The organism is Flavobacterium fluviatile (assembly GCF_010645065.1).
Classification (GTDB): Bacteria; Bacteroidota; Bacteroidia; order Flavobacteriales; family Flavobacteriaceae; genus Flavobacterium; species Flavobacterium fluviatile.
Genome location: NZ_JAADZW010000020.1, coordinates 1 through 57,671, shown reverse-complemented (window position 1 = coordinate 57,671; position 57,671 = coordinate 1). Strand labels below are relative to the sequence as shown.

The following is a 57,671-nucleotide window of genomic DNA, read 5'->3' as shown; positions in this document are numbered from 1 at the left end:
GATTCAGTTTGCAGTCACTCATTACATTTAAAACGGCTGCCAAACTTCCTCTTTTATGATCCAATTCAAATTTGACAGAAGCCCTGTTGATTTCGCTTTCCGGCAAAAATGAATTTTGCTTTTTAATGATTACGAAACGCGTCATATTGTTTTTGATCGTTTGAATCGATGGCGCAATAATATCCAGATCGTACATTTCAGCAGCTGTCTGGCTTGCAATCGCTGCAATTCCGGTTAATTGGTTTTGCTGAATTCTTCTTGCCGTTTCTGCCGTATCTTTATCCTCAACCAATTTGATATTTGGATATTGTTTCAGGAAATCCATACACTGCAAAAGTGCCATAGGGTGTGAATGAACTTCTCTGATATCTTCAATTTTCTGACCTCTCAAAGCCATTAAATTCTGCTGAATGTTTAAATAATGCTCTCCGATAATATGCAAATTATTCTTGTCAATCAAAGCATAATTCGGGATAATCGGGCCTGCAATCGAATTTTCAATCGCCATAACAGCCTGATCTGTTTTTCCGGCAATAAGGCTGTCGATCAGTTCTTCAAAAGACAGGCATTCATCAATATCTACATTTTCAGAGAAATACTCCTTCACAACCTGATGATGAAAAGAACCTTTGATACCTTGTATTGCAATCTTAGCTGTCATATAGTCAAAAAAAAATCCTGATTTTCATCAGGATTGTATATTAGTTTTATTTGTCTTTAATTTTGTTTCAAATAACCATAGCACAATCCTAACTTCTACTAAAGAAGAAATAAAAGTTGTTGCTAAAATAAAAACGGTTAGTTGCCATTTTGTTTGTGTTATTTTTTAAATTCTGTGCGAATGTATAAATTATTTCAACCGCACCAAAAAAAATAATGCATTTTATGAAACAAAAAAGGATTTCTTAACAAAATTAACTTGTTTTGTATGATATTTTAATCAATCAGGCTTGAAATGAGATTTTTACAATTGGTTTTTTGAAGCTTTTAAAATAAAACTGTAAAAAAACTTTGCTCATTAAATTATTTCCTTCCTCCATCTATTAATTGATAGTATCAAAAGAACATTTGCAACTACAACAAAAGTCAATAAAGTCATTTGCGATAAATTAGAAATATCTTCCATTCCAGTTGTTATAACATGAAATGCATTTAGCAATAAAAACAAAATTGCATAAACGAGTGAAGTAATTACAAACGTTTTGTGATTTACAAATAGAGTTAACAAAGCAAAAAACAACGAAATTATAGTAACCGCTATATAAAACTCTGGCATAAATTTCCCCTCCTTTTGCAATCACATTTGTAAAGCAGCTGTTCGATTGATAATCATCCATTTCTAATTTCCTGATTCAAATCATTTAAAATATGACTTATGCTTTAGATTATTTCATATAAGAAACTAATTTTCCTAAAAATCACTAAAAGTAGGTATTGCAAACACGGTTCTAATGAGTGAAATTTGCTAAACAAAAATAAACAAGGGTTTATAAAGCTAATTGATCCCTTAAAAACAAAGCAACAAGGAAAAGCTAAGTTTCTCCTTTAAAAGACAGAGCAATGGGATTATAAAGCTATTTGTCCCGTAAAAAAACAAAGCAACAAGGAAAAGCTAAGTTTCTCCTTCAAAAGACAGAGCAATGGATTATAAAGCTATTTGTTTCCTTAAAAACAAAGCCTAAAAAAAGAGCCAATGGCTCTTTTTTTATTTTATAAAATGTTTTTTGAACCAGTTTATTTAAAACAATCCAGAAACCGGTTTATTCTTAATTCCAATCTTAGAATAATCAAAATCCATTTTTTGCTGTAACAAAGAAGCATAAACTGACCTGAAATCAATTTGGTATTTTAAATCTCCATTTTCCAGATCAGCTAAATTTGGGTTACTCCCTAAAATTGTTCCTTTATTACTTCCTCCAATAATAAACATTGGAGCCGCTGTACCGTGATCAGTTCCGCTTCCGTTGTCTTTTACGCGTCTTCCAAATTCAGAAAACACCACGATTGTTACATTCTGAAGTAATTGCGCCTGTTTCAGATCGGTATAAAAGCTGTACAAGGCATCATTTAATTCTGTCAGTTTTCTTTCATGAATAGAAAGCTGATTGTCGTGCGTATCAAATCCGCCAAGGGAAGTATAATAGACTTTCGAATTCAGGTTTCCTTTTACCAGCCTCGCAATCCACTCTAGATTTTTAGACAATCCGGTTTTCGGATAACTGATTTCGGTTTTTGATTGCTTCAGGGCATTCTGAATATCATCTGAACCTTCTACAACCGAATTCGCAATTTTCCGTACAAAGTCCAATTGCGGATTATCGGATAGCTTTTCATTTTCCTTATTTGATTTCACCTTAAAACGATCGGGATCTTTTACCGTGATGGTATTCGGCTCCGCTCCTTTTAATGCCAGGTTATCTATCGAATCCAGATTAATCCCGGCAGTTGGCTGATGATCGTGGCATTGCAAATCCAGATATCTTCCTAACCAGCCTTCATTAATGTATTTATTGGAATCCGCAGCTGTCTGCCAAATTTCCTGACTGCGAAAGTGCGAACGAACCGGTTCAGGATAACCTACATTTTGAATTACCGTTAAATCCCCGTTTTGCTGCATCTGAGCAAAATCTTTTAAGGCAGGATGAAAAGCCATTCCCTTGTTTTTACCCACAACAACATCTTTGTTCAGGGCAATTTTGGTTCTGAAATCATAATACAAAGGATCTTCGTACGGAATAAAAGTATTCAGTCCGTCATTTCCTCCGTTGAGCTGAACAAATACCAGACACTGCTCCCCGATTACCAAATTACTTTGTCCGCCAAATGCATGCAAAAAACTTGGAAGTACCAGTATTCCGCCGGTAAAAGTCCCCGTTAAGGTTAGAAAATTTCTTCTGTTCATAAAAATAGATTTTAGATCAACTGATATTCCGGTAATTTTGTGATATAATTAAACAAACGAACAACTGCATAGTTGGCATTAGGATTTTTAGGATCAAAATCATATTTAAGCAAATTTTCCATGTCTTTTTGCATGGATTCATTTACATTACATAATAATCTGTCTGAAAGTTCAGTGATAATCGTTTTATTGTTTCCGTTAGAATCAAACTGTATCTTAACTTCTCTTTTTCCTAATTCCTTTTGAGGCTTAGAAGATTCCATCATCATAGTATTGACCGCTTTTTTTGAAAGACTTCTCCCGCTGCAAAGCAAATCTGAAGTATTATTTCGCTGCAGATATACCTGCGAAGTGAGCCATGAATTACCTCCATCCCAGCCTTTCACATTCACCTGATTGTACAAATCCATTCCCTGTTGTTTTAAAAAAGCAACAATCATGGCTTCATTATAACCTTTTAATTGCAATTCATCAATAAGCTGAAAAATATAAACCAAAGGATCTTTAATTTTATTTCCTGAAGCCTCATTGGCATATTCTTCAGTAAATATTTTAGTCAGTAGAGGTTTCATTTCAAAATTTACTTTCCTGAAATAGTCACCATAATATTTCACCGATTCTTCTGAGGGATTATCATAAAGAAACCATTTTAAAATTTTTCGTGTAATTAGGTACGGAATATTTTTTTGTTCGAAAATAATATCAACCAAATCATCGGATTTCCAGTTTCCGCTTCTTCCAAAATAGGTTTTAATGCTATTGTCTTCTAAATTTTTTCTGTAAACCGCAGCTTCATCACCATAATTTAATCCAGCCAAAGCTCTTGCTCCGTTTTTAATATCCTCTTCGGTGTAATTCCCGATTCCGATAGTGAATAATTCCAGTAATTCGCGGCTTAGGTTTTCGTTGATTTTGCCTTTTTTATTATCGACATTATCCAGGTATTTGACCATAGCATTCGATTTTACGATCTTTTTGGTCAGTTCTTTGAAATTTCCAAAAGCATTTTCGCGTAAAATCATATTGTGCTGGTAGATCCAGTAGTTGATTTTTACTTTTTGTGAAGTCGATACAAAATGATTGTGCCAGAAACAAACCATTTTCTCCCGCAACGGAAATTCATCCGTATCCATTTTGGCAATCCACCATTTTTTGAGTTCGGCTGTAGTCTGGGTTTCTTTTTTCTGGATTTTATTTTTTTCTTCGGGATCGAGATTTTTTGCAGATTGACGTAATGCTTTGTATTCAGCAATTGTTTTGGGAGTATCCTGTAAAAAATCAGGAAGCTGTGTATCAAACTTTGAATCGTATGATTTCTTTAAAAATTTTTCTAATCCGAATTTTTCGATTTTAGCAGCTTCCTTTCCAGAGAAACCCAATCGTAACGACCAAAGATTGCTTTTTTTCATAACAAAGAGGTTAGTTTAAGATTAGACTTTGTTTCTGTAAAAAGGTTTAATTTTTTAAAGATTTTAACTCTGATATTCTGAGTACTCAATTGTTAGTCAAATCTAAGTTTAATTTAACCAATACTTTTCATCAATATTGTCATTCCGAGGAACGAGGAATCTCCACAAGAAACTCAACCCCAACATGCAAACGTTCTTAGCATGAAAGAAATTACATTTTAGAAAGAAAATTCTTTATTTATTTATAATTTTGAATATAAATCAATATCATCCTAATGAAATTATCAGAAGGTTACCACACTTATTGGATCTACATTATAACAAACAAATCAAAGACTGTTTTATATACTGGCGTCACCAACAACTTAAAAATTCGTTTACATCAACATACAGAAAATATTATTAATGGAAATAAAAGCTTTGCTTCAAAATATAAAGTTGAGTTTTTACTATATTATGAAAAGTTTACCTGGATTCATGAAGCTATTAGCCGTGAAAAAGAAATAAAAGGCTGGAGTAGAAATAAAAAATTAGAGTTAATCAAAACCATTAATGCCGATTTGGATTTTTTGAACTCTTTATTTAATTAAAGCTACCAACATAAAGTTTAATAATCTGGAAATGCTTCTGGAATTTTTGTGTTGTTACTTATTCTAAATAATTTCCTCTCAGTTTGTCATCCTGACGGAGGAAAGATCTTCACAAGAAACTCTACAATGCTAATCATCAATCTTTGTCGAGTTTCTTGCGAAGATTCCTCGTTCCTCGGAATGACAAATTGCGAATAAAAAACAAAATGATATAAAAAAGCAGCTATCATGACAATAACTGCTTTCTATTAATTTCGAATAAATCTTTTCTCTTTATTCTATTTTCTTTATTCTAAAAAAATTAAGACCCACACATCTCACAATCCTCAGGACCTGCAGCTTGTGCTTTTAACAGCATCGCTTTGTATTCCTCAATATTGATTTCTTCCGTTTCTGCAACTAAGGTTGGTGTTTCTTCTTTTTTATCGTTGTTTAATGTGAATTTAATCGCATCTACAGCCGCTTTTGTTCTTAGGTAATACATTCCTGTTTTCAAACCTGACTGCCATGCGTAAAAGTGCATTGAGGTTAGTTTAGAATAATTGGCATCCTGCATGAACAAGTTCAGTGATTGAGACTGGTCAATAAAGTATCCTCTCTGACGGGACATATCGATAATATCTTTCATCGACATTTCCCAAACTGTTTTATATAATTCTTTCAGGTCTTGCGGAATCACATCAATATTTTGTACAGATCCGTTATGACGCATGATTTCCTGTTTCAATGACTCGTTCCATAGACCTCTTTCAACTAAGTCATGAAGCAAATGTTTGTTTACGACGATGAATTCTCCGGACAATACACGACGTGTGTAAATGTTTGAAGTATACGGTTCGAAAGCTTCGTTGTTACCCAAAATCTGAGAAGTCGAAGCAGTTGGCATTGGCGCAACCAATAACGAGTTACGAACACCGTGCTCCATAACTTCTTTTCTTAAAGAAGCCCAGTCCCAACGACCTGATAATTCTTCATCTTTCATTCCCCACATATTGTGCTGGAATTCTCCCTGAGACATTGGCGAACCTTCAAAAGTTGAATATGGTCCTTCTTCTTTCGCCATTTCCATAGAAGCGGTTACAGCTGCGAAGTATAAAGTTTCGAAAATTTCCTGATTCAGCTTTTTAGCTTCATCACTTGTAAAAGGCATACGTAACATGATAAAAGCATCGGCTAAACCTTGCACTCCCAATCCAACCGGACGGTGACGGAAGTTAGAGTTTTCTGCTTCTTTTACCGGATAGTAGTTTCTGTCGATTACTTTGTTCAGGTTACGGGTTACACGTTTTGTAACATTGTAAAGTGCCTCGTGATCGAATTTTCCGTTTTCAATAAACATTGGTAATGAGATTGAAGCCAGGTTACAAACTGCGATTTCATCTTTCGATGTAAACTCCATAATCTCAGTACACAAGTTAGAAGAACGAATAGTTCCTAAATTCTTGTGGTTCGATTTACGGTTTGCTGCATCTTTGTACAACATATATGGTGTTCCGGTCTCGATTTGAGATTCCAGGATTTTCTCCCACAATTCACGGGCACGGATTGTTTTTCTTCCTTTTCCTCTGAATTCATAATCCATGTACAGTTTTTCGAATTCTTCTCCGTAAACATCATATAATCCCGGGCATTCGTTAGGACACATCAACGTCCAGGGACCATCTTCCTGAACACGTTTCATAAATAAATCGGATGTCCACATCGCGAAGAACAAATCTCTGGCACGCATTTCTTCTTTTCCTGTATTTTTCTTTAAATCCAAAAATTCGAAGATATCAGCATGCCATGTTTCGATATAAATTGCGAAACTTCCTTTACGTTTTCCTCCACCCTGATCTACATAACGCGCCGTATCGTTGAATACTCTCAACATCGGAACAATTCCGTTTGAAGTACCGTTTGTACCGCGAATGTAAGATCCTGTTGCACGAACATTATGAATAGAAAGACCAATTCCACCCGCTGACTGCGAGATTTTAGCCGTTTGTTTTAAGGTATCGTAAATTCCGTCAATACTGTCATCCTGCATTGCCAAAAGGAAACAAGAAGACATCTGAGGTTTTGGTGTTCCGGCATTGAACAACGTTGGCGTTGCGTGCGTGAAGTATTTTTTAGACATTAAATCATAGGTTTCAATTACCGATTTTAAATCGTCCAAGTGAATCCCTACAGCAACACGCATCAGCATATGCTGTGGTCTTTCGACGATTTTACCGTTTATTTTTAGCAAATAAGAACGCTCTAAAGTTTTGAAACCAAAGTAATCGTAATTAAAATCTCTTGTATAAATGATATGAGAATCCAAGAAAGCGGCGTTTTCCTGAATCACTTTGTAAACATCATCTGCAATTAATGGAGCTTCCTGACCATTTCTTGGATTCACGTAGTGGTACATATCTTTCATCGTTTCGGAGAAAGACTTTTTTGTATTTGAATGTAAGTTTGAAATTGCCACACGAGCTGCCAATTGTGCATAATCCGGATGCGCAATAGTCATCGAAGCCGCTGTTTCTGCCGCAAGATTATCAAGTTCAGATGTTGAAACTCCGTCATACAATCCTTCGATAACTCTCATGGCTACCTTAACAGGATCTACAAGCTCATTAAGCCCGTAACACAATTTTTTGATTCTTTCTGTAATCTTATCAAACATTACAGGCTCTTTGTGGCCATCTCTTTTTACTACATACATAAGCTTACTTTTTTATAGTTATTGAAAAATGAAAGGCACCGGAAAATGAATTCCGACACTAAACATTGCGTGTTTTTAAATTATTTTTTGAGAATTGTAAAATCCCCATAGTTATCCGTTCTTCAATCTAAAATATAGACGAAAAAACCGTAAAAATGCAACCGGATCTTCGATTTGGGAATGAGATCCAATCTAAAATTTTTGTTTAGTATAGAAACTTTCGTCTCTTGATTTTATTGTGTTTTAGTGTTCGTGGTCATCACTAAAATGCAGTAACTTTCTATTTTAAAAATCTGCGTCAAACGATATTTTCTGAGCATCACTGTCTGTGTTCATCACACCTGATTTTTGATACTCCGCAACACGTTTTTCAAAGAAATTAGTTTTTCCCTGAAGAGAAATCATGTCCATGAAATCAAACGGATTCGCTGATCCGTAAACACGTTCGCAGCCTAATTCTACTAATAATCTGTCAGCGACAAATTCTAAATACTGTGTCATTAGGGCAGCATTCATCCCAATCAAACTTACCGGAAGAGATTCAGTTACAAACTCTCTTTCGATATCCAAAGCATCAACGATGATTTCCTTAATTCTTTCTTTTGGTACTTTATTGATCAGGTGGTGGTTGTGCAAGTGCACTGCAAAGTCACAATGTACGCCTTCGTCACGCGAAATCAATTCGTTAGAAAAAGTCAAACCTGGCATCAAACCACGCTTTTTCAACCAATAAATTGAACAGAAAGCTCCAGAGAAAAAGATTCCTTCAACAGCAGCAAAAGCAATAAGTCTTTCAGCAAACGAATCTGATTCGATCCATTTTAAAGCCCACTCCCCTTTTTTTGCGATTGCAGGAAAAACTTCCAAAGCATTAAATAATTCTGCCTTTTCGGTTTCATCTTTAACGTAAGTATCGATTAATAAAGAATAGGTTTCACTATGAATATTTTCCATCATAATCTGAAAACCATAGAAAAATTTCGCTTCAGCATATTGAACTTCATTCACAAAGTTCTCAGCAAGATTTTCATTTACGATTCCGTCAGAAGCAGCAAAGAATGCTAAAATGTGTTTGATAAAATATCTTTCGTCGTCACTTAGTTTATTGTTCCAATCTGTCAAGTCCTGATGCAAATCGATTTCTTCGGCAGTCCAGAAGCTAGCTTCCATTTTCTTATACCATTCCCAAATATCATGATGTTTAATTGGAAAAATAACAAAGCGATTCTTATTTTCTTGTAAAATTGGTTCAACTTGTGACATTGTATTTTTGTTTAATTTTTATAATGAATTTCCCCTTATTCAGAACGATTACAAAGATTGTCATTTATCGCCAAAAATGAAAGCCAAACTTATTCACAATTCGATGTAGTTTTTAACAAAGGTAAAAATTGAAACCTTTTTCACACAATATTCAATTTACTGAAAATCAAATACTTAATAATCACTATTATCCTCTAAAGCCCCGTAAAATATAGGCTTTTTGGAATAAGAACCAATTAATTTAAGAATGTTTTAAAAAGTTTTTTTTGAGTTAAAAAATTTGTTTTTTGAGTTAAAAAACATCAAAATAATAAGTAAATAAAGGTGTGAATTTTATACTTTTTTATTCTCTTCAGCAACCTTTTCCAGTTCAATATACCAGTCTTCACCAAAACGTCGAATAAGCGCTTCCTTGACAAATTTATAAACGGGAACTTCGAGTTCTTTTCCCAAAGAACAGGCATCGTCACAAATATCCCATTTATCATAATTTACTGCAGCAAACTCTGAAAAGTCTTTAACACGGATTGGGTACAAATGACAGGAAACAGGTTTTTTCCAGTCCACTATTCCTTGGTTATAGGCTTGTTCGATTCCGCAAAGAGCAGTTTTACCATCAAAAATTACATAAGCGCAATCTTTATTATCGATTAGCGGCGTCTCAAGATCCCCGTCGGTACCTTTTACCCATGATCCCTGTGTTTCGATAGCTTCAATTCCTTCTTTACGCAGAAAAGGTTTTATTTTAGGATATATATCTTCCAGGATTTTGGTTTCTGCTTCACTCAAAGGAGCACCGGCGTCACCGTCAACACAGCAGGCTCCTTTACAGGCTGATAAGTTGCACACAAATTCTTTTTCCAGAATGTCTTCTGAAATAATGGTTTTCCCTAATTGAAACATGATAATAAAATACTGAAATTTATAAAGTGCAAAGATAGTCAAAGAATAGACATAAAAAATTTACCGCAGAGATTCGCAGGGGCTTCCTCAAATTTTCACAGATTTTCTGTTTATAAATATTTAAAAATATTACTTCGTGAATCTTTGCGAAAATCTTTGTGAAACTCTGTGGCAAAATTCATAAAAGTTACAAATATTACCTATTTAACCAACAAAACGTGTTTTTATAACAAAAATTCAGTGTAATGAAAAAACACATAACTTTATTAATTACTTTTGCACAAGTTTTTAATCACTCAAAATCAAAGCAATATGTTAGAAATCAACTTTAAAGAAATCATTACGGTGAGTATGGTCCTTTTTGCCGTAATTGATATTGTAGGTTCTATACCAATTATTGTAGATTTAAGAGCAAAAGTTGGACATATCGAATCAGAGAAAGCATCTCTTGTTGCTGGTGCAATTATGATTGTTTTTTTGTTTGTTGGAGAAGGACTACTTAATCTTATAGGTATTGATGTGCACTCATTTGCCGTTGCTGGTTCTTTTGTATTATTCTTCCTTGCCCTGGAAATGATTTTGGGAATTCGTATTTACCGTGATGAAGAACCCGGGTCGGCCTCAATTGTTCCATTGGCTTTCCCTTTAATTGCAGGAGCAGGAACTATGACCACCTTGCTTTCGTTACGATCTCAATTTCACACTATTAACATTATTATTGCAATTTTATTGAATATCATCTTAGTTTATATTGTTTTAAAGTCTTCCAAAAAGATTGAAAATTTACTGGGTGAAAACGGACTTGGAGTGGTTCGCAAGACATTTGGGGTAATTCTCTTAGCAATAGCTGTTAAATTATTTGCAGCTAATGTTAAAGGTTTGTTCGTCTAAAGGATATTTTTTTAAATTTGCTCCATAAAATTCTAAAATACAGCTCAAAAAGCTCTGCTTTATTATTTTAGACAAACAAATAATCCTATGAAAATCTTTACTTCCATCTTAGTGGTTTTGGCAATAGCTTTAATCGTCTTTAACATTACGCAGCTTGACTTTCAAAATCCGTTTGAAGGAGACAGTGCTGTTGCTCTTATTGGAGTCGCTGCTTCATTTTGTGCCGTTTTAATTCTTTTGATTTTTAGAATTTCAAAAAAAATAGAAGAAAAAACAAACGGAAGATAATATGTTTGACGTTTTAATTGTTGGCGGAGGCGTTTCAGGCATGTCATGTGCACTGGTTTTAGGTTCTGCCAAAAACAAAACTTTTGTAACCGATAAAAAAATCGGAATTTTTACACATCAAAAAAGTTCTTCTTTACAGGAAGCAATTTTCTATAATGCTTACGGAATAAGCCCGGGTAAATTAGGCTCCGAGTTATTACTCGAAAGCACTCAGGATTTGGCTCAGACCTATCCGCACATTTCTCAGATCCCGAATGAAAAAGTAATTAAAATCGAGGGCACTTATCCTGAATTTAAGGTAATTACGAACAAAAATGCTTATCAGACAAAAAATATCGTTATCGGGATTGGTTCTGCCAATACTTTTGACATCGAAGGTTTGATGCAATTTGTTGAACCGCATAAAAAAGCTTTACCCGAAAAACAACGTATTCAGCTTAAAAACGAAGACCATAAAGTAACCGACGGAATTTATGTCATTGGAACTTTGGCAGGCTGGAGAAGCCAATTAGCGATTGCAGCCGGAAGCGGAGCTGCTGTTGCTACAGATATTCTTACTTTATGGAATAACGGCGTGCAGACTCATGCACATGATAGCATTCGATAAAATCTTATAAAATTATTAAACCATATAATTAATATAAGTACATATATGCTTTTTGCGCATAGATTAAATGAACTTATATCACTTATATGGTTGTTTTTATGATTTCTTCTTACTTAACCGAAATGATTTCAGTAACCTTGATATGTTTTTCATCTTGGGTTTTCCAGATTTCGCCTTTTACTGAAACTTCATCACCAATTTTCAATTGTTTATAGTTTTGAGGTCCGCCAACATTTACAATGCTGATTGTCGCAAAATAAACTTCCTTTGCATCAGTAGTGATTTTAGCTGTATATCCATCTTTTCCAGCTTCTATTAAATCTACTTTTCCTGAAACGGTATTGTTTCCTTTCATCGTTGCGCATGAAATTGCAAAAGTCATTAACATGAATAGAAAGCTTATTTTTATTAGATTTTTCATGTTTGTTTTTATTATTTTATTGCAAAGCGACACAGCTTCCAGCTATTACTTTTAAACTTTCATCGAATTGTTTCCAGACCCTGATATAACGAAAAGCACCACTTATCGGATTATTATCAAACGCTCCTTTTAAAGAAACGGTTACGGCAACGACAGCAGTATCACCAACTATATTTACAATTTGATCCGAAGCTTCCAGTGAATCGATTTTCATTTTACCGGAACGATATGAACTCAAATCAAATTCTTTGGTAATGGTGTTCCCATCCGGTAAATTGAACAGCAAATCATCATGCAGCATCTTTTCTAAAACAGAAATATCCGCTTTTTTGACAGCTGTCAGAAGTTCAATTTCAGCATTTACAACAGTTTCTGTTTTCATTAGAAAAAAATTATAAGATTATTTCCTTAAACTCAGCACCTTTTTAATCATGGCATCCTCTTTTAAAATCACATCGTAATAATACAATTCACCATATAATTGACGGGCAAATTCGGCAGTGATATAGCGGTTGACCAGATCTTTGGTTTTATCTAACTTCAGATCCAGGCCTGTCATAAAAATGTAATTTTGAAATTTTTTAAAATAAATATCCGATTTTTTCATCTTGTCCAAAAACATATTAAAATGAAGTCCTGCAAAAGCATTTCTGTTTTTATCCAATTCTTCAAAAACAAAATGCCCGACGATTCCGGTTTGCAGCAAATACGCTACGTTTTCATTACCGTGTTCTGCTTCCATTGGAACGAATACATCCGGGACAATTCCTCCTCCACCGTAAACTATTTTTCCTTTTGGCGTTTTAAATTTCAAAGAATCAGCTACTTTTATGCTGTCTTTTGCATACAACTCTCCTGATTTTATTCTCGCTTCTGACTCTTTAAAGTATTCATCATTTCCCTTCGAGTATGGTTTTTGAATAGATCTTCCGGTTGGGGTATAATATCTTGCAACGGTTAACCTAACTGCAGAACCATCATTGAAATCCATTTCGCGCTGTACCAGACCTTTTCCAAAAGAACGTCTTCCAACAATTGTTCCGCGATCATTATCCTGAATAGCACCCGCCAGGATTTCACTTGCCGAGGCACTGTTTTCATTAATCAAAACCGTTACCTTTCCCGTTTCAAAACTTCCGCTTTTTGTAGCATATGTTTTTTCGGTACTGCCATTTTTGTTTTTAGTAAAAACAATCAGCTGTTTGTCTTTTAAAAATTCATCCGCAATAGCTACAGCTTCTTCCATATATCCACCGCCGTTATCACGAAGATCGATTACAAGCGAGTGAATTCCTTTTTGTTTTAACCTTGTTAAGCCAACTTTAAACTCATCATAAGTTGTTTCGGCAAAACGATTGATTTTGATGTATCCGGTTTTATTATCAAGCAACAAAGATGCATCTACGCTTTTTAGCGGAATGACATCTCTTTTGATTTTAAACTTCAGTTTCTTATGTTCCGATTTTCTAAAAACAGTCAATTCAATTTCAGAACCTTTTGTTCCTTTTAGTTTGGCAAACAAACTATCGGAAGGCAATTTTCTTCCAAATAATTTCGTTTTTCCGGCATATAAAATGCGGTCACCCGATTTTATTCCCGCTCTCGCCGAAGGGCCGTTTTCAACAGGTTTTATGATCGCAACAGAATCTTTATACATGTAAAAATTAATTCCTACGCCTACGAAATCACCTTTCATACTTTCGGCGACTTCAGCCTGTTCACTGGGCGGAATATAAACAGAATGCGGATCTAATTTGGACAAAATATTATCTACGGTAAGATTTACAATCGAGTCTGTATTAACACTATCTACATATTCATTATTGATAAAATCAATCAGTTTATTCAGCTTAGTTTTGGAGTAATTTTTAGCCAAAAGAGTATCTTCTGCCGGGGCATTCATCAGACCACCGAGAACAGTTCCAAGAGCAAACGCTGCTCCGATAACGATTGGCAAATATTTTGAATTGAATTTCATTATTCTTCTAAATCAGGAATATGCTCTACCTCAACGCCCGCTTTTATTAAAAACTGGATTCCTGAATCATCACGATATCCGTTTTGGTACACTACTCTTTTTATACCTGACTGATGTATAAGCTTGCTGCATTCTTTACAAGGTGAAAGCGTAATGTATAAAGTCGCACCTTCACAGGATTGTGTTGACCTGGCGACCTTCAGAATCGCATTTGCCTCAGCATGCAAAACATCCCAGCGCGTTAATCCGTTTTCGTCTTCACAGCAATTTTCGAATCCGGTAGGTGTTCCATTGTATCCATCAGAAATAATCATTCTGTCCTTTACAATGATTGCACCTACCTGTTTGCGTTTACAATACGACAGCGAACCCCATTCCCTGGCTATTCGTAAATATGCTTTGTCGTATTTGTTCAATTTTTTTATCTCCATTAATTTATCTGTTCCAAATAGGGCTTTCCACAATCATCGGAATTACAACTCCAATAATAAAAGCCGACATTACAAGTGCCCAGTCACGTTTTGAAAAACGAAATACAGTCTGTACGATATATGAAAGTACCAAAACCACAAAAACCACGATTAACTGTGCCGCTTCAATACCGAGAGCAAATTCCAATAAAGGTACTAATTTTGAAGAAGCGGTGCCTCCTAAAATTGTTTTAAAATAATTTGAAAATCCAAGTCCGTGTATAATACCAAAGAACAGTGTCAGAAAAAAGACAATATTAACACTTTCATTTTTGGATGCTTTTCCGGCAGTAAAGAGATTAAAAAATGCAGTTATTAAAATGGTAACCGGAATTAAAAACTCTACCAGATTTGCTTTAACAGCTATAATTCCAAAAACAGAAAGCAATAGTGCTAATGTGTGCCCAATGGTAAACATGGTCACCAACAGCAAAATACGTTTCCAGTCTTTAAACGTGTAAGGCGTTGCCAAAGCCATTAAAAACAATACATGGTCATAAGCATGAATATCTAAAACATGCTTTAAACCGATCTGAAAATAAATCCAAAATTCTGACATGAGGTTACTTATATTAATTGATTTGGGCCTGTAAAATTACGATTTATTTTAATAATGTAATTAAGGCCGGATAGTAAATCAACGCAGAAAAATAAGTTAAATTTTATGAGAACTTTAAAATTGATAATTTAAAATAAAATTTATCTTTGTTCAATAAAAACACTTTTTAATATGTCATTTGCAGAATTATTTGATAGCGAATTCAAACAAAGAAATAAAGGTCACTTTTCAGCTATTGTTCGTGTAGCTTTAGCAGACGGGGTTGTATATCCTGAAGAAAAAAACTTCTTAGACAAACTTGCTGCCCGTTTGGAAATAACTGATTCAGAGTATGAAGAGATCCTAAGCGATCCTTTAAAATATCCAATAAACCCTCCTTATTCATATGTTCAGCGCCTGGAGCGTTTATATGATTTAACAAGAATGGTGCATGTTGACCACCATCTTGAAGATAAACAGGAAGTTTTATTAAAAAAGATAAGTATTGCCTTAGGATTTACTCCTGGTAATGTGGATTATATCATTGCAAAAGCATTGTCGTTAGTAGATAAAAAAGTGGATGCAGACACCTTTATCTATGAAATGCAGCACATGAACAAATAAATTTAGTGGTCAGTTTACAGATTTTAGTATTCAGTCAATACTTAATTTAAAAAAACTGCTAATTCAAAAGTAAACCCGACAGATTTTGAAAACCTGTCGGGTTTATTGTTACTGATATTTCTGTTCTAAAAGACCTAACAGACTTTAAAGGTTTAAGGTTCGCTGTGAACTGAACACTAAAACTGAAGCTATTCAGCTGCCATAAATTCCTCTGCTTTTTCTACCATGTTGATACTTCCGCAGAAAAAGGGAACACGCTGATGCAATTCTGTTGGCTGGATTTCCATAATTCTTCCAAAACCGTCTGTTGCTTTTCCTCCGGCCTGTTCTGCAATAAAAGCCATTGGATTGCATTCGTACATCAAACGCAATTTGCCTTTCGGTGCTTTTGAACTTGTCGGATAAATATAAATCCCTCCTTTAATCATATTTCGATGAAAATCGGAAACTAAACTTCCAATATATCTTGAAGTGTAAGGTCTGTCTTCTTCTTCCCGTTGGCAATATTTAATGTAATTTTTCACCCCTTGCGGAAAGTGAACATAATTTCCTTCGTTTACTGAATAAATATGCCCGTCTTTTGGAAACTGCATATTTGGATGTGACAGGTAAAATGTACCAATAGCCGGATTTAAAGTAAATCCGTTTACGCCATGTCCGGTTGTATAAACCAACATTGTTGAAGTTCCGTAAATTACATATCCTGCTGCCACCTGATTGATTCCCGGCTGTAAAAAATCCTCGCTAGTTACCGGTGTTCCAATTGGTGATACTCTTCTGAAAACTGAGAAAATTGTCCCTAAAGAAACATTCACATCAATGTTAGAAGACCCATCCAGAGGATCCATTAAAACCACATATTTATTATTGTGGCAATTGTCGCTTCCCTGAACGGTAATGTAATCGTCATTTTCTTCTGAAGCAATACCACAGACAATCTCACGTTTTATTAACGTCTGGATAAATACTTCGTTTGCATAGACATCTAATTTTTGCTGTTCTTCACCCTGGATATTTTGTTCGCCTACTGCGCCAATTATATCCACCAATCCAGCTTTGTTCACTTTATAGTTTACGACCTTCGCCGCCAAACGTATAGAGTTGATAAGTCGGGACAATTCCCCCGATGAGTACTGAAATGCTTTCTGGTTCTCAATAATAAACTCTCCCAGTGTTTTATTGCGTTCTTCCATTTGCTATATCGTTGTAGTTTTTAATTATAAGTCACAAATATCGCTTTTTTTGTGAGAATGATTCAAAAATTATTTCGTTAGTTTGCTACTATTATATATTTGCTAAATAATTGCAAAAAGTATCCCTTAAAAAAATACTTATTTCGTCAATAACAGTTTAAAAATATGAATTTATGAATATTAGAAAAGGAAAACCGGAAGATATGGCTGACGTTTTGGGGCTGATTCAGGAACTTGCAATATTCGAAAAAGAACCTGATGCAGTTTTAGTTACAGTTGACGATTTAATACGGGACGGATTTGGTGAAAAACCGCTATTTCATGTTTTTGTAGCAGAAGCTGATGATAAAATTGTTGGAATTGCATTATACTATTATCGTTATTCTACATGGAAAGGAAAAACAATTCATCTTGAGGATTTGATAGTAAAAGAAAAGATGAGGGGGACAGGCTTAGGATCTGCGCTTTATTCTGAAATAATGAAACAAGGAAAAAAAGATAATGTTCGAAGAATCGAATGGAATGTCCTTAACTGGAATACTCCTGCCGTAAATTTCTACGAGAACTCTGGCGCAAAAGTTATCGAAGAATGGAGGGTTGTACAAATGGATGAGGAAGGAATTAATTCGTACTTAGAAAAAATAAATTAATCAAACAAAAATCGACAGGTTATTAAGGAGTATGATCCTGTCAAAACATTAAAATTTTAAAAAACTGATAGAGACGCACTGCAGTGCTTCTCAACAATACAAATTAAAGATGAGAGTATTTAAATTTGGTGGTGCATCGGTAAAAGATGCTGAAGGAATTAAAAACGTTTATGACGTTTTACAAAAAGTTGGGTATGAAGATGTGATTTTAGTCGTTTCGGCTATGGGAAAAACTACAAATGCTCTGGAACTTGTTATCAAAAATTATTTCGATAAATCTGAAGCGCTTAATTCTTCTGTACAAGAGATAAAAAAATATCATAATCAAATATTGCTTGATTTATTTAAAGATGAAAAACATGCTGTTTTTGCAGCTGTTAATGAGCAGTTCTCAGAATTAGAATATTTTCTGGCACATAATAAATCCCCTAACTACAATTTTGTTTATGACCAGATTGTGAGTTTTGGTGAGTTGATTTCGACAAACATCCTAAGTCATTTTATGAACTTCATGGGTATCCAGACACAATGGCTTGATGTTCGTAACTTTATTAAAACCAATGCCAATTACAGGGATGCAGAAGTTGACTGGGAAACTACCCAGCAAAACATCAGCAAAAATGTACCCCGTAAAATATTAAACATTACGCAAGGATTCTTAGGTGCGGATGAAAACAATTTCACTACCACTTTAGGACGTGAAGGTTCAGACTATACTGCCGGAATTTTTGCTTACTGCCTAAATGCAGAAAGTGTAACGATCTGGAAAGATGTTCCGGGAGTTATGAATGCCGATCCGCGTTATTTTGAGAACGCAAGTTTATTAAACCAGATTTCATATCGTGAAGCAATTGAACTTGCTTTTTACGGTGCAACAGTTATCCACCCGAAAACTTTGCAGCCATTGCAGAAAAAAGAAATTCCTTTATACGTAAAATCGTTTGTTAATCCGTTATTAAAAGGTACCTGCGTTTCTAAAGGAGTAGATTTAGAACCTTATCTGCCTTGTTTTATCGTAAAAAGAGAGCAGCTTTTAATTTCGCTTTCTTCTATTGATTTCTCTTTTATCATGGAAGAGAATATCAGTGAAATTTTTGGATTGTTTCATGAGTTCAAATTGAAAGTAAACCTGATTCAGAACTCAGCAATCAGTTTCTCTGTTTGCGTAGAAGATAAATTTGGAAACTTTAATGATCTGAATGCCATTCTTTCGAAAAAATTCAAAGTTGATTATAATGAAAATGTAACTTTATACACGATTCGCCACTTTAATGAACAGGCAGCAGAAACTGTCGTACAAAACAAAGAAGTCTTACTAAAACAAGTAAGCCGCGAAACCATGCAGATTGTGACTAAAGAATTAAAATAATAATTTGTAAGCAAGGTAATTATTCAATTCAGATTATAGAAAAAGGTTTCACTCCACAGTGAAGCCTTTTTTGTTATCCTAATAATTTTATTTTATCCAAAAAACAGGTAAATTTACTATCAGTCAAAAATTTAACTTATTATTTTTAGACATGAAATATAACGACCCTTCCGAAGAAACCAAAAACAGATGGCACAATAATCCTGACAATTGGATTTGGGGAATTTTTTATTATAATCCGGAAGATCCAAGATTATTTCTGCCAAAAAAAATCAAAGAATTTGGATGGACAACAAACTTTGCAAATCCTAATTCTGTCTTTATGATTTTGTTAGCATTGTTATTATTTGCAATAACTGTTTTTTTTGGAAAAATACAATAATGAATAGCAATAACATTATTTTCTGTTGGTCAAACTAAAACTTCACACACATCATTTCCCAATTATAAATACTACTTTTGGCTTTTTAGAGTTAAAGTATTTATGCTGAAAAAATTACTGTTTTTACTGGTTTTAATTTGTTGTTCTGCGCTTCAGGCTCAGGAAACAGATTTGCTCTATAAAACCAAAAAGGTAAAGATTACGCAGGACACTATTAATCTGGAAAATTTTAGTATCAATTCCGGTTTTTTTCAGCTTTTAAATTCTAAAAATGAACTCATAGATTCGACTTTTTATAAAATCGATTTTCAAAAAGGAAAACTCCTTTTGAACGAAAAATTCACTTCAGATTCAGACAGTTTAATTGTTAATTATCTAAAATATCCCGATTTCTTAACCAAAGAATACAGTCTTTACAACTCCAGTCAGGTGGTGAGCAATGATGTGGGTTCTGATAAATTATATAAAGTAGACAATTCTAATACTAAAAAGATCACTCCGTTTGATGGGCTAAACACATCAGGAAGTATTACCCGGGGCGTTACCATTGGAAATAATCAAAATACAGTTTTAAACTCCAATTTAGACCTTCAGATTACCGGTAAAATATCCGACAAGGTAAGTCTTCGGGCGTCACTGCAGGACAATAATATTCCGCTGCAGGAAGGAGGTTATTCACAAAAACTGGATCAGTTTGATAACATCTTTATGGAATTGTTCAGCGACGACTGGAATATTAGGGCCGGGGATGTATTTTTAGAAAACAGGAAAACACAATTTTTAAGTTTTAATAAAAAAGTTCAGGGACTTTCAGCCAGTTTTGATTTTGGTGGAGAAGACAATAAAACCAATGTTTTTGCATCGGTGGCTTTCGCGAAAGGGCAATATGCTAAAAGTACTTTTATTGGTCAGGAAGGAAACCAGGGTCCGTACAAGTTAAAAGGACAAAATGGCGAATTGTATGTTTTAGTCATTTCCGGATCTGAGCGGGTTTACGTGAATGGTGTTTTGCTGAAAAGAGGCGAAAACAATGATTATGTAATTGATTATAACGCCGGAGAAATTGTTTTTACATCACTTTTTACAATTACTTCTGAGATGCGAATTAACATTGAATACCAGTATTCAGACCGGAATTATAATCGTATGTTAACGTATGCCGGCGCCTCACATGAGAACAAAAGCTGGAGTTTTGCCGGTTATTTATATTCCGAAAATGATTTGAAAAACCAGCCCTTGCAGCAAAATCTTTCTCCGGAACAGGTTCAGACTTTAGGTGAAGCCGGAGATGATATAGCCCTAATGAAAGCGCCATCAGCCTATGAAGACACTTATTCAGACACTAAAATTTTATACAGGAAAATAATTGAAAATGGTATTGAAATTTATGAACATTCGACTAATCCGGATGATGTTTTATACAATGTAAAATTTAGCCTTATAGGCGCCAATTCAGGAAATTATGTAATTCAGAACGCCAATTCGGTTGAACGTATTTATGAGTATGTTGCTCCTGTGAACGGTATTCTTCAGGGAAATTATGAACCTCTGGTACAATTAGTGGCACCGATGAAACTTCAGGTAGCGACTGTTTTAGGAAAGTACAATCCGAACGAAAAAACACTGGTTGATTTTGAAATTGGCATCAGCAACAATGACCAGAATTTATTCTCAAATATTGATGACGGCAACAACAACGGAATCGCTTTAAAATTAAACACAAAAAAACGTCTTTTTACCAAAGACTGGACTTTGGATGGGTATGCCAATTATCAGTTTGTAGAAAAGGATTTCAAGTCAGTCGAACGTTTGTATAATATTGAATTTAATCGTGACTGGAATTTGAACACAACACTTTTAGGCGATCAGAGTTTGTTAGTCGCTGGTTTGAATTTTGATTTGTTTTCGAAGAAAAAAACATCCAATATCGGATTGTTGACCTATCAGTTTGAAAAGTTGGATTTTACTGAAAGTTATTCGGGGAACCGGCATACTTCTGTCGCTTTCTTTAAATTAAAAAACTGGACAATAGAAAATCAGGGCAGCTTTTTGAGCAGTGATGCCACAGTTTCTACTTCAAAATTCATTCGAAACCTTGCCAAAACCAAATATCATTTTGGCAAAAACTGGGTTGGTGGCAATATTCAGATTGAAGACAATCAGGAAAAAGACAAGGCTACAAATCAATTTTCGGCGATTAGCCAGCGATTTTCAGAGTATGGTGTTTTTGTTGGCCGTGGCGACAGCAGCAAAGTTTTTGTTGAGCTGGGTTATTTACGCAGAAAAAATGATAGTTTACAAAACGGATTATTACAGCATGTGAGCAACTCGCAAACCTATTTTTTCAAATCGAAACTGATCCAGAACAAAAAAACAGATTTAGCCGTTTATGCCTGCTACCGAAATTTGGATTTTACAGCTGCTGACAGAAAAAATGAACCTTCACTAAACTCCAGGGTTTTATACAACGACCGTTTTTTTAATCAGTTTCTTCAAATTGGGACCGTTTACGAAACCAGTTCAGGACAAATTGCCCGACAGGAATACAATTATATAGAAGTTCCTGCCGGCCAGGGGGTGTATGCCTGGAATGACTACAATCTAAACGGCACTAAGGAATTGGAAGAATTCGAAATAGCACCATTTCCGGATCAGGCAAAGTTTATTCGTGTATTTTTGCCCAATCGAGTATATGATAAAACCAATCAGAATAAATTTTCACAGTCGCTTACGATAAACCCTTTGCAATGGCAGAATGAAAAAGGATACAAAAAAATACTCTCTTATTTCTACAACCAGACCTCATTTATTCTGGACAGGAAAGTAGAAAGTGATGGCGACAATTTTGCACTGAATCCGTTTTATTCTTCTGAAGAAAATATCTTAGGACTGAATTCGAGTTTTAGGAACAGTTTGTTTTATAACCGGGGCAAGCAAAAGCATTCTGTAACCTATTCTTATCTGATTAACAACGGAAAAAACCTGCTTTCTATCGGTTCGCAGTCTGTAAAAAACTATTCGCATCAATTGCAATACACGCATTTGTACCAAAAAAGCTGGCTGTTTAATCTATTTTCAAAAACGATTAAAACTTCCCTGGCATCAGAGGATTTCCAAGAGAAAAATTATGATTTAACAGGTTTTCAGGTCGCTCCTAAAATCAGTTATTTGTTTTCGAAAAATACAAGTCTCGATATCTTTTATGAATTACAAAAGAAAGAAAACCAGATTGGGACTTTTGAAACCTTAACCCAAAATCGCCTTGGGACTTCATTCTCGTATGCCGGAGAAAAAAAAGTGACGTTAAACGGAGAGTTCTCTTTTTATGAAAACAAATTTGTCGGGGATGAATTTTCTTCAGTTGGATTTCAGATGCTTGAAGGACTCCAGGCAGGTCAAAATTTAGTCTGGAAATTACTTTTGCAGAAAAACATAACCCAGTTTTTAGATGTAAACTTAAACTATCAGGGTCGTAAAAGTGAAACAGGAGTTACGGTACATACCGGTAACATACAGCTACGGGCTTATTTTTAGCACTTTACTGAAAAATTATTCTATGAACTGTAGAAAAAAGAAAGCCTCTTTTTGGCCAGAAATCCGGGCTTTCCATAACGAGGTCCGGGCTTTTTGTTATCTGAGTCAGACCGAATCAGTCCGAAGGCTTCTTTAACCAAAATCAGCATTAGGATTCTGTTAAAATTTTTCACGCAGATTTTTGCAGATTTATTCCTTTTTATTTTCTCATAATATTAAAGAAAAAATTACTTCGTCAATTCGATTCGCCCGGGATTGCTAATTTGTGTCTAATTCGTAATCTGGGTTTAAAAGGGCCTCGACTAAGTTTATCCTGAGCGAAGCCGAATGGACTCAGCCTGACACTTATATTCCAGTCGTCAGATTAGATATTAATTTTCATTTGAATTTTGAATTTGAAAATTCAGAGTTAATAATTTAGTAATGTATCCGAAATAACAAAAAAATAGTATTTCTGTATCTTCGTTTGAAAAATCGCCCAATATGAGCATTGAATATACTGCCAACAGAACTATTTTAATAACTCCTTTGAACTGGGGATTAGGTCATGCGACACGATGTATTCCGATAATTAAGGCTTTACAGGAAAACAATTATATTCCCATAATTGCTTCGGATGGGGTTGCTCTGGCATTATTACAAAAAGAATTTCCATATATACAGACCTTAGAATTGCCTTCTTATCATATTGAATACGCCAAAAACGGCAAAAACTTTAAATGGAAGCTGATTAAAAGTTTACCAAAAATGATTACCGCTATTCTGGATGAAAAGAAAATAGTGAATTCATGGATAAAAAAATACGATATTGACGGTATTATTTCAGATAACAGACTTGGGGTTTTCAGTAAAAAAGTGCCTTCAGTATTTATTACGCACCAGCTGAATGTGATGACCGGAAATACGACAAAGTTTACCAGCAAATGTCATCAGTTTTTTATTAAAAAATACAATGAATGCTGGATCCCCGATACAGATGGAGACCCAAATTTAACAGGTAATCTGGGACATCTTAAAAGCAGCGAACTAAACCTGAAATATATTGGACCTTTGAGCAGAATGCGTAAAAAAGACACTCCAAAACAATATGATTTAATGATTATTTTGTCCGGACCGGAGCCTCAGCGTACTTTGCTGGAAGAAAAACTGCAGAAGGAAATTACACGATACAGAGGTGAAATTGTTTTTGTAAAAGGAATCGTCGAAAAAACGCAAACCAAACAACAGATTAAAAATGTAATGTATTACAATTTTATGAATACGAAACAGCTAGAACAGACTTTTAATGAAAGTGAGTTGGTTTTATGCCGTTCAGGATATACAACTGTTATGGATTTGGCAAAATTGGGTAAAAAAGCCTTTTTTATCCCAACGCCCGGTCAGTATGAACAGGAATATCTTGCTATAAAACTTCAGGAGGAACAATTGGTACCTTATGCAACGCAAAACGACTTTACGATTGAAGAACTTTCAAAAGTAAAATCGTTTAAAGGTTTGTCCCAATTTGAAAATAAAATCGACTGGGATTCGTTGTTTACTATTTTTGAGAAATAATACCAAATAGATTTATAATATAGCCCAATCTACTGGTTCTTTTTTGCTAAAATTATTCCAAAAAAAATAGTTCCGTAGCCCAGCTATGCAAAGATTTTTTTTGAAAATTTTTTCTAAAAAACAACTTCGCATATTTGACCTGTTTTATAAATCCATTCGGTAAAATCAGAAATTAAACTGCGCCTGTAGTCGTAATAAATTTCCCTGCTGTCTGTTAACCGGAATGGCACTGTCTTCAAAAGTCCTGTCGGCAATAACGTATTCTGCGACTAATTCAAATGCTTTTATTGGCTGCCATTCTACGCCTAAACTATAATCGCGCACTACGTAGCTTCTTGCATCTTTTTCATACTTTTTACCTCCGTCGTAATATTGAAATTTGGCAAAAGGATAAATATGCTGTTTTTTAATATCCCATTTATAATTTAATAAAACATAACCTCCGTTCAAGTCTGAAACATCAACCGAATTGGTTGCCGGATTATAACGCGGACCAGTTCCGATATTATATTCGGTCTGGATTCCGAAAGGCTTTGGATACAAAACAAAAGTCGCTCCAATTCTCTCGTCTTTTATATATTTAGGATCACCATTGACTACAACTCCTGAAGAAATTTCTCCCGTAAAAGCCCACTTGCCTGTATAAGCCTGAATTCCCGGTTCTATAATCTGGTTTCCGATAACAAACGGATAAGTAACTCTTGCTACTACATTTAAATCTCTGTTTCCGTCTATTTTGTTGGCTATCTGCCCGTTGTAAGCACCAAGAGCAAAAACCCCAAAATCACCTGAACCTTTCAATCCATCTTTTACTAACATCTCAAAACGTTTTCTGATTTCTGCCGGTGCCCAATAAAAAAACACCCCTAAATCACGTTCATTTGCTATTGAACTGTTTATAGCATCAGCACGGTCTAAGGCCAGACGCTGGGAGCTGGACTGCATGTTTTCGAATCCATATGGAATTTTACTCTGCCCAATTCTAACACGGTATTCTCTTTTCTTATCAAAAGAAACATCAAAATACAAATCACGAATCTGAACGAAGTTATTAAGCCCGCTGCCTGGTGAACTGGCAAAATCAGGCTGGAAATAGAAAAATACATTTGGATGAACCTGACCTGAGAATACTAAACGTGCACGGCGAATAAAAAGTCCGTTGTTTGCTTTTGCATCAGGAGCTGTAGAAGTTGTTCCCCATGATTTATCACATTGATCGCAGGAAACTTTGTCGTTTGTAGAAAACAAACCATTATATCGTATTTGTGCATAACCTCTTAGCGAGATTTTATCATACCAGTGTTCTTCGATACCTCCTCCCGATTTAGTATCAGGGAGTTTTGCTTTATTGATAGAATCTAAAATACGCATCACTTCGTTTTTTACATCCTGTTTATTCAGTTCCTGCGCATTTGCTCCACAGGTCAGCAGTACTAAAACTGCCATTATTGTCCTTTTTATCATTTTTTCTTGTGCCCTTAATTTCAGGATGCAAAGATGTAACCACCTGTGTTAAGAAATCATTAACCAGATGTTATCATAATAAAAATTTAATGTTATGTGCAAAACCCGTATGTTTATTTATCGTAAAAACCTTTGTTTTACGACTTTTACAAAAACAGTAGTTACAATTATTTAACTTCAGCTTTCGCAGTTTTATTCGCTTTTTCGAGCGTAAAAGAAAATTCAGAACCAATTCCGAACTCACTTTCAACATATACTTTCTCCTTGTGCGCTTCGATAATATGCTTTACAATCGCCAGTCCCAAACCGGAACCTCCCTCCGAACGGGTCCCGCTTTTATCAACTCTGTAAAAACGTTCAAAAAGGCGTGAAATGTTTTGTTTCTCAACCCCTTCTCCATTATCGCTAATACGGATTAAGACTTTCTTTTTGGTCAGATTCACAACTCCAACCTCTGTTAAACCTCCTTCTTTTCCGTACTTAATAGAGTTCACAATCAGATTTTCCAGAACCTGCTGAATTCTGTCCTTGTCCCCTTTTACGATTAAAGAATGAACATTTTTGCTTTCAAATGCTAACCTGATTTTCTTTTTATCAGCTTTCATTTCTAATAAATCAAAAACATTCTGAATCAGTTCGACAATATTAAATTCGGTAAAATTTAAGTCTAAATCCCCTGATTCTAATTTGGTAATCATATCAAGATCTTCAACAATATAGATCAGTCGCTCGACTCCTTTTTCTGCACGTTTTAAGTATTTTTTCCGAATAGTTTTATCGTCCATCGCACCGTCCAGCAAAGTTGAAACATAACCCTGGACTGTAAATAGCGGTGTTTTAAGCTCGTGCGAAACGTTTCCTAAAAACTCCCTTCGGTATTGTTCCCTGATTTCGAGCATTTCGATTTCGAGTTTTTTATCAGTAGCGAATTTTTTCACTTCACGGGAAAGCGTTTCCATATCGGTTGTGATCGGCTGGTTGATCAGAGGCGTTGATTCAAGCAGGGAAACCTCATCGTAGATTTTTTTCACCCTCCTGTATATAAAGCGTTCTACACGATACTGGAGTACCAGAAATGAAAAGATGTAAACTGAAATTAAAAAGATTATTCCAAATCCCGCCTGATACTTTAACTGATTTTTATAGAACATATTCATCAGCAACAATACAAATCCTGTTGTAAACAGACTTATATACAATGCCGACTTGATAGCAAATCTGTAAGTTTTCTTGAAATTGATTTTCATTTAAATTTTAAAATAATAAAACAATTAAAGGGATGTTTTTTTCACCATATAAGCCATATAAGTCCATTTAAAAAAGCTTATTTTAGTAACAATTTAAAAAGCCAATCCTTTTCAAATTTATAAAACTTTGAGAAAGATTGACTCCAGTAACAAAAGTACAAATGTTATAAGTTAAATGAACTTATATGACTTATATGGTTTGTTTTTTCATTAAATTTTTAAGCTTCAAATTTATAGCCAACCCCTTTTATGGTTTTAAAAAGGTCTTCGCCAATTTTTTCGCGTAATTTCCGGATATGAACATCAATCGTTCTTCCGCCAACTACCACTTCATTTCCCCAAACTTTATCTAAGATTTCATCTCTTTTAAATACTTTCCCTGGTTTTGAAGCTAATAAATAGAATAATTCGAATTCTTTTCTAGGCAGTGAAATTTCAATATTATCTTTTATGATTTTGTATTCTTCACGATTGATTTCGATTCCACCTACATTTAATGTGTCTGTAACTACTTCCTGTTCTTTTAACCTTCTTAACAAAGCCTTTACTTTGCTTACCAGCACTTTTGGTTTTATTGGTTTGGTAATGTAGTCATCAGCACCTGCGTCAAAACCAGCTACTTGAGAATAATCTTCGCTTCTTGCGGTTAAAAATGTTATGATTACGTTATTTAGTTCAGGAATTTTTCTGATGTTTTCACAAGCTTCCATTCCGTCCATTTCGGCCATCATTACATCCATAATAATAAGTTCCGGTAATTCTTTCTGAGCTTTTGTGATTGCCTCTTTTCCGTTTGAAGCAGTAACGATCTGATAGCCTTCCTGAGCCAGGTTGTACCCTACAATTTCAAGAATATCCGGCTCATCATCAACTAACAAAATCTTGGTTTGTGTTTTTTTCATAAATAGCAAAAATTGAAATTTAACATCAAATATTTTGTATTACATATTCGATGTTTTTGAATTGCGATGGTAAATATAATATAAAAACAACGGTTAAAAAGTCGTGTTAACGGTAATTTAATCTGGTAACAATTTGATAATCTACAAGACACAAAAACATAACAAGTGCCTAACATGAACTTTACAGTGTGTGTATTTCTTTGCACCAAAATAAATTAAACACAACACTGAAATGAAATTCAATTTAAAATTTCTATTTATTACATTATTTATCTGTACGATTTCGGTCGCACAAAACAAAGGTACGATTTCTGGTGTACTAACCGACAAAGAAACTAACAATGAAGCACTTCCTTTTGCAAATATATTAATAAAAGGAACTAACATTAGTGCCAATACTGACATTGACGGAAAATATTCTTTATCCGTAAATCCGGGAGACTATACAATTATTTTTAGTTTTGTTGGATATGAATCTGTTGAAAAACCTGTTACTGTTAAAGCAGGAGAAACAATTACTATTAACCAGGCATTATCTGCCGGCGGTTATACACTGAAAGATGTGGTTGTAAAATCAGCATCAGTAAACAGAGAAAAAGAAACTGCTTTACTTTTGGAACAAAAAAATGCTGTAACCATAAAACAAAGTATAGGAGCACAGGAAATGTCCAGAAAAGGCGTTAGCGATGTTGAAGATGGTTTGACAAAAGTTACCGGAATTACTAAAGTTGACGGAAGAGGTTTATTCATCAGAGGTCTTGAAGACCGTTACAATAATTTATTGGTTAACGAATTACAGACTCCATCCAACAGCCCGTTCAAAAAAATTATTCCTTTGGATTTATTTCCTACAGACATCGTTGGGGTTTTAAATATTTACAAAACATTCAATCCAAACATATCAGGAGATTTTGCAGGAGGTACAGTAAATATCGAAACTACACAGCCTAAAAACATTACTAAAATTAATGTGGGCTTTGGATATACTACAAACAACAATCTTAAAAATTTCCTGCTTTCTGATGATGCAGACAGTACAGAAGGTACTTTTGGGTTAATTGGAAAAGACAGAGAGTTACCCGGCGTATTTGGTTCTGTTCCTAGCGGTAAAAAGCTATCTCCTGATGAATATCACAATGCTTATGATGATAAAAACTGGGATGTTAATGAAACCTCAAGCCCTTTAAATTCAAGTATTGGTTTTTTACATTCACAAAAATTTAATCTTGAAAAAGAAAGAAACTTCAGTTATATCATGTCATTCAATTTTGACAATAAATATGTTTTCAGAGAAGGAGTTGACAGAACTTTTAACTTAGCTCAGGGTAATTACGATAATAATTTATTCAATACACAATATTCTTATCAAACTACATTTTCAGGTTTAGCAGGCTTAAAATATAAAACCAACAGACTGAACCTGAACTTTACAAGTTTGTTCATCCAGGCTACCGAAAGTTTGATTCAGGATCAGTTAGGATATACTAACAGTTTAGCAAATGTAAACAACAATCTTATCAGAGGAAATCAATTTGAAGAATCCAGATACTGGAACACGCAGCTGTTTGGAGATTATAAATTGACTGAAGATGGAAAACAGACTATAAAGGCTGGAGGATCTTATGTAAAAACAGGATTTCAACAACCGGACAGAAAATTTATAACGGGCCAAAAAGTAAGTGACACCGAAATTAATATGTCATATGGAGGAAACAACTTAAACCGCCAATACTTAGATGTAAACGGAAATTTCTACTTCTCAGCTTTAGCAGAATATAATTTGAAATTTGGAAACAAAGAAAAGCAAAACAACTTGTCTGTTGGATACAATAACTTCCTAAACGATATGCAGTCAAGTTATCGTTTCTTTTCAGGAAGAAGAAATATTGAAAAAAATTATACAGCTGACTTAAACACTATCAGTATTCCAATCAATGATGACATTGACAACGGAATCCTATATGTCCAGGAAGAATCTAACGGGGATTACAAAGTAAAACTAAATCAGTTTGTAAATGCAGGATACTTTAACTTGTTTTGGACTTTTGGCGAAAAATGGGATTTGAATGCCGGTCTTAGAGCCGAAAACTCAACTCGTGAAATTAAATACAGAAATCAGGGTGATCCATTTGGAAGTGCTTATCTTAAGAAAACGGATGAGAGCCTTGATATCCTTCCATCGATAAACACTAAGTATGCCGTAAACGAGAACAGCAATCTTCGTGCATCTTTAAGCAAGACCATCACAAGACCTGTTGCTATGGAATTACTGCCAATCAACTACATCAACCCTGATGCAACTTCTGTAAGTGGTAATTCGAACTTATTGAATAGTAATAATTACAACGCAGATTTTAAATATGAATTATTTCCAAACAGCAAAGAATTGTTTGCTATTGGAGCCTTCGGAAAATTAATTGAAGATCCAATCGAAAGAGTTTTCAAACCAACTGCAAATAGTGGAGGCCAGATTACAACTTTCAAAAACTCTGAGCAGGCAGTTATTTACGGTGCTGAAATTGAAATGATTTTAACATTAAACAGAATTAGCGAATCATTATCAAACTTTACGTTTGGTTTCAATACTTCATTAATGAATACTGATGTAAAAATTGATTTAACCAAACAAGGAAATGAATTAGAAAACAGCAAAAAACGTAAGCTTCAGGGAGCCTCAAACTGGATGATCAATACTGACCTGAAATATGAGTTTACTTTAAACAAAGAGTGGAAAAATACAATGACATTGGTTTACAATGTTTACGGAGACAGAATTTTTGCAGTAGGTTCATCAGGAATGGATCATATTTATGAAAAATCATTTAGCAAATTAGATTTTGTATGGTCAAGTACACTTTCTAAAAACATCGATTTAAAATTTGCAGCAGAGAATTTACTTAATCCGTATTACAGAAAAGAATTAGGAAAAAACAGCACTATAGACATTACCGAAGATTCATTAGTACTTCGTGAATACAAAAAAGGAATTGGTTTCTCAGTAAATATCGGATACACATTTTAATCAATAAAAAAGAGCTTTTTACAGCTCTTTTTTTGTTTAAGTACATAACATAAAATTTACATCAAATTGATTGTTATATAATACTTTGATAACAATTAGCTAACTAGATTTAGGAATCACGAGAGTACTTTTGAATCAACATAATAACACAAAAAAATATAATTAAAATCATTAAAAAATGAAAAAATTAGCAATCAGTCTTACTTTTTTAAGCTTAATTTTCGCAAGTTGTTCTTCTAGCGATGATGATACTGTAACTCCTCCACCAACTGGTTCAGGAGAAATTACCGGAGACATTACTGCTTCAAAAACATATATCAAAGGTACTTATACATTAAGCGGTACTGTAAGAGTAAAAAGCGGTGTAACTTTAACTTTTGAAGCAGGGTCTGTTATTACAGCTGATGCATCAACTGGAACTGACGCTTTGTTAGTAGAAAAAGATGGAAAATTAATTGTTGCAGGAACAGCTGCTGAACCAGTAGTTTTTACAGAAAAATCTAAAACTCCAGGTTCTTGGGGTGGAATTATCATTTTTGGTGATGCACCAATTGTTTCTGGTAAAACGGCAGAAGGAGCTCCAATTACTACAGCAACTTCAGAAGATGGAACAAATATTGTTTATGGAGGATCAAACGCCACTCACAGCAGTGGTTCATTAAAATACGTTCGTGTAGAATACGCAGGAAAGAAAATTCTTGACGGTAACTCAGAAATGAACGGTTTCTCTTTCTACGCTGTAGGTTCAGGAACAGTTTTAGAAAACTTAGTAGCTTATAAAGGAGCTGATGACGGTTTCGAATTCTACGGTGGAACTGTAAGTGCAAAGAACTTAATTTCTTACGGAAATACAGATGATTCTTTTGACTGGCAAGACGGATGGCAAGGTCAGGCAAACACTAACTGGTATGCTTACCAAACTGGTGCTGGAAATTTCGGAATGGAAATTGAAGCTAAAAGTGTTAACAATGCATTCTTTCCAAAAGTTTCAAACATTACTTTAAGAAGAGCTGCAGGAACTGCAACTGAAGCTGGAAACCCAGCTGAAATTGATGCAATTCAATTCAAAAAAGAGGGTAATGGTGAATATTCAAATATTGTGATTTCCGGATATACAAATACTTATACAAATGCTGGTGTTACAACAAACGCAGTTGCTGTTAGAATTCAGGAGGCTGCTACAAACACTAATCAGGTAGCTGGCGGAAAAATTAAATTATTAAATGTAAAAATTGATGATGCTGCTACTCTTCAGACAGGTGCTGGTGCAGCAGGTTTTACAATTGCTTTCCCGACAGGGAACTTTACAACAAGTACGGCTGCAACCGGAGCCGCTTTAACTCCTGGTGCATGGGCAATTGTTGACGGTGTAAACTTATTAGAAAAGCTATAAGACTCACTTATAAACTGTTAAAAACATCCTAAATATTTAGGATGTTTTTTTTTGGTGTAATTTTTGAAAACTTTTTTTGTATATTTACTTATCTAAAATGATGCGATGGCAAAAAATTACTTTTATATTACTTTCTTACTGGCTTTTTTCTTTACTGTAAGCATCTCCGCTCAGGACAGCAAACCAACGCCTAAAACTCAGGGAACCCCTATAGAGGGACTAAGCTTGTACCCTAACCCTGTGGTAAATGGAAAAGTATATATTACTTCAAAAAATGACCTGGAAAAAGAAATTATAATTTTTGATGTTTTAGGAAAAAAAGTGCTTCAGGCACATTTGACTACAAAAGAACTAAGCATCCCTGACTTAACCCCGGGAGTTTACATCATCAAAATAAGTGAACAGGGCAATTCGGCGACACGAAAATTAATTGTTCGATAAACATCAAAAAAACACTCATAAAGCTCCACAATTTGGAGCTTTTTTATTGCCCTTTGACCTACAATAATTTATACCTTTGCAAAAAAAAGTTTTGATTACAGCCAACGATATATTTACCATTTCAGGTCAGAAACAATTTGAAAAAATAGCACTTAAGGTGTTTCGTTTTCAGCATGAGAACAACAAAGTATATCGTGATTTCTGTGATTTTTTAAACGTAAATCCACAACAGGTAAAATCGCTTGAAAAAATTCCGTTTCTTCCAATTCAGTTTTTCAAAAGCCACGAAGTCGTTTCTAATTCCGATTTTCCTCAGGTAACTTTTACCAGCAGCGGCACTACCGGAATGGTAACCAGCAGACATTTAGTTACTGATGTTTCTCTTTATGAAGAAAGCTACCGAAAAGGCTTTTCACAATTTTATGGGAATATTGAAGATTACGTTGTTTTAGCCCTTTTACCATCCTATTTGGAACGTGATGGGTCTTCACTAATTTATATGGTAGAAGATTTAATAAAACTCTCTAATCATCCTGAAAGCGGGTTTTATTTACACAACCACGACGACTTAATCAAAAAACTCACTGCTCTTGATGAATCTGGCCAGAATGTGATTTTAATTGGAGTTACATATGCCTTATTAGATCTAATTGAAAAGCACCAATTCAACCTTCAGAATACTATTATTATGGAAACCGGCGGAATGAAAGGCAAACGCAAAGAAATGATCCGCGAAGAACTGCATGAACAGCTTTGTAAAGGTTTTGGCGTTTCCTCCATTCATTCAGAATACGGTATGACCGAACTTTTGGCGCAGGCCTATTCATTAGGTGACGGTATTTTCGAATGTCCTTCCTGGATGCACGTTCTCATGCGCGATCCGGAAGATGCCCTCACTTACGTAAAAGATGGAAAAACCGGCGGAATCAACGTTATTGATCTGGCTAACATCAATTCGTGTTCTTTTATTGCAACGCAGGATTTAGGCAAAAAAAAACCCAACAACTCTTTCGAGGTATTGGGACGTTTTGATAATTCTGATATTCGTGGGTGTAATTTGATGGTGCTTTAATTATTCATAAATATCTTTTCGATGTCCTAAATCAATAACATCTATCAAAAGTACTTCGCCAAATATTTCATAAATCACTCTGTAATCACCAACTCTAATTCTATAACCGGGTCGGCCTTTCAGTTTTTTATAACCTTGTGGTCTTGGATTTTCAGAAAGATTCCCAATAGCTGACAGTATCGGTTTGCAATTGCATCTGATAATTTATCCAGTTTCTTTTGCGCCTTTCTAGAAAAATCAATATTATACATTGGATCTTTTAGATTCTCGGGTTTTCACATAATCTTCAAAAGAAATTCTAAAACCATCATCATCTCTCTTTGCCTCATCATATAATTTAACATCATGTAAATCCTCCAATTGTTCAATCATTTTATTATATTTTTCAATTGGCAACAAAACAGCTGTTTTTTTTCCTTTTTCGTCTGTCAAAAATTGCGTTTTCATAAGCTTAATAATTGCATTTCATGTAAAGTTAATCAATTAAACCATCCGAATCACAAAATAATTCTTCTTCCCACTCTGCAATAAGACAAACTGATTATTGATTAAATCATTTGCTGTCAACACAAAATCTTCTTTGATTTTTTCTCTGTTTACAGAAATTGAATTTGCTGTTAAAGCTCTTCTCGCCTCTCCGTTTGATTTAAAGAAGCCTGTTTTTTCGTTTAAAACCGAGATAATATCCAATCCGTTTTCTAAATCTGCTTTTGCAATTTCTGCCTGAGGAACTCCGTCAAAAACTTCTAAGAAAGTAGCTTCATCTAACTGTTTTAAATCTTCGGCAGTTGAGTTTCCAAACAAAATATTAGAAGCCTGAATCGCTTTTTCTAATTCTTCTTTACTGTGAACAAAAATCGTAATTTCTTCGGCTAATTTCTTTTGTAAAATTCTTAAATGAGGTGCTTCATGATGTTCTGCAATTAAGGCTTCAATTGTTGCTGCTTCTAAAAAAGTAAAGATTTTAATGTACTTTTCTGCATCAGCATCGGTTGTATTTAGCCAAAACTGGTAGAATTTGTAAACTGAAGTTTTATCAGCAGTCAGCCAAACGTTTCCACCTTCAGATTTTCCGAATTTAGAACCGTCTGCTTTCGTAATCAACGGACAAGTCATAGCATAGGCTTTTGCATCTACACCTACATTCATACGACGAACTAATTCTGTACCCGTGGTAATATTTCCCCATTGATCTGAACCTCCCATTTGCAGCAAGCAATTGTACTCTTTATGTAAATGATAAAAATCGTAGCCCTGAATTAACTGATACGTAAACTCTGTAAACGACATTCCCTCACCTTCGCCTGCAATACGCTTTTTTACAGAATCTTTAGCCATCATATAATTTACGGTGATTCTTTTACCAACTTCACGGGCAAAATCAATAAATGAAAAGGTTTTCATCCAATCGTAATTGTTTACCAAAACGGGAGCATTTGTTTCGTTTGAATTAAAATCCAGAAAACGGGACAAAACACTTTTTATTCCGGCAACATTTTTTGCTAAAGTTACTTCATCCAGCAAATTTCTTTCGTCAGATTTTCCGGAAGGATCACCTATCATTCCGGTTGCCCCTCCTACTAACGCAATTGGTTTATGTCCAAAATTCTTGAGATGAACCAGTAAAATAATAGGTACCAAACTACCAATGTGCAACGAATCTGATGTAGGATCAAATCCAATATAAGTGGCTGTCATCTCTTTAGAAAGTTGCTCTTCAGTTCCTGGCATAATATCATGCACCAGACCTCTCCATTGTAATTCTTCAACTAGATTCTTCATTTTAAAATATTTTTGCGCAAATGTAATCAATGTCAATCGCAATTTCAATTGCAATGGCAAAAAACAATGACAATGGCAGTTTCAAAAATCAATGCAATTTCAATGGCAAAAATCAATGACGAATGCAAAAACAACATCAATTTCAATTTAAAAAACAATAAAAACTTTGGTCAGTTGTAACTTTGCACCTTTCAGCCAAAAAGTTATCTTTACAAAATGGTATTAGTAACAGGAGGAACAGGCTTAGTCGGCTCGCATTTATTGCTTCATTTGATTGAAAATGGAGAAAATGTGAGGGCAATTTACCGCAGCCCAGACCATATCCAAAAAACAAAATTGGTTTTTGAACTGTATAAAAAAGACGATTTATTTGACAGAATTGACTGGCTTGAAGCTGATATTTTAGATGTACCTTCTCTGGAAATGGCTTTTATCGATATAGAATACGTGTACCATTGTGCTGCGTTGATTTCATTCGATCCAAAAGATGAGCACACACTACGAAAAACAAACATTGAAGGCACGGCCAATATGGTTAATTTTTCTTTAGCCAAAGAAGTAAAGAAGTTCTGTTATGTAAGTTCCATCGCTGCTTTGGGAGATTTGCAGCCGCACGACACACATATTACCGAAGAAACCGACTGGAATCCGGAAAAACCGCACAGCGATTATGCTATTTCAAAATACGGCGCCGAAATGGAAGTGTGGAGAGGTGTTCAGGAAGGCTTAGATGTAATCATTGTAAATCCCGGCGTTATTATAGCCCCCGTTGCAACAAAATCAATTTTCGAATACGGAAGCAATGAATTATATCTAAAAGTAGCCAAAGGACTTTCATTCTACACTCTTGGAAATAGCGGATTTATCACTATAAATGATGTTGTCAGAACTGCTTTTGAGCTCATGAAAAGCGATATAAAAAACGAACGTTTTACGCTAATTGCAGAAAACATTGTCTTCAGGGATATCCTGAATACCATTGCTGAAGCTTTAAAGGTAAAAAAACCAACAATTCACGCCACGCCATTGTTCATGAATTTACTTTGGATGGCGGATGGAATATTTTCTACTTTATTCTTTCAAAAAAGAAACCTCACCAAAGCAACTGCGAAAGCTTCGTATTCTAAAAATCTGTATTCTAATGAAAAAATAAAAACCGCTCTTGGAACGGTTTTTTCAGATGTGCATCAATATATAAAGGAAGCATCGAAATTATAATCCTTTATGCTGTAATCTTCTCATTCTTTTTATAGAATCGATATTTATTTTTTTTATTGGCCTTTTTAAAGAATCTTTAGAAGTTAATTTTAAATTATTCTTTTTTGCCTCTTTTGCTTTTTTTTCTTCAGCTTTCAGCTTCTTTTCTGTACTCTTTTTTTCTTTTTCCAGTCTCGCACTTATTTCGTCGAACATTTCTTTGTAAGTATCGAAATCAGCCGCATAGTACATATTACTCCGGGCAAACTGTAAACTGTCAACCTTATATTTCTTAAAAATAAACTTTGCCGGGTTTGACTCAACAGAATCCAGCGACAAGGGCTGCTGATATTTTATAGCATCCAAAACAGACAAATCGTAAATTATATCGACCATTTTTTCTTTTTCTATAAGGTTTTCAGGCTCTTTGACAAGCTCTTTTTTACAACTTACAGAAATAAACACAACCAATATTATAAATACAAAATTCTTCATTGCAGTTTATCTGTTAAATAATAATCGTTTTCCGGCACGGATATCTTTTACCTTAAAGTTGTTATAAACCATTTCTCCATTTACAAAAGTATGCGTAATTCTTGATTTAAAAGTATAATTTTCAAATGGAGACCAGCCACATTTATACAAAATGTTCTCCGGTTTTACACTCCATGGCAAACCTGGATTTACAATAACCAAATCTGCATAATACCCTGCTTTTATAAAACCTCTTTTTTCGATTTTAAAAATCTTCGCAGGATTATGACACATTTTCTCTACGATTTTCTCCACCGTGATTTTCCCCTGATGGTACGCTTCAAACATCGCAACAACAGCATGCTGCACTAAAGGTCCTCCGGAAGGTGCTTTTAAATATGACTGTAATTTTTCTTCTTTTGTATGGGGTGCATGATCGGTTGCAATAACATCAATACGGCCGTCATTCAGGGCTTTCCAAAGTTCTTTTCTGTCATCATCCGTTTTTACAGCCGGATTCCACTTGATAAAATTTCCTTTTGTTTTGTAATCTTCATCGGTAAACCAAAGGTGATGCACACAAACTTCAGCCGTAATTTTTTTCTCTTCCAGTGGAATTTTATTTGTAAACAATTCCATCTCCTTTGCAGTAGAAAGATGGAAAATATGCAGACGCGCTCCGGTTTTTTTTGCCAGAGCCACCGCTTTTGAAGACGAAATATAACAAGCCTCAGCGCTACGGATCAGATTATGCGCCGTTACCGGAATATCATCTCCGTATTTTTCTTTGAATTCAGCCAGATTATTCTGAATTGTAGTTTCGTCTTCGCAATGAACCGCAATCAGCATTGGTGTGCTTGAGAATATTTTTTCTAAAGTCTCTTCTCTGTCAACCAGCATATTTCCCGTTGAAGAACCCAGGAAAATTTTGATTCCGGCAACATTTTTAGGGTTTGTTTTTAAAACTTCCTCAAGGTTATCATTTGTAGCACCCATCATAAACGAATAGTTTGCAAATGATTTCTGGGAAGCAATTTGGTATTTATCTTCTAAAATTTCCTGAGTAACCGCATTCGGAACTGTATTTGGCTGTTCGATGAAAGAAGTGATTCCACCGGCAACAGCAGCTCTCGATTCCGATTCGATATCGCCTTTATGTGTCAGTCCCGGTTCTCTAAAGTGTACCTGATCGTCGATTGCTCCCGGAATCAGATAATTTCCTTCGGCATCTATTACTTTACAATCGGATGATTTCAGACTGATGCTGTCTGCAACTTCAACAATTAAGTCGTTTTCTATTAAAACATCACCTTCAATAATTGATCCTTCGTTTACAATTTTGGCATTTTTAATTAAAATCCTGTTCATCGCCGTTCGTTTATAGTGTATTGAATAATTTTTTTAATCGAAGTGAAATAACTCCAAGTATCGCTTCTTTAATAATGGCATTGCTCATTTTTGAGACTCCTTTAGTACGGTCTGTAAAAATAATCGGAACTTCTGTTATTTCAAATTTACCACAATAAGTTCTATATTTCATTTCGATTTGAAAAGCATATCCAACAAATTTGATCTTATCGAGGTTTATTTTTTCCAGTACTTCTCTTTTATAACATACAAAACCTGCTGTCGCATCGTGAATTTTCATTCCGGTAATAAACTTTACATACACCGAAGCAAAATAAGACATCAATACACGGCTAAGAGGCCAGTTTACCACATTTACGCCTGTAACATAACGGGATCCTATCGCTAAAGAAGCGCCTCCAAAATGACAGGCTTCATATAATTTTTCAAGATCGTTCGGGTTGTGTGAAAAATCAGCATCCATTTCAAAAATGAAATCATATTTACGATCCAGGGCCCATTTAAAACCATGAACATAAGCTGTTCCCAGACCGGATTTTTTTGCTCTTTTTTCAAGAAACAACCTTCCGGGAAATTCTTCCTGAAGCGCAATTACTTTATCAGCAGTGTGGTCGGGAGAATTATCATCGACAATTAAAAGGTGAAAAGATTTATGTTGCGTAAGTACAGCACGTACTATACTTTCTATGTTTTCAATTTCGTTATAGGTAGGAATTATGACAATACTATCATTCATTTTTTCTGCGTAATTTCACCGCAAAAGTAAACTTTTTATAGCATTTGATTCATAATAAATATATAATAAAAGTATTGAGCCAAAAAATCACTAATTTTGTAACGTTATGATTGAACAGCTTCACCCCAGAATTATAGAAAACAAAGATTGGGCAACACTTTTGTTTGTGTTGGCTTTCGCTGTTGTTGCGATTACTAAATCTGCTTACGAAAACAGATTCAGCGAGTTTACCAAACTTATTTTTTCAGATAAATACGTTAAAATTTACCGTGACGTTTCACATTTAAAAAGCAGTTTTACTGTTGCCTTATTTTTTGTACAGATTATTTCGTATGCTTTTTTTATACAGCTCACAATGTATATTTTTGGCTATGCTGCAAAAACAGACTGGATGCTTTTTACCCAGATTGTCACTTTTCTTACATACTTTATACTGGCAAAGTATTTAATTGAAAAAATCGTAGGAACTTCTTTCAATATTAATGAATTTGTTGACCTTTTTAACCTACAAAAAGCAACTTACCGAACCTATATTGGCCTTTTAATTCTTCCTGTCAATGCAATTTTATTCTATCATGACGATGTTCCTAAAATGGTACCGCTAGTAATAATAGGCGTTTCAGCATGTATAAGTATGTTTTCTTACTTTATTTCAATTAAAACTTATCAAAATACAATAATCAATAAATTGTTTTATTTTATTTTATATCTTTGCGCTCTTGAAATAGCCCCTTATTATTTCCTGTATTACTGGATTACAAAGGCGGCTCAGTAAATGTCTATAATATGAAAGTGAAAACAATTTTGGTGTCACAGCCTGAACCTAAAGTGGAAAACTCCCCTTACTTTGAGCTCCAACAGAAACACAAAATAAAAATTGATTTCAGACCTTTTATTCATGTGGAGGGAGTTAGTGCAAAAGAGATCCGATTACAAAAAATCGATCTTAATCATTACACTGCAATTATTTTAACGAGCCGAAATGCGGTTGATCATTTTTTCAGGGTAGCAGATGAAATGCGCTACAAAGTTCCTGAAGGATTAAAATATTTTTGTCAGTCTGAAGCGGTTGCTTTTTATCTGCAAAAATATGTAGTGTACAGAAAACGTAAGATTTACGTTGGCGCTAAAGATTTCGCAGATTTATCGCCACTTATCAAAAAATACAAAGACGAAAAATTCTTATTACCGGCTTCTGATCAATTAAATGCTGATGCACCTATAACTTTAAATGGTTTAAAAGTAGACTGGGCACAAGCTATTTTTTACAAAACTGTAATGAGTGATTTATCCGATTTAGCAGATGTTTATTATGACGTTTTGGCTTTTTTCAGTCCAACCGGAATAAAATCACTGTTTAAAAACTTTCCTGATTTTAAACAAAACAATACCCGAATCGCTGTATTTGGAAGCACAACTCAAAAAGAAGCCTTAGATCACGGTTTAAGAATCGATATTCTTGCCCCGACTCCTGAAACTCCTTCTATGACAATGGCTTTAGAAAAATACATCGCTGAAGCAAATAAAGCGAAATAAATTCTAAAAATATACAATCTTAAAATTCCAAATTCCAGCTTAATAATTGGGATTTGGAATTTTTATTTTACAACAATCCTATCTCTTTGGAATTTGAGATTTGGAATTTAAACAATATTAGAATTTTCTTTTTCAGGGCATTTTAACTACATTTGATTTCTGCTTTAAACCAAAATCATAAGAATTAGTTTCAAATTTCAAGTTATGAAAATCAACTCGCTATTAATCGAAATTGACGGTATCGACAAAGAAATCCTTCGTTATCTTATGGACGATGCCCGAAAACCTATTCTTCAAATTGCCAACAAAATAGGCATTTCGGGAGCTGCGATTCATCAGCGGTTAAAAAAACTGGAACAATCCGGTGTGATTTCGGGGTCAAAATTTACTGTAAACCCAAAAGTTTTAGGTTACAACACCATGGCCTTTATTGGTGTCTATCTCGACAAAGCTTCCCGAAATTCTGAAGCCGTAAAAGAACTGAGAAAGATCCCTGAGGTTTTAGAATGCCATTACACCACAGGAAACTGGTCGGTTTTGATTAAAATTATCTGTCGTGACAACGAACATCTAATGCAGCTTTTAAATACCAAAATTCAGGCAATTGAAGGAGTTTCGAGAACTGAAACTTTTATTTCGCTGGACCAGCAGATTGACAGGCAGATTCAGTTGTAAATTAGATAATGTGCCAATTTGAAAATTAGATAATTTAAAAATATATAAACAATAAACCCGACAGATTTTAAAATCATGTCGGGTTTGGTATAAATTATCTAATTGACTAATTATCTCAATTGTCATATTAGTTCCTCCTACTTCCTGAGTAAATCGAAATATAATACAACAAAGTAGCAATTGAGCCAATAGCGGCTACAACATACGTTCTTGCAGCCCATTTTAAGGCATCTTTTGCACCTGCCTGCTCCTGTTGTGTGAGCATTCGTTTATTTTCTAACCAGGCCAGTGCTCTGTTACTTGCATCGTATTCAACAGGCAATGTTATGATGGTAAACAAAGTTGTGGCAGCAAAAATGATAATCCCAACTAACAATAATTGCGGAAAAGTCCTGATCATCAGGATTCCGGCGAGCAAGATCCATTGCACATAATTGGATGCCACACTTACAATTGGAACTAATGCCGAACGCATTGTCAGCCATTCATAACCAATGGCATGCTGTACTGCGTGGCCACATTCGTGCGCTGCTACGGCTGCTGCAGCTGCGTTTCTGTGATTGTAAACTGCTTCACTTAGATTAACTGTTTTATCCGCCGGATTGTAATGGTCTGTCAATTGTCCCGGAGTTGAAATTACTCGAACATCATAAATCCCATTGTCAGCCAGCATTTTTTCTGCGATTTCGCGACCGCTCATTCCGTTTTGTAATTGCAGTTTTGAATATAATTCGAATTTACTTTTTAATCTTGAACTTACCAGCCAGCTAAATAACATAATAGCCCCGGCAAGAATTAAATATCCGCTTCCCATGATTTTATATTTTATTAGTTTATGTTTTGTCTTGTCAAAAGTCACAACAATTTACGAACCATTTTTGTAAAATGCCAAAATGACACTCAACTTTAGATTTTAATTGTGAATTCTTTTATTTTGATTAAAACATAAAATCTAAATTCTAATATTGGATTGTGTTTTTAACCGCAAAATACATGAGGGTTTACGCTAATAACGTAAGTTTTTTTTTGCTCAATGTTGTCATTCCCGAGGAACGACAAACTATGCGGTGTTTTACAAAGACTTTTTTTAATCGTTTTATACTCATTTGTGTCAGTCTGAGCGGAGTCGAAGACCTTCATAACGTAAAAAGTCCTTCGACTCCGCTCAGGATGACAAATAAGGCGCAAAAAAATTCCAAACTCCAATCGCAAAATTGGAATTTGGAATTTTAAATATTGGAATTATTTGGTTATCCTACCAAATTGATGATCTTTCCAGGAACAATAATCACTTTATTTGGCGTTCTGCCATCTAATTGTTTTTGCGTTCTTTCGTCTTTCATTATGATTTCTTCAATTTGTGCTGCGGTTAAATCCAAAGGCAATTCGATGGTGAAACGCATTTTTCCGTTGAAAGAAACCGGATATTCTTTATTGGTTTCAATCAAATGTTTTTCTTCAAAAATTGGGAAAGCCACTTCAGAAATTGAAGTGGTGTGTCCTAACTGCGACCATAATTCTTCAGCAATGTGAGGTGCGTAAGGCGAAACCAAAATTGCTAATGGCTCTAAGATTGCACGTGAATGACAGTTTTGAGAAGACAATTCATTCACACAAATCATAAACTGAGAAACCGAAGTATTGAAAGAGAAATTCTCGATATCTTCTGCTACTTTTTTGATGGTTTTATGCAACGATTTCAAGTTGTCTTTTGTTGGTTCGTCGTTGTTTACGATTAAACCGTTATCATCAAAATACAATCTCCATAATTTTTTCAGGAAACCAAAAACTCCCGAAATTCCAGCAGTATTCCATGGTTTTGCCTGTTCTAACGGACCTAAGAACATTTCGTATAAACGTAATGTGTCAGCACCGTATTCTGCACAAATATCATCTGGCGTTACTACGTTAAGCCAGCTCTTTGACATTTTACCTATTTCTCTTTTACATGTATATTTATCGGTGAGTTTTCCTTCTCTATCAATTATTAATGCATTTGAGAAATCTTTATAATATGGAGCATTTCTAAATCTTTCAATATCTAAATCATTTGTTCCAAATTTCAGAAGATTTATATCTAAACGTATATCTTGAATACTCGAAACCCATATTTTTTTATCTTCTTCAGTTATGTTTGAATTAGGAAATTCAGATTCAATTTTAGAAAAATAGTTATCTCTTATATCTTTAAAAATTTCCGAAGAATTCAACCAATCATCAAGTTTTTTAAAATCTGTTCCATCTTCACCATTATAAGAGATTAAAATCTTAGGAATACTTTCTTGAAAAATTTCTGAAATTCTTTCATTTTCACCAATTTCATGAACTCCTTCAGTATAATGCCATTTAAAACTTAATTTAAGCTCGTGTATATAAGCACCTTCTCCCAAAATCATCCCCTGATTGATCAGTTTTTTGAATGGTTCTTCGGTTGGAGCAAAACCTTTATCTTTTAAGAATTTATTCCAGAAACGAGAATACAATAAGTGACCTGTAGCGTGTTCGCTTCCTCCAATGTATAAATCTACATTTTCCCAGTAAGCCAAAGCTTCTTTAGATGCAAATTCGTTTTCATTGTGCGCATCCATATAACGCATCCAATACCATGAACTTCCCGCCCAACCTGGCATAGTGTTTAATTCAAGAGGAAAAATAGTGACATTGTCAATCAACTGAGTACTAACAACTGAACACTGAACATTGTCCCAAGCCCAAACCGCAGCGTTTCCTAATGGCGGCAATCCGTCTTCTGTTGGCAAATACTTTTCTACTTCCGGCAGAATAATCGGCAAATGCTGTGCATCGATCATTTTTGGCAATCCATTTACATAATAAACCGGGAACGGTTCACCCCAATAACGCTGACGAGAAAAAACAGCGTCACGCAAACGGTAATTTGTTTTTCCGGTTCCCTGACCAATTTCTTCTAATTTTTCGATTGCTTTTTTAGTAGCCTCTTTATAATTTAATCCGTTTAAGAAATCAGAATTGGCAATTTCAACGTTGTCTTTTGATCCGTAAGCGGCTTCAGAAATATCCACATTTGCGAAAATGTTTTTGATTTCCTGCATTCCGTTTTGGCCTTTAAAGAAATTAGCAAAAGCATAATCTCTTTCATCACCGCAAGGAACCGCCATTACAGCGCCAGTGCCGTAACCTGCTAAAACGTAATCACCAATCCAAACCGGAATAGCTTCTTTTGTAAACGGATGTTCAGCATAAGCTCCTGTAAATACTCCCGAAATGGTTTTTACATCGGCCATACGCTCACGTTCAGAACGTTTTGCCGTTTTTTCGATGTATGCCTCAACTTCTGTTTTTTGTTCCGGAGTTGTAATTTTAGCTACCAAATCGTGTTCCGGTGCCAAAGTCATAAAAGTTACTCCGAAAATAGTATCAGGACGAGTAGTGAAAACTTCAATAAAAGAGTCCTTAGTTCCTAGTCCTAAGTCCTCAGTTTCACTCTGGACTAAGGACTCTGGACTAAGGACTTTAAACTTAACCATCGCCCCCACAGATTTTCCAATCCAGTTTCTTTGAGACTCTTTTATAGACTCACTCCAGTCGATATCATTTAGACCCTGAAGCAGGCGTTCGGCATAAGCAGAAATTCGCATACTCCATTGTGTCATTTTTTTTCTTATAACAGGAAAGCCTCCACGCTCTGAAACTCCGTTTACAATTTCGTCATTTGCCAGAACAGTTCCCAGACCAGGACACCAGTTTACTTCTGTTTCTGCCAGATACGTTAATCGGTATCGAAGTAAGATTTTCTCCTGTTGTTCTTTCGCGAAAGCGTTCCATTCAATAGACGTAAATGCTTCTACAGCATCATCGCAAACTGCATTAACACTAGCATTTCCTTCTTTTTCGAAAATAGAAACCAAATTTGAAATATCCTCGGCTTTATCTGAATCTTTATTGTACCAGGAATTGAATAACTGAATAAAAATCCATTGTGTATGTTTGTAATAATCCGGATTTGAGGTACGAACTTCACGTGCCCAGTCAAAAGAAAAACCGATTTTATCTAATTGTTTTCTGTAACCCGCAATTTGCTTACCTTCTTTATCCACACCACCGTCAATATTTACGCGGGTTGTATCTTCCGGACGCTGACCTGTCTGAATGGCGTACTGCTCAGCCGGTAATCCAAAACTGTCGTAACCCATTGGATGCAAAACATTGAAGCCCTGATGTCTTTTGAAACGAGAATACACATCTGAAGCAATATAACCCAGCGGATGCCCAACGTGCAATCCTGCTCCTGAAGGATAAGGAAACATATCTAGAACATAATGTTTTGGCTTTTCGGAGTTATTTTTTGCTGCAAAAGTTTGATTTTCTGCCCAATATTTTTGCCATTTGGCGTCAATTTCGTTTGGATTGTATTTCATCTCTAAAGGTACTAAGGTTCTAAGTTGCAAAGGTTCTGAGGCTTTCCTCTCTTTGTCGCTTAATTATAAGAGCGCAAATTTACATTTATTGTGGCTTGTTGCAAAGCTATTTCACTGACAAACAAATAAAATAACAAAATACGTATTTTGTTTACGTAAAAATACTTAATATTGCATTGTAAATACGTATATAAGATAATCGATTATCAAAAAAGTTTCTCTTTAAATCTGCATCAATGAGTGAGAATAAAAAATACAATGTCGAGGTCCGGCTTTGGATTGAAGAATCTGATGGTCCGTTTTTGGGTATTGGTAAAATCTGGCTTCTTGAAAATATCAAAAAAACCGGATCGATTACCAATGCTGCAAAAGAAATGAAAATGGCGTATCGTCAGGCCTGGCAGCTGGTTGAAGAAATGAACCGACGTGCAGAAACTCCTTTAGTGGTAAAACTTCTCGGCGGAAAAGGCGGAGGTGGTGCCCGACTGACTGAAGCAGGTGAAAAAGCAATTGTTGTTTTTTATGAAGTCGAAAAGCGAATTAAAGATTTTGCCATCAAAGAAACTCAAAATCTGAAATTTTAAAAATTTAAACAGCACTATTCATTTCAAAACATACTGAGGTATAAAAAACTAAATCCTATAACTAAAACCAAATTCAAATCATCAGTATTCATTTTTAAACACACTGAATTGTTTTCTAAATTATGAAATTAAAAACCACTCTTTTTCTACTTTTTTCGATACTCGGATTCAGTCAGCAAAACAATCCTGCATCAACTGATTCAATTAAAAAAACAAATATTTTCAAACTGGGAGAAGTGATTGTCACGAATCATCAGAATCAGGAAACTACAAACAGGGTTACCTCCAAAACAATGGAATCCCAAAACAAAATGGAAGTTTCCAGAGCCTTAAATCTGCTTCCGGGAATTAATCTGACCGCATCTGGCTCAAGAAACGAATCAATGGTTACCATTCGTGGGTTTGATTTGAGGCAAGTTCCCGTTTATATGGACGGAATTCCGGTTTATGTCCCTTATGATGGTTATGTCGATCTGGCCCGGTTTACCACTTTTGATCTTGCAGCAATTACTGTTTCCAAAGGATTTTCATCTATTATCTATGGTCCGAATTCATTGGGAGGAGCTATCAATTTAGTTTCCAGAAAACCAACCAAAAAGTTTGAATTTGATGGTTCGTTAGGATTAATTGATACTGATGGCCAAAGAAGCAATCTTAATATTGGTACAAATTTGGGTAAGTTTTACGTTCAGGGAGGTTTGTCTTATTTAGACAGAAAGTATTATCAAATGTCGAAAGATTTTGTTCCGATGAAAAATGAAGACGGAAAAGAAAGAGACAATTTGTATCGTACTGACCAAAAAGTTAGTATAAAGATAGGCTGGACGCCAAATAAAAACAGTGAATATGCTTTAGGCTACATCAATCAGAAGGGCGAAAAAGGAAATCCTGTATATGCAGGAAGTGACACTCAAAATTCATTATTAGCCAGGCCTCGTTACTGGCAATGGCCAAACTGGGATAAGGAAAGTATTTATTTTATTTCGAACACCCATCTGAATGACAAAAACAATTTCAAGACAAGATTGTATTATGATAAATTCAAAAATTTACTGATTAGTTATGATGATGCAAATTATACCTCAATCACAAAACCTTATGCTTTTCAGAGTTTTTATGACGATTATACTTATGGAGCAAATCTGGAATACGAAAGCCGTTTTATTCCTAAAAACACGCTGAAATTTGCCGTTCAGTTCAAAGAAGATGTACACCGGGAAAACAATGCAGGTGAGCCGGTTCGCCGATTTGATGATCAAACAATCACTATTGGTTTAGAAGACATTTATAAAGTAACAGCTAAATTTACGGTAATTCCGGGAGTAAGTTATAACTCCAGAGAAAACAAACAGGCGCAGGATTACAACAGTACCACAAAAGCAATTTCGGACTATCCCAATGCAGGAAAAAGCGAGGCGCTCAATGCACAAATAGGATTGTTTTATCAGTTTACGGAATTACAAAAATTAGGCGCAAGCGTTTCGCAAAAAACACGATTTGCAACCATCAAAGACCGTTATTCGTACCGAATGGGAACTGCGATCCCAAATCCGGATCTGAAACCTGAAACGGCTTTGAATTATGAATTGAATTACAACGTTCAGTTTTTCGGGAAACTAAACTTTCAAACCGCTATTTTTTATAGTTCATTAACCAATGTTATTTTGAGTATAAGCAATGTAGAGCCCGGAAAATCGCAGATGCAGAATTTTGGCGAAGCCGAATACAAAGGAATTGAAGCACAATTGAGTTATACGCCAATTCAAAAATTAATTATTACTGCCAATTATACTTATCTTGAAAGAAAAAACATAACCAATCCGGCTGTTCATTTTACCGATGTTCCGAATACAAAAGTCATAGGAACAGTTGAATATGCTCCATTGGAAGCATTAAAATTAATAGCTAATACTGAGTTTAATTCTTCCCGTTACAGCACAAGTTATGGCATCAGCGTTCCGGATTATACACTTCTGAACGGTTTTGTTTCCACTAAAGTGCTAAAATATGTAAGCATTGATGCCGGAATTAATAATATATCCGATAGAAATTACAGTCTTGTCGAAGGTTATCCCGAAGAAGGCAGAAACTTTTTTGTAACAGTTCGATTTTTCAATTCAAACTAAATTCAAAATTTTATATGAAAACTAAAAATTACATTCTCATTCTCTTAATTGCATTTTCATGTTCCATGTGTAATTCTTCTAAAAAAGAAGAAAAACTTTCCACAGAAAAAACTTTACAATCTGATAATGACAAACACCCTGTTCTTTCTGCAGCCGACAGTTTAAAAATGGTCAATCATCAAATTGAAGTAAAAGGCGATGTTGAGTTTCCGATGCAACTGACTGTTGATTCCTTAAAAAAAATGAAGGTAGTTACAATTGATGACTTCAAAGTTGTTTGTCAAAGCGGTGAGGTTAAAAAAAATGATAAAGTTTGTAAAGGCGTTCTTTTGAAAGATATTTTAGAAAAAGCCAAAATCAGGCAAAACGGACATAAGGATCGAAATTTTTATATCGTAGCCAGAGCCTCTGATGATTACAAAGCCACTTTTTCGTGGGCAGAAATTTTCAATAATCCGACAGGGGAAAACACGTTCATTCTTTTTGAAGAAAATGGAAAACCTGTGAAAAATGGCGAAATGATTGCGATCTGTAAAAATGATATCAAAACTGGACCCAGACATGTTTACTGGTTAAAAAGCATTGAGGTATGTAAAGTAAAATAAACTGCTGTTTTACTGCAAAGCACGCAAAGTTATTCACTTAGCAGTCTCACAAAAAAACAAAGTCCGTAAAGCTTTATAAATACTAAGCTTTGCGGACTTTGCGTTATTATAACCTTAAGCATTAAAAATCTTTGCGCACTTTGCGGTTAAATTCAATTAAAATCAACTTTTTATTCAATAGGTAATTGTACATTTATAGTATAAAAGTTCGTTAATAACTTTAAATAAAGAAATTCTTTATTTATTTTTACCACATAATTTAAGCATACTATGAGTTCTAACTTTGATAAATTTCAAAAGCGCAGGTTAATTTCCTCTTATTTTTCGGTTGTACTGAGTGTATTTCTGGTTCTATTCCTTTTGGGAGTACTGGGGATATTCATTATTAATTCAAAAAAACTGGCCAATGATTTTAAAGAAAAAATCGCGATGACCGTTTTCTTTAAAAATGAAGCTAATGATAGTGTTGTAAAGGCATTTGATACCGAATTAAAAAGAGCTCCTTTTGCGAAATCGTATGTTTACGTTACCAAAGAAAAAGCGGCAAAAGAGCATACCGATATTATTGGAGAAGATTTCCTCACCTTTTTGGGAGAAAACCCATTACTGAATTCGTATGATATACATCTTAAAGCAGATTATGTTGAAAGAGACAGCATCACAAAAATTGAAAGCAATCTTCGTAAAAATACCATGATCGAAGATATCGTTTACGACAAACAGTTGGTCAACTTAGTAAATGACAATATCAAAAAAGTCAGTATGTGGATTTTGATTATCAGCGGTTTTCTGGCGGTAATTGCAGTTTTATTGATCAACAGTTCTTTACGTTTATCCATTCATTCTAACAGATTTATCATTAAAACCATGCAAATGGTTGGCGCAACAAAAGCCTTTATTCGTAAACCATTCGTTATGCGTAGTGTAAAACTGGGAATGTTAGGGGCAGCACTGGCAATCGTTGCCTTGATTGCACTTTTGCTTTATGTGGAAAACAACTTCCCGGGATTAGGAATTATGGAAGACAAAGCATTGATTGGCTTAGTTCTGTTAGCCGTATTTGGTTTAGGAGTTTTGATTACCTGGGTAAGCACACACTTTGCAACACAGCGTTTCCTTAATTTAAGAACCGACGATCTTTATTAACATCGGATTACTGTGATTTAGATTTCCAAAACAAATAGCCCTTCGACTCCGCTCAGGGTGACAAAAAAAAAGAATAATGAAAAATAATAAAGACGAACAAGAACAAAAACAGGAATTCCTTTTTGACAACATCAACTACAAAATCTTATTGATTGGAATTGGTGTTATCGTATTAGGCTTTATTTTAATGTCTGGAGGAGGAAGTAAGGATCCAAATGTTTTTAACGAAGAAGTTTTTAGCTTTAGACGCATCAGGCTCGCTCCTACAACTGTTTTGACTGGTTTTGGAATCACGATTTATTCTATATTTAAAAAATCCAAATAGACTATTTTTAGACTTCTTAGACTTCCTAGATCTTTAGATTAATCTTTTAAAGTCTAAAATCTAAGATATCTAAAAATCTAAAAATCTAATTTTAATGAATACATTACAAGCTATTGTTCTTGCCATTATTGAAGGAATTACAGAATTTTTACCTGTTTCTTCAACTGGTCACATGATTATTGCCTCTTCTTTTTTTGGAATTGCCCACGAAGATTTTACCAAACTTTTCACTATCGTTATTCAGCTTGGCGCTATACTATCTGTTGTGGTTTTATACTTCAGGCGTTTCTTCCAGACACTGGATTTTTACTTTAAACTTTTAGTCGCTTTTATTCCGGCAGTAGTTTTAGGCTTATTATTAAGTGATTTTATCGATGGTTTATTAGAAAATCCGGTTACGGTTGCGATTTCACTTTTAATAGGCGGGTTGATATTATTAAAAGTTGACGAGTGGTTTAACAATCCAAACGCCTCTGAGGTTTCCCAGGAAATCACTTATTTGCAGGCTTTTAAAATTGGGTTATTTCAGTGTATCGCTATGATTCCGGGAGTTTCACGTAGCGGCGCCAGTATTGTAGGCGGTATGTCACAAAAGCTTTCCCGAACAACTGCTGCCGAATTTTCATTTTTCCTTGCAGTTCCTACAATGTTAGGAGCAACGGCAAAAAAATGTTATGATTATTACAAAGACGGTTTTGAATTATCACACGACCAAGTCAACATACTAATCATTGGAAATGTCGTCGCTTTTATTGTTGCGCTTTTGGCAATTAAAACTTTCATTGGATTTTTAACTAAAAACGGTTTTAAAGTTTTTGGTTATTACCGTATTATTGCAGGAATCATTTTATTACTGATTCACTTTTTCATTCACCCGCTTACAATCATATAATGACACCTGAAGAATATTTAAACGGACAGGTTTTACTGATAGACAAACCATTAAAATGGAGTTCGTTTCAGGCAGTCAATAAATTGAAATATCTTTTGATTAATAAAGTTGGACTTCCAAAAAAGTTCAAAATTGGCCATGCCGGAACATTAGACCCGTTAGCCTCCGGATTATTGCTAATCTGCACCGGGAAATTCACAAAAAAAATATCAGAACTTCAGGGTCAGGCAAAAGAATATACAGGAACTTTTTATATTGGTGCCACTACTCCGTCCTATGACCTGGAAACTGAAATCGACGAGACTTTTCCAACAGAACATATCAATGAAGCTTTGATTCACGAAACCGTAAAGCAGTTTTTAGGAGAAATCGATCAAAAACCGCCTATTTTTTCAGCTATCAAAAAAGATGGCGTTCGGTTGTATGAACATGCACGTGCCGGAGAAACTGTAGAAATTGAAAGCAGAAAAACCACTATTCATGAATTCGAAATTACGCGAATCGCATTACCCGAAGTTGATTTTAGAGTAGTTTGCAGTAAAGGAACTTATATCCGCTCCCTGGCTTTTGATTTTGGAAAAGCAATGAATTCCGGTTCGCATTTAACTGTTTTACGCCGAACTAAAATTGGCGATTATAATGTAAAAGACGCAATTGATATTACTCTTTTTGAAGAAAGCCTTTAAAACACAACAAATAAAAAGCACATTACAAATGTGACGATAGTAATGTGCTCAGCCATCTTCCGGTGAAAAAATAATTTTATTTCATATTAACTTTAGTTAATAGTGAGGTATATTTTTTCCTCCAAACAAAAATCTTGAAAAAAAATCGTAGAATTTTTCGAATAACGTTTTCATAATAGTGTATTTTTAATTATTAAACATTAAATAACACCAATAAAAAGCAAATCAAAAATAAATAGTAGAAGTGGGATTATATTTCTAAGTTACAAAATTTTAAATTATAATAACCCTTATTCATGTTTTTTATTAATAAATCACTTGTTTTCACTTAATTAAGAAGAAAATTTTAGTAATATATTCCCACAAAATCACAAACGGTTATACTTGATATTCTCCATAATTTCAGCTAATTCTTTCTGTACAGAAATCCCATTGTCGGCTAAATACCATAATTGCAGGTCGGTTTTGATTTTTTCATCAATAACACCAAAATCCCTTTTATAATTTGCCATCAGTTCTGCTGCGCCTTTTGGTCTTGGTCCCCAGTCTGTGCGAACAATTCCGGCTTCTTTGCAAATCACAATAACTTTTGGTATTGCCTTTCCGCCATTTGTTAAATATTGACTCATTAATTCTTCATTTTCATCTCTTAAAACAATTCTGAGATCAATTTTCTTATCTGAAGCTACAGCCATTTTGTTTAATATTGGAAGTATTTGAGCCGCATCACCACACCAGCCTTCAGAGATAACCAGCCATATATAATGATTTTCGAGATTTTGCAATTTTGAAATTACATCTTCAGAAATTTTGATGGTTTTTTCTAAACGATTCATTCTTGCTTCATTTAGACTCGTATAATGTGTCAAATTTTCAGATTGTTCATTACCGGTTGATTTTCCTTCTGACAATAAATCAGTGACTATTTTTCGATATTCAGCATAAGAATAACTATTGAATAATGCTCTGGCTACAATACTTTTCATATTTATTTCGTTTTAATGCCTTAAAAATACGTTTTTAAAAAAGATCGCTGAATGACTTTTATCACATTTAAAAAAAATCGTAAAAGCAGCGGAAATTTAATTAGAAAAGAACAATTAATTTTTTAAAACACTATTTTAAAAAAACAGAATATGTCTATATTTGCACAAACAAAAGCAACACACATGAAATACAAAAGAATTCTTCTAAAATTAAGTGGCGAAGCCTTAATGGGAGACTTACAATACGGAATTGACCCTAAAAGATTAGCCGAATATGCCGACGAAATTAAGCAGATTCACGACAAAGGAGTAGAAATTGCTATTGTTATTGGAGGTGGAAATATTTTTAGAGGAGTTGCCGGTGCCAGTTCAGGGATGGACAGAGTACAAGGCGATTACATGGGAATGCTTGCAACTGTTATTAACGGAATGGCCTTGCAGGGTGCTCTTGAAGACAAAGGAATGAAAACCCGTTTGCAGACTGCTCTGAAAATGGAGTCTATAGCTGAGCCTTATATCAAAAGAAGGGCTGACCGCCACCTTGAAAAAAGAAGAATTGTAATTTTTGGTGCCGGAACCGGAAATCCTTATTTTACTACTGATACCGCAGCTGTTTTAAGAGGAATCGAAATCAATGCAGATGTTATCCTAAAAGGAACCCGGGTAGATGGTGTTTACGATTGTGATCCGGAAAAAAATGCTTCCGCAGTAAAATTTGACTTCATTTCTTTTGATGATGTGATCAAAAAAGGACTGAATGTAATGGATACTACAGCTTTTACATTAAGCCAGGAAAATAAGCTGCCAATTGTTGTCTTCGATATGAACAAAATTGGAAATCTTTTGAAAATCTGCGAAGGTGAGAACATCGGAACTGTTGTAAATATTTAGACCGTTTAGATAGAATTACAGACAAATAATAGGTTTCTAATTCCAATAATCTTTAAAAATAATTAATAGTTAGTAAATTAAAAGAATCTGTTTTTAAAATCTACTCATCTTAAAAAAATTTAAAATCTAAAAAAATGACTGAAGAAATAGATTTCATATTAGAAAGTACAGAAGAATCAATGAATGGCACGATTGCGCATTTAGAAAAAGAATTTCTAAATATTCGTGCAGGAAAAGCTTCACCGGCAATGCTTGGAGGTGTTTTTGTTGATTATTATGGTGCTGCAACGCCGCTCTCCCAGGTATCCAAAATTAGTGTCCCTGACGCCAGAACCATTACATTGCAGCCTTTCGAAAAAAACATGTTATCAGCAATCGAAAAAGCAATTTTGGTTGCCAATATTGGTTTCAACCCAATGAACAATGGTGATGTAATCATAATCAGTGTTCCGCCTTTGACGGAAGAACGCCGCAGGGATTTGGCAAAACAGGCGAAAGCTGAAGCTGAAGATGCTAAAGTTGGTATCCGTAACTCCCGTAAAGATGCTAATAACGATATCAAAAAATTAGAAAAGGAAGGAACCTCTGAAGATATTTGCAAATCTGCCGAAGAAGAAGTTCAGAACCTGACCAATACTTACACCAAAAAAATAGATGAATTATTAGCTGCTAAAGAGGCTGAAATAATGAAAGTGTAACTTATTTGACATAAAATTAAGAATCCGTTTGGTTAAAATTATACCCAGACGGATTTTTTTATTACTACTTTTGCATACCAAAAATCAATTCCCCTGGTTTAAAACCACAATACTCAGTATGAAGCTATTCTGTTTAATCTCTTTGTTTTTCACGCTTACCCTACAGGCGCAATTTCAAATAAACGGAATTGTTAAAGACTCAAAAAACAAACCTCTTCCGTTTGCTACAATAACAACTTCAGACAGTAATAATACAATTACAGATGTTGATGGAAAATTTATGCTTTCATCAAAATTAAAAATCAATTCTTTTACAGTTTCATACATTGGTTTTCAAACTAAAATCATTACGGTATCAGACAACAAAAAGTTTTTTCAGGTTTCGCTGAAACAAAAAACAGATAACCTTAAAGAAGTGGTGATTTCTAATGAAGATCCCGCATTGGCTATTGTAAGAAAGGCAATTGCCGGCAAAAACACCAATAACCCGCAGAAAAAACTCAACAGTTTTGAATATAAAACATACAACAAACTGATTGTAACGGCTAATCCAGATTCTATTAAGGGCAGAATAGACTCATCTGCTTCTTATAAAGATTTAAAGAAAAAAAGAATAAACATTGACTCTTCTGATTATAAATTTAAAGAAATCATAAGCAGACAGCATTTGTTTCAAACCGAAAAAGTATCACAATATCAATTCGGAAACAAGAAACTAAAGGAAACTATTCTGGGCACAAAAATGGCAGGTTTTAAACAGCCTGTTTACGAAATCATTGCTTTCAATTTGCAGTCTATCTCTATTTATGATCCGAAGTACGAACTTTTTGAAACCAAATACAAAAACCCTGTTTCGGATGATGCGCTAAAAGATTACAATTATAAATTGCTCGACACCGTAAACATTAAAGGCCGAAACACCTTTATGATTTATTTTAAAAATAAAGAAAAAAGAAAGGCAGCCGGCTTAGAAGGCGTTTTGTATATCGATCAGCAAAATTTTGCCATCGCAAAAGCTGTCATGCGTATAAGGGGTGTGATCGATATTAGCGGAATACATGAATTTGATTATGTTCCGGATCAAAAAATATGGTTTCCTGCGAATACTACTTTTAAAATTGTAAAAGGAAAAAATGACGACGATATTAAAATTTTAGGAGGAACTATTCAGTTTGACGGAGATGCAGCAGATGCTTTCACAACCAGAAAAAAAAGTGCCTCCGATTTTACTTATGTGCTCTCCGAAAGCAACAATTTCGACATTCATTATAATACAAATTCACAAATAAATAATCCATCCCTTTATATTGAAATTAAAGAAGATGCCAGTAAAAAAACAGATACATTCTGGAATAAATACCGCAAAGACACCTTAGATTTAAAAAGCCAGAAAACCTATTTATTGCTTGACAGCATTTCAATTCGCAACAGAATTGAAAAACGCTTAGGAATAGGCCGAAAAATCATAAATGGTTTTTATCCTGTTGGCCCGGTAGATCTTGATTTGAAAAAAATTATCAGCTACAACAATTACGAAGGTTTCAGACTTGGTCTGGGCGGTATTACAAACGACCGGTTTTCTAAAAATTTACGAATTGAAGGCTATGGCGCTTATGGAACAAAAGATGGAAAATTCAAATACAATCTCGGTTCCGGCGTTTTATTGGAGAAAAACACCAATACATTGCTAATCGGATCTTACACTGATGATGTACGGGAAATAGCGAGTACTGTTTTTGCTGTTGACAAACGCGTTTTCAAAATTTACGATCCACGTCCAATCAACATTAGTACTTTTTACCATTATATCAGCTGGAAAACCTATCTCCAGACAAAAATTTTTCCGAAAACAGAAGCGGTATTTGAATTAGCAAGAACGTTTGTTGAACCAAAATTTGACTATCTTTTTAATTATAACGGGCAATTTTACTCCAACTATGTCATGACAACCGCAATGGCTTCTATTGTCTGGGCGCCTTTTAGTGATTTCATGCAGACACCTACAGGCAGGTCTGAAACCGAAAAACGTTTTCCCAGATTTACTTTTCAGTTCACTCAGTCTTTGCCAAATGTTCTGGATAATGATTTCAGTTTTGCCAAAATTGATTTTAAAACAGAGTACGAAAAAAAATATTTAAACGGGCAAAAAACCAGTCTCTTATTACAGGGAGGCTACGCTATGGGAGATGTTCCAATCACGCATTTGTACAACACAATGCCCAACAATCTCAATAAAGAAACAGTCATTCAGCGTATTACTTTTGCAGGCAGAAACAGTTTTGAAACAATGTTTTTTAATGAATTTTTCTCCAGCGAATATCTTTTTTTCCAGATAAAACATGGCTTTAACAGAGTAAAAATCCTGAAAAAAGTTCGCCCTTCTTTAGTATTAGTTACCAGAATGGCCTGGGGAAATATGGAGAAACCGGAACAGCATGCCGGACCGTCTTATAAGACACTGGACAAAGGTTTTTTTGAATCCGGGATTGAGTTAAACAAAATCTACAAAGGTTTTGGTCTAGGAGGTTTTTACCGTTACGGACCCAATCAATTACCTGAATTCGAAGATAATATTGCCGTTAAGATTTCTTATGTATTGGATTTGGGTTTGTAAACTAAAATCTTTTTAAGAAGCTGTTCCTGCTGTACACTATATCTTTTATGCCGAACCCCGGCACAAAAGGATGCCGTTTCCATCAGGGCTCATATCTTTGACATAGATTAAAAATATGAAAATGTATCTTTGAAATACTAACAATTAATAAACA

At 34.7% G+C, this 57,671-nt stretch carries 52 protein-coding genes (1 of these 52 running past the window's edge); 28 read left to right on the top strand and 24 right to left on the bottom strand.

Going from position 1 to position 57,671, the window contains the following annotated elements:
• The 3 genes from GXM17_RS17145 to GXM17_RS17135 all read right to left on the bottom strand — a co-directional run.
• Nucleotides 1–661 carry the 5' portion of a prephenate dehydratase gene (locus tag GXM17_RS17145; RefSeq protein WP_163400603.1) on the bottom strand. The gene continues 179 nt to the left of window position 1, outside the view, so only the first 661 of its 840 coding nucleotides appear in the window; it begins with the start codon at nucleotides 659–661; its stop codon lies off the left edge, out of view.
• Between the two features lie 1,077 nt (nucleotides 662–1,738).
• The gene (locus tag GXM17_RS17140; RefSeq protein WP_163400602.1) at nucleotides 1,739–2,902 is read right to left on the bottom strand and encodes a DUF1501 domain-containing protein; all 1,164 of its coding nucleotides are present in this window, start codon (nucleotides 2,900–2,902) and stop codon (nucleotides 1,739–1,741) included.
• A gap of 11 nt (nucleotides 2,903–2,913) precedes the next feature.
• Nucleotides 2,914–4,311 carry a DUF1800 domain-containing protein gene (locus tag GXM17_RS17135; protein ID WP_163400601.1) on the bottom strand — a complete coding sequence of 466 codons (1,398 nt, stop codon included), beginning with the start codon at nucleotides 4,309–4,311 and terminating at the stop codon, nucleotides 2,914–2,916.
• A gap of 275 nt (nucleotides 4,312–4,586) precedes the next feature.
• On the opposite strand from GXM17_RS17135, the gene GXM17_RS17130 reads away from it, so the two are divergent.
• Nucleotides 4,587–4,901: a GIY-YIG nuclease family protein gene (locus GXM17_RS17130; RefSeq protein WP_163400600.1), complete on the top strand. Its 315-nt coding sequence runs from the start codon at nucleotides 4,587–4,589 to the stop codon at nucleotides 4,899–4,901.
• 301 nt (nucleotides 4,902–5,202) lie between these two features.
• Here the strand turns inward: GXM17_RS17130 and GXM17_RS17125 are convergent, their stop codons facing one another.
• The 3 genes from GXM17_RS17125 to GXM17_RS17115 all read right to left on the bottom strand — a co-directional run bounded on the left by GXM17_RS17125 (nucleotide 5,203) and on the right by GXM17_RS17115 (nucleotide 9,759).
• On the bottom strand, nucleotides 5,203–7,593 hold the full coding sequence (locus tag GXM17_RS17125) for a ribonucleoside-diphosphate reductase subunit alpha (protein ID WP_163400599.1): 2,391 nt from the start codon (nucleotides 7,591–7,593) through the stop codon (nucleotides 5,203–5,205).
• A 285-nt stretch (nucleotides 7,594–7,878) separates the two neighbouring features.
• A complete protein-coding gene (locus GXM17_RS17120) occupies nucleotides 7,879–8,856 on the bottom strand; it encodes a ribonucleotide-diphosphate reductase subunit beta (RefSeq protein ID WP_163395281.1) in 978 nt (325 codons plus the stop codon).
• 333 nt (nucleotides 8,857–9,189) lie between these two features.
• Nucleotides 9,190–9,759, bottom strand: a complete 570-nt coding sequence (locus tag GXM17_RS17115) for a DUF3109 family protein (RefSeq protein ID WP_163400598.1) — start codon at nucleotides 9,757–9,759, stop codon at nucleotides 9,190–9,192.
• 312 nt (nucleotides 9,760–10,071) lie between these two features.
• Between GXM17_RS17115 and GXM17_RS17110 the strand changes: the two genes are divergently transcribed.
• From GXM17_RS17110 to GXM17_RS17100, 3 genes are all read left to right on the top strand, one after another.
• Nucleotides 10,072–10,650 (top strand): MarC family protein, encoded by a 579-nt coding sequence (locus GXM17_RS17110; RefSeq protein ID WP_163400597.1) that lies wholly within the window; start codon nucleotides 10,072–10,074, stop codon nucleotides 10,648–10,650.
• An 87-nt stretch (nucleotides 10,651–10,737) separates the two neighbouring features.
• Nucleotides 10,738–10,938 carry a hypothetical protein gene (locus GXM17_RS17105; RefSeq protein WP_163400596.1) on the top strand — a complete coding sequence of 67 codons (201 nt, stop codon included), beginning with the start codon at nucleotides 10,738–10,740 and terminating at the stop codon, nucleotides 10,936–10,938.
• 1 nt (nucleotide 10,939) lies between these two features.
• The gene (locus tag GXM17_RS17100; protein WP_163400595.1) at nucleotides 10,940–11,545 is read left to right on the top strand and encodes an FAD-dependent oxidoreductase; all 606 of its coding nucleotides are present in this window, start codon (nucleotides 10,940–10,942) and stop codon (nucleotides 11,543–11,545) included.
• A 109-nt stretch (nucleotides 11,546–11,654) separates the two neighbouring features.
• Here the strand turns inward: GXM17_RS17100 and GXM17_RS17095 are convergent, their stop codons facing one another.
• From GXM17_RS17095 to GXM17_RS17075, 5 genes are read right to left on the bottom strand one after another with little or no spacing between them, the layout of a single operon-like run.
• On the bottom strand, nucleotides 11,655–11,966 hold the full coding sequence (locus tag GXM17_RS17095) for a hypothetical protein (protein ID WP_163400594.1): 312 nt from the start codon (nucleotides 11,964–11,966) through the stop codon (nucleotides 11,655–11,657).
• A gap of 16 nt (nucleotides 11,967–11,982) precedes the next feature.
• Nucleotides 11,983–12,348 carry a nuclear transport factor 2 family protein gene (locus tag GXM17_RS17090; protein ID WP_163400593.1) on the bottom strand — a complete coding sequence of 122 codons (366 nt, stop codon included), beginning with the start codon at nucleotides 12,346–12,348 and terminating at the stop codon, nucleotides 11,983–11,985.
• An 18-nt stretch (nucleotides 12,349–12,366) separates the two neighbouring features.
• The gene (locus GXM17_RS17085) at nucleotides 12,367–13,944 is read right to left on the bottom strand and encodes a S41 family peptidase (RefSeq protein ID WP_163400592.1); all 1,578 of its coding nucleotides are present in this window, start codon (nucleotides 13,942–13,944) and stop codon (nucleotides 12,367–12,369) included.
• On the bottom strand, nucleotides 13,944–14,375 hold the full coding sequence (locus tag GXM17_RS17080; protein ID WP_163400591.1) for a deoxycytidylate deaminase: 432 nt from the start codon (nucleotides 14,373–14,375) through the stop codon (nucleotides 13,944–13,946). The genes GXM17_RS17085 and GXM17_RS17080 overlap by 1 nt, the downstream gene beginning before the upstream one ends.
• Before the next feature lie 4 nt (nucleotides 14,376–14,379).
• Complete coding sequence (locus GXM17_RS17075; protein WP_163400590.1) at nucleotides 14,380–14,973, bottom strand: HupE/UreJ family protein; 594 nt, start codon at nucleotides 14,971–14,973, stop codon at nucleotides 14,380–14,382.
• A gap of 171 nt (nucleotides 14,974–15,144) precedes the next feature.
• On the opposite strand from GXM17_RS17075, the gene GXM17_RS17070 reads away from it, so the two are divergent.
• Nucleotides 15,145–15,576, top strand: coding sequence for a TerB family tellurite resistance protein (locus GXM17_RS17070; RefSeq protein ID WP_163400589.1), 432 nt, complete (start codon nucleotides 15,145–15,147; stop codon nucleotides 15,574–15,576).
• A 188-nt stretch (nucleotides 15,577–15,764) separates the two neighbouring features.
• Here GXM17_RS17070 and fbp read toward each other — a convergent pair whose 3' ends face one another.
• Entirely contained in the window at nucleotides 15,765–16,769 is a 1,005-nt protein-coding gene (gene fbp / locus GXM17_RS17065; RefSeq protein ID WP_163400588.1) for a class 1 fructose-bisphosphatase, read from the bottom strand.
• A gap of 173 nt (nucleotides 16,770–16,942) precedes the next feature.
• Between fbp and GXM17_RS17060 the strand changes: the two genes are divergently transcribed.
• The 5 genes from GXM17_RS17060 (at nucleotide 16,943) to GXM17_RS17040 (ending at nucleotide 24,258) form a co-directional block, all read left to right on the top strand.
• Complete coding sequence (locus GXM17_RS17060) at nucleotides 16,943–17,419, top strand: GNAT family N-acetyltransferase (RefSeq protein ID WP_163400587.1); 477 nt, start codon at nucleotides 16,943–16,945, stop codon at nucleotides 17,417–17,419.
• 109 nt (nucleotides 17,420–17,528) lie between these two features.
• Nucleotides 17,529–18,788 carry an aspartate kinase gene (locus GXM17_RS17055; protein WP_163400586.1) on the top strand — a complete coding sequence of 420 codons (1,260 nt, stop codon included), beginning with the start codon at nucleotides 17,529–17,531 and terminating at the stop codon, nucleotides 18,786–18,788.
• Nucleotides 18,789–18,939: 151 nt separating this feature from the next.
• The gene (locus tag GXM17_RS17050) at nucleotides 18,940–19,170 is read left to right on the top strand and encodes a DUF5808 domain-containing protein (RefSeq protein ID WP_163400585.1); all 231 of its coding nucleotides are present in this window, start codon (nucleotides 18,940–18,942) and stop codon (nucleotides 19,168–19,170) included.
• Nucleotides 19,171–19,272: 102 nt separating this feature from the next.
• Nucleotides 19,273–22,704: a hypothetical protein gene (locus tag GXM17_RS17045; RefSeq protein WP_163400584.1), complete on the top strand. Its 3,432-nt coding sequence runs from the start codon at nucleotides 19,273–19,275 to the stop codon at nucleotides 22,702–22,704.
• A 483-nt stretch (nucleotides 22,705–23,187) separates the two neighbouring features.
• A complete protein-coding gene (locus tag GXM17_RS17040) occupies nucleotides 23,188–24,258 on the top strand; it encodes a UDP-N-acetylglucosamine--N-acetylmuramyl-(pentapeptide) pyrophosphoryl-undecaprenol N-acetylglucosamine transferase (protein WP_163400583.1) in 1,071 nt (356 codons plus the stop codon).
• A 165-nt stretch (nucleotides 24,259–24,423) separates the two neighbouring features.
• On the opposite strand, the gene GXM17_RS17035 is transcribed toward GXM17_RS17040, so the two are convergent.
• The 3 genes from GXM17_RS17035 to GXM17_RS17025 form a co-directional block, all read right to left on the bottom strand.
• A complete protein-coding gene (locus tag GXM17_RS17035) occupies nucleotides 24,424–25,722 on the bottom strand; it encodes a porin (protein ID WP_163400582.1) in 1,299 nt (432 codons plus the stop codon).
• A 167-nt stretch (nucleotides 25,723–25,889) separates the two neighbouring features.
• The gene (locus GXM17_RS17030) at nucleotides 25,890–26,969 is read right to left on the bottom strand and encodes a sensor histidine kinase (protein WP_163400581.1); all 1,080 of its coding nucleotides are present in this window, start codon (nucleotides 26,967–26,969) and stop codon (nucleotides 25,890–25,892) included.
• A gap of 218 nt (nucleotides 26,970–27,187) precedes the next feature.
• Nucleotides 27,188–27,871 carry a response regulator transcription factor gene (locus tag GXM17_RS17025; protein ID WP_163400580.1) on the bottom strand — a complete coding sequence of 228 codons (684 nt, stop codon included), beginning with the start codon at nucleotides 27,869–27,871 and terminating at the stop codon, nucleotides 27,188–27,190.
• Nucleotides 27,872–28,103: 232 nt separating this feature from the next.
• Between GXM17_RS17025 and GXM17_RS17020 the strand changes: the two genes are divergently transcribed.
• From GXM17_RS17020 to GXM17_RS17005, 4 genes are all read left to right on the top strand, one after another.
• Nucleotides 28,104–30,893, top strand: a complete 2,790-nt coding sequence (locus GXM17_RS17020; protein ID WP_163400579.1) for a TonB-dependent receptor — start codon at nucleotides 28,104–28,106, stop codon at nucleotides 30,891–30,893.
• A 178-nt stretch (nucleotides 30,894–31,071) separates the two neighbouring features.
• Nucleotides 31,072–32,286, top strand: coding sequence for a hypothetical protein (locus GXM17_RS17015; RefSeq protein WP_163400578.1), 1,215 nt, complete (start codon nucleotides 31,072–31,074; stop codon nucleotides 32,284–32,286).
• 105 nt (nucleotides 32,287–32,391) lie between these two features.
• Nucleotides 32,392–32,727, top strand: coding sequence for a T9SS type A sorting domain-containing protein (locus GXM17_RS17010; protein WP_163400577.1), 336 nt, complete (start codon nucleotides 32,392–32,394; stop codon nucleotides 32,725–32,727).
• A gap of 91 nt (nucleotides 32,728–32,818) precedes the next feature.
• Nucleotides 32,819–33,799 carry a LuxE/PaaK family acyltransferase gene (locus GXM17_RS17005; RefSeq protein ID WP_163400631.1) on the top strand — a complete coding sequence of 327 codons (981 nt, stop codon included), beginning with the start codon at nucleotides 32,819–32,821 and terminating at the stop codon, nucleotides 33,797–33,799.
• Here the strand turns inward: GXM17_RS17005 and GXM17_RS21815 are convergent, their stop codons facing one another.
• From GXM17_RS21815 to tyrS, 3 genes are all read right to left on the bottom strand, one after another.
• Nucleotides 33,800–33,922 (bottom strand): type II toxin-antitoxin system RelE family toxin, encoded by a 123-nt coding sequence (locus tag GXM17_RS21815; RefSeq protein WP_244307428.1) that lies wholly within the window; start codon nucleotides 33,920–33,922, stop codon nucleotides 33,800–33,802.
• Nucleotides 33,923–34,042: 120 nt separating this feature from the next.
• Nucleotides 34,043–34,246, bottom strand: a complete 204-nt coding sequence (locus GXM17_RS16995; RefSeq protein ID WP_163400557.1) for a hypothetical protein — start codon at nucleotides 34,244–34,246, stop codon at nucleotides 34,043–34,045.
• A 36-nt stretch (nucleotides 34,247–34,282) separates the two neighbouring features.
• Nucleotides 34,283–35,581, bottom strand: a complete 1,299-nt coding sequence (tyrS, locus tag GXM17_RS16990) for a tyrosine--tRNA ligase (RefSeq protein ID WP_163400576.1) — start codon at nucleotides 35,579–35,581, stop codon at nucleotides 34,283–34,285.
• Nucleotides 35,582–35,797: 216 nt separating this feature from the next.
• Between tyrS and GXM17_RS16985 the strand changes: the two genes are divergently transcribed.
• On the top strand, nucleotides 35,798–36,799 hold the full coding sequence (locus GXM17_RS16985; RefSeq protein WP_163400575.1) for an NAD-dependent epimerase/dehydratase family protein: 1,002 nt from the start codon (nucleotides 35,798–35,800) through the stop codon (nucleotides 36,797–36,799).
• Here the strand turns inward: GXM17_RS16985 and GXM17_RS16980 are convergent.
• From GXM17_RS16980 to GXM17_RS16970, 3 genes are read right to left on the bottom strand one after another with little or no spacing between them, the layout of a single operon-like run.
• Nucleotides 36,794–37,273: a DUF4296 domain-containing protein gene (locus GXM17_RS16980; RefSeq protein ID WP_163400574.1), complete on the bottom strand. Its 480-nt coding sequence runs from the start codon at nucleotides 37,271–37,273 to the stop codon at nucleotides 36,794–36,796. The genes GXM17_RS16985 and GXM17_RS16980 overlap by 6 nt on opposite strands.
• 6 nt (nucleotides 37,274–37,279) lie before the next feature.
• A complete protein-coding gene (locus GXM17_RS16975; RefSeq protein WP_163400573.1) occupies nucleotides 37,280–38,620 on the bottom strand; it encodes a dihydroorotase in 1,341 nt (446 codons plus the stop codon).
• A 10-nt stretch (nucleotides 38,621–38,630) separates the two neighbouring features.
• On the bottom strand, nucleotides 38,631–39,356 hold the full coding sequence (locus GXM17_RS16970) for a polyprenol monophosphomannose synthase (protein WP_163400572.1): 726 nt from the start codon (nucleotides 39,354–39,356) through the stop codon (nucleotides 38,631–38,633).
• A gap of 106 nt (nucleotides 39,357–39,462) precedes the next feature.
• Here GXM17_RS16970 and GXM17_RS16965 point away from each other — a divergent pair, with 106 nt between their 5' ends.
• The 3 genes from GXM17_RS16965 (at nucleotide 39,463) to GXM17_RS16955 (ending at nucleotide 41,567) form a co-directional block, all read left to right on the top strand.
• Nucleotides 39,463–40,131, top strand: coding sequence for a DUF4271 domain-containing protein (locus tag GXM17_RS16965; RefSeq protein WP_163400571.1), 669 nt, complete (start codon nucleotides 39,463–39,465; stop codon nucleotides 40,129–40,131).
• A gap of 11 nt (nucleotides 40,132–40,142) precedes the next feature.
• Entirely contained in the window at nucleotides 40,143–40,892 is a 750-nt protein-coding gene (locus tag GXM17_RS16960; RefSeq protein ID WP_163400570.1) for a uroporphyrinogen-III synthase, read from the top strand.
• 204 nt (nucleotides 40,893–41,096) lie between these two features.
• A complete protein-coding gene (locus GXM17_RS16955; protein ID WP_012022648.1) occupies nucleotides 41,097–41,567 on the top strand; it encodes an Lrp/AsnC family transcriptional regulator in 471 nt (156 codons plus the stop codon).
• Between the two features lie 127 nt (nucleotides 41,568–41,694).
• Here the strand turns inward: GXM17_RS16955 and GXM17_RS16950 are convergent, their stop codons facing one another.
• Nucleotides 41,695–42,381 carry a zinc metallopeptidase gene (locus GXM17_RS16950; RefSeq protein WP_163400569.1) on the bottom strand — a complete coding sequence of 229 codons (687 nt, stop codon included), beginning with the start codon at nucleotides 42,379–42,381 and terminating at the stop codon, nucleotides 41,695–41,697.
• Nucleotides 42,382–42,817: 436 nt separating this feature from the next.
• Nucleotides 42,818–45,964 (bottom strand): leucine--tRNA ligase, encoded by a 3,147-nt coding sequence (locus tag GXM17_RS16945; protein ID WP_163400568.1) that lies wholly within the window; start codon nucleotides 45,962–45,964, stop codon nucleotides 42,818–42,820.
• Between the two features lie 236 nt (nucleotides 45,965–46,200).
• On the opposite strand from GXM17_RS16945, the gene GXM17_RS16940 reads away from it, so the two are divergent.
• The 7 genes from GXM17_RS16940 to truB all read left to right on the top strand — a co-directional run bounded on the left by GXM17_RS16940 (nucleotide 46,201) and on the right by truB (nucleotide 52,328).
• Nucleotides 46,201–46,548, top strand: a complete 348-nt coding sequence (locus GXM17_RS16940) for a winged helix-turn-helix domain-containing protein (RefSeq protein ID WP_163400567.1) — start codon at nucleotides 46,201–46,203, stop codon at nucleotides 46,546–46,548.
• A 122-nt stretch (nucleotides 46,549–46,670) separates the two neighbouring features.
• Complete coding sequence (locus GXM17_RS16935) at nucleotides 46,671–48,674, top strand: TonB-dependent receptor plug domain-containing protein (protein ID WP_163400566.1); 2,004 nt, start codon at nucleotides 46,671–46,673, stop codon at nucleotides 48,672–48,674.
• Between the two features lie 14 nt (nucleotides 48,675–48,688).
• Entirely contained in the window at nucleotides 48,689–49,279 is a 591-nt protein-coding gene (locus tag GXM17_RS16930) for a molybdopterin-dependent oxidoreductase (protein WP_163400565.1), read from the top strand.
• 270 nt (nucleotides 49,280–49,549) lie between these two features.
• Nucleotides 49,550–50,425 carry a cell division protein FtsX gene (locus GXM17_RS16925; RefSeq protein ID WP_163400564.1) on the top strand — a complete coding sequence of 292 codons (876 nt, stop codon included), beginning with the start codon at nucleotides 49,550–49,552 and terminating at the stop codon, nucleotides 50,423–50,425.
• Nucleotides 50,426–50,501: 76 nt separating this feature from the next.
• The gene (locus GXM17_RS16920) at nucleotides 50,502–50,750 is read left to right on the top strand and encodes a DUF3098 domain-containing protein (protein WP_163400563.1); all 249 of its coding nucleotides are present in this window, start codon (nucleotides 50,502–50,504) and stop codon (nucleotides 50,748–50,750) included.
• A gap of 94 nt (nucleotides 50,751–50,844) precedes the next feature.
• On the top strand, nucleotides 50,845–51,642 hold the full coding sequence (locus GXM17_RS16915; RefSeq protein ID WP_163400562.1) for an undecaprenyl-diphosphate phosphatase: 798 nt from the start codon (nucleotides 50,845–50,847) through the stop codon (nucleotides 51,640–51,642).
• Complete coding sequence (gene truB / locus GXM17_RS16910) at nucleotides 51,642–52,328, top strand: tRNA pseudouridine(55) synthase TruB (protein ID WP_163400561.1); 687 nt, start codon at nucleotides 51,642–51,644, stop codon at nucleotides 52,326–52,328. Before GXM17_RS16915 ends, truB begins: the two co-directional genes overlap by 1 nt.
• Nucleotides 52,329–52,696: 368 nt before the next feature.
• Here the strand turns inward: truB and GXM17_RS16905 are convergent, their stop codons facing one another.
• Nucleotides 52,697–53,314, bottom strand: coding sequence for a thioredoxin family protein (locus tag GXM17_RS16905; protein ID WP_163400560.1), 618 nt, complete (start codon nucleotides 53,312–53,314; stop codon nucleotides 52,697–52,699).
• A 183-nt stretch (nucleotides 53,315–53,497) separates the two neighbouring features.
• Here GXM17_RS16905 and pyrH point away from each other — a divergent pair, with 183 nt between their 5' ends.
• The 3 genes from pyrH to GXM17_RS16890 all read left to right on the top strand — a co-directional run bounded on the left by pyrH (nucleotide 53,498) and on the right by GXM17_RS16890 (nucleotide 57,517).
• The gene (gene pyrH, locus GXM17_RS16900; protein WP_163400630.1) at nucleotides 53,498–54,205 is read left to right on the top strand and encodes a UMP kinase; all 708 of its coding nucleotides are present in this window, start codon (nucleotides 53,498–53,500) and stop codon (nucleotides 54,203–54,205) included.
• 134 nt (nucleotides 54,206–54,339) lie between these two features.
• A complete protein-coding gene (gene frr, locus GXM17_RS16895; protein WP_163400559.1) occupies nucleotides 54,340–54,903 on the top strand; it encodes a ribosome recycling factor in 564 nt (187 codons plus the stop codon).
• A 118-nt stretch (nucleotides 54,904–55,021) separates the two neighbouring features.
• A complete protein-coding gene (locus GXM17_RS16890) occupies nucleotides 55,022–57,517 on the top strand; it encodes a DUF5686 family protein (protein WP_163400558.1) in 2,496 nt (831 codons plus the stop codon).
• Nucleotides 57,518–57,671: the final 154 nt, after the last annotated feature.

Excerpts from the sequence above, each read along its gene's own strand:
- GXM17_RS17025 (WP_163400580.1), bottom strand. The coding sequence starts at position 27,871 with ATGAAAAAAACACAAACCAAGATTTTGTTAGTTGATGATGAGCCGGAT.
- frr (WP_163400559.1), top strand. The coding sequence starts at position 54,340 with ATGACTGAAGAAATAGATTTCATATTAGAAAGTACAGAAGAATCAATG.
- GXM17_RS17055 (WP_163400586.1), top strand. The coding sequence starts at position 17,529 with ATGAGAGTATTTAAATTTGGTGGTGCATCGGTAAAAGATGCTGAAGGA.
- GXM17_RS17085 (WP_163400592.1), bottom strand. The coding sequence starts at position 13,944 with ATGAAATTCAATTCAAAATATTTGCCAATCGTTATCGGAGCAGCGTTT.
- GXM17_RS16890 (WP_163400558.1), top strand. The coding sequence starts at position 55,022 with ATGAAGCTATTCTGTTTAATCTCTTTGTTTTTCACGCTTACCCTACAG.
- GXM17_RS16985 (WP_163400575.1), top strand. The coding sequence starts at position 35,798 with ATGGTATTAGTAACAGGAGGAACAGGCTTAGTCGGCTCGCATTTATTG.
- GXM17_RS17075 (WP_163400590.1), bottom strand. The coding sequence starts at position 14,973 with ATGTCAGAATTTTGGATTTATTTTCAGATCGGTTTAAAGCATGTTTTA.
- GXM17_RS17115 (WP_163400598.1), bottom strand. The coding sequence starts at position 9,759 with ATGTTTCAATTAGGGAAAACCATTATTTCAGAAGACATTCTGGAAAAA.
- GXM17_RS17120 (WP_163395281.1), bottom strand. The coding sequence starts at position 8,856 with ATGTCACAAGTTGAACCAATTTTACAAGAAAATAAGAATCGCTTTGTT.
- GXM17_RS17135 (WP_163400601.1), bottom strand. The coding sequence starts at position 4,311 with ATGAAAAAAAGCAATCTTTGGTCGTTACGATTGGGTTTCTCTGGAAAG.
- GXM17_RS17030 (WP_163400581.1), bottom strand. The coding sequence starts at position 26,969 with ATGAAAATCAATTTCAAGAAAACTTACAGATTTGCTATCAAGTCGGCA.
- GXM17_RS17090 (WP_163400593.1), bottom strand. The coding sequence starts at position 12,348 with ATGAAAACAGAAACTGTTGTAAATGCTGAAATTGAACTTCTGACAGCT.
- GXM17_RS17070 (WP_163400589.1), top strand. The coding sequence starts at position 15,145 with ATGTCATTTGCAGAATTATTTGATAGCGAATTCAAACAAAGAAATAAA.
- GXM17_RS17035 (WP_163400582.1), bottom strand. The coding sequence starts at position 25,722 with ATGATAAAAAGGACAATAATGGCAGTTTTAGTACTGCTGACCTGTGGA.
- GXM17_RS17060 (WP_163400587.1), top strand. The coding sequence starts at position 16,943 with ATGAATATTAGAAAAGGAAAACCGGAAGATATGGCTGACGTTTTGGGG.
- GXM17_RS16965 (WP_163400571.1), top strand. The coding sequence starts at position 39,463 with ATGATTGAACAGCTTCACCCCAGAATTATAGAAAACAAAGATTGGGCA.
- GXM17_RS17140 (WP_163400602.1), bottom strand. The coding sequence starts at position 2,902 with ATGAACAGAAGAAATTTTCTAACCTTAACGGGGACTTTTACCGGCGGA.
- GXM17_RS17080 (WP_163400591.1), bottom strand. The coding sequence starts at position 14,375 with ATGGAGATAAAAAAATTGAACAAATACGACAAAGCATATTTACGAATA.
- GXM17_RS16955 (WP_012022648.1), top strand. The coding sequence starts at position 41,097 with ATGAAAATCAACTCGCTATTAATCGAAATTGACGGTATCGACAAAGAA.
- GXM17_RS17045 (WP_163400584.1), top strand. The coding sequence starts at position 19,273 with ATGCTGAAAAAATTACTGTTTTTACTGGTTTTAATTTGTTGTTCTGCG.
- GXM17_RS17015 (WP_163400578.1), top strand. The coding sequence starts at position 31,072 with ATGAAAAAATTAGCAATCAGTCTTACTTTTTTAAGCTTAATTTTCGCA.
- GXM17_RS16935 (WP_163400566.1), top strand. The coding sequence starts at position 46,671 with ATGAAATTAAAAACCACTCTTTTTCTACTTTTTTCGATACTCGGATTC.
- GXM17_RS17095 (WP_163400594.1), bottom strand. The coding sequence starts at position 11,966 with ATGAAAAATCTAATAAAAATAAGCTTTCTATTCATGTTAATGACTTTT.
- GXM17_RS16930 (WP_163400565.1), top strand. The coding sequence starts at position 48,689 with ATGAAAACTAAAAATTACATTCTCATTCTCTTAATTGCATTTTCATGT.
- GXM17_RS16950 (WP_163400569.1), bottom strand. The coding sequence starts at position 42,381 with ATGGGAAGCGGATATTTAATTCTTGCCGGGGCTATTATGTTATTTAGC.
- tyrS (WP_163400576.1), bottom strand. The coding sequence starts at position 35,581 with ATGAAGAATCTAGTTGAAGAATTACAATGGAGAGGTCTGGTGCATGAT.
- GXM17_RS16915 (WP_163400562.1), top strand. The coding sequence starts at position 50,845 with ATGAATACATTACAAGCTATTGTTCTTGCCATTATTGAAGGAATTACA.
- GXM17_RS16970 (WP_163400572.1), bottom strand. The coding sequence starts at position 39,356 with ATGAATGATAGTATTGTCATAATTCCTACCTATAACGAAATTGAAAAC.
- GXM17_RS17130 (WP_163400600.1), top strand. The coding sequence starts at position 4,587 with ATGAAATTATCAGAAGGTTACCACACTTATTGGATCTACATTATAACA.
- GXM17_RS16905 (WP_163400560.1), bottom strand. The coding sequence starts at position 53,314 with ATGAAAAGTATTGTAGCCAGAGCATTATTCAATAGTTATTCTTATGCT.
- GXM17_RS17040 (WP_163400583.1), top strand. The coding sequence starts at position 23,188 with ATGAGCATTGAATATACTGCCAACAGAACTATTTTAATAACTCCTTTG.
- GXM17_RS16995 (WP_163400557.1), bottom strand. The coding sequence starts at position 34,246 with ATGAAAACGCAATTTTTGACAGACGAAAAAGGAAAAAAAACAGCTGTT.
- truB (WP_163400561.1), top strand. The coding sequence starts at position 51,642 with ATGACACCTGAAGAATATTTAAACGGACAGGTTTTACTGATAGACAAA.
- GXM17_RS16940 (WP_163400567.1), top strand. The coding sequence starts at position 46,201 with ATGAGTGAGAATAAAAAATACAATGTCGAGGTCCGGCTTTGGATTGAA.
- GXM17_RS17010 (WP_163400577.1), top strand. The coding sequence starts at position 32,392 with ATGGCAAAAAATTACTTTTATATTACTTTCTTACTGGCTTTTTTCTTT.
- GXM17_RS17020 (WP_163400579.1), top strand. The coding sequence starts at position 28,104 with ATGAAATTCAATTTAAAATTTCTATTTATTACATTATTTATCTGTACG.
- GXM17_RS17110 (WP_163400597.1), top strand. The coding sequence starts at position 10,072 with ATGTTAGAAATCAACTTTAAAGAAATCATTACGGTGAGTATGGTCCTT.
- pyrH (WP_163400630.1), top strand. The coding sequence starts at position 53,498 with ATGAAATACAAAAGAATTCTTCTAAAATTAAGTGGCGAAGCCTTAATG.
- GXM17_RS16980 (WP_163400574.1), bottom strand. The coding sequence starts at position 37,273 with ATGAAGAATTTTGTATTTATAATATTGGTTGTGTTTATTTCTGTAAGT.
- GXM17_RS17125 (WP_163400599.1), bottom strand. The coding sequence starts at position 7,593 with ATGTATGTAGTAAAAAGAGATGGCCACAAAGAGCCTGTAATGTTTGAT.
- fbp (WP_163400588.1), bottom strand. The coding sequence starts at position 16,769 with ATGGAAGAACGCAATAAAACACTGGGAGAGTTTATTATTGAGAACCAG.
- GXM17_RS17105 (WP_163400596.1), top strand. The coding sequence starts at position 10,738 with ATGAAAATCTTTACTTCCATCTTAGTGGTTTTGGCAATAGCTTTAATC.
- GXM17_RS17050 (WP_163400585.1), top strand. The coding sequence starts at position 18,940 with ATGAAATATAACGACCCTTCCGAAGAAACCAAAAACAGATGGCACAAT.
- GXM17_RS16960 (WP_163400570.1), top strand. The coding sequence starts at position 40,143 with ATGAAAGTGAAAACAATTTTGGTGTCACAGCCTGAACCTAAAGTGGAA.
- GXM17_RS16975 (WP_163400573.1), bottom strand. The coding sequence starts at position 38,620 with ATGAACAGGATTTTAATTAAAAATGCCAAAATTGTAAACGAAGGATCA.
- GXM17_RS16925 (WP_163400564.1), top strand. The coding sequence starts at position 49,550 with ATGAGTTCTAACTTTGATAAATTTCAAAAGCGCAGGTTAATTTCCTCT.
- GXM17_RS16945 (WP_163400568.1), bottom strand. The coding sequence starts at position 45,964 with ATGAAATACAATCCAAACGAAATTGACGCCAAATGGCAAAAATATTGG.
- GXM17_RS16920 (WP_163400563.1), top strand. The coding sequence starts at position 50,502 with ATGAAAAATAATAAAGACGAACAAGAACAAAAACAGGAATTCCTTTTT.
- GXM17_RS17100 (WP_163400595.1), top strand. The coding sequence starts at position 10,940 with ATGTTTGACGTTTTAATTGTTGGCGGAGGCGTTTCAGGCATGTCATGT.